This is a genomic window from Coraliomargarita sinensis, assembly GCF_003185655.1.
Taxonomy (GTDB): domain Bacteria; phylum Verrucomicrobiota; class Verrucomicrobiia; order Opitutales; family Coraliomargaritaceae; genus Coraliomargarita_B; species Coraliomargarita_B sinensis.
This window is the reverse complement of record NZ_QHJQ01000005.1, coordinates 115,343-173,013: the sequence shown is the minus strand read 5'-3', so window position 1 is coordinate 173,013 and position 57,671 is coordinate 115,343. Positions and strand designations below refer to the sequence as shown.

The following is a 57,671-nucleotide window of genomic DNA, read 5'->3' as shown; positions in this document are numbered from 1 at the left end:
CGATCTGGGGAGCTTTCTCCCGAACGCCTGCTACGATCTTATTTAACTCTTCTTGCATGATTCCGCTCGTTTAAATGAAACGAAAAGGCTCTCAGGCAGAACGATTTTGTCGAGTCGGTTTTCCCGAATATTCAATTCGACAAAGGAATCCCCGGTGGCAGGTGAATCTGATCCATGGTTACCTTGAAATAAAATTCGTCATCGATCCGGCCCTCTTCGAGAGCGTCCTCAAGTAAATCGTCTGACAAAACGAGCACCTGCATCTTCGATGAGATCGACTCAAACTGTGCTGCAAGGTCCTTCTGCACGTCGAGCGGGAGACTGAGAATTTGATCCAGGACCAAAGTGCCGCCCTCAGCCTGACGAAGCAGCGAACACCAAGCGCCCCCCTCTGCGATCAAATCGTACCGCAGGGCACTTTCTTCCATGGCTACGCACGACACCTCGACCATCCTCTTTCCCGCCTGAGGGCCGTTCCGGTGAATGAACCGGGCAATTTCGCCTTTAACGGTGCTCCCCGGCCCCGCGATGAGAAGTGGTTTTTGACTGCTTATCGATTGGGCGATTTGCTCGCGGATCTTTCTTATCTCGGTCCCCTCTCCCACAAGCAAAGCGCAATTGTCCATCCGGTTGCTCAAAGCGATCCCCGAGACTTTCTCAGTCGCCCCCTGTGATGCATTCAGCGCCAGACGTAAGGTTTCTTTGAGTTCCTGTGCCTGAATCGGTTTGGTAATCAAATCAAACACCCCACCCTCATGGGCGAAACGTCGTACGTCCTCGTTGGGAAAACCCGTGACGATTAAACAAACAGCATCCGGATTCGCCTCCTTAATCCGGGAGACGACGTAAATGCCATTCATCGGCTCCATGACATAGTCCGCCAAAACGAGATCGTAGGATTTTCCGTTGTAGAGTTTCAGCGCTTCCAGACCATCGGAAGCCAAATCAACATGACATCCGAGCGCGTCACAGACGATAGAGATGATCTCGCGATCCGTCTCACTATCATCCACAACCAGAACTGCCGGCTTTGAACCCGAAGAAACCATTGCTAGATACGAAATACACTAAGGTAATCTCTGAGGATCAACTTCGTTTTCATTGAATGATTACCATCTGAGCAAAACGAGCGAATGGAGAAACAAACGACACTCAAAATACTTTATCGGGATGAGCACTATGTTGCCGTGGATAAACCGGCCGGGTTACTTGTGCATCGCAGCCCGATCAGTGCGGAAGAATCCGAATTTGCCCTTCAGTTGCTCCGCGACCAGATCGGCCAGGTGGTTTACCCCTGTCACCGCCTCGACCGTCCGACAAGTGGCGTCCTACTGTTTGCACTGGACAAGGATTGCCTGCGGTTCACCCAGAAGGAACTGGCCAACCAAGGCTGTGACAAAATTTATCAGGCCGTTGTCCGGGGATGGGCGGGGGAATCGGGCGAGATTGATTACGATCTAAAATCAGAGGAAGCCCCGGACAAAATACAGTCCGCCCAAACCCACTATCGTACGCTCGCTCGAAGCGAATTGCCCGAACCCGTTGGACGCTACCCGACCGCACGTTTTTCTCTCCTTGAATTAAGCCCGAGAACCGGGCGCAAACATCAACTGCGTCGCCACATGGCACATCTGAGGCATCCCATTCTAGGCGATACCCGGCACGGTGATGGTGTTCAAAATAGATTTCTTCGAGCGCACTGTGGCATTCAGCGTCTGATGCTTCGCGCGGAGAGATTGTGCTTCACGCATGGCAAAACGAAGGAGCGAATTACGCTACAGGCCGCTATCGAAGCGGAATTTCAAGAGATCGTCGCGAAACTCGGCTTTTAGGGGTGGATCAAATCCGTAGCGGCTCCGCTCTTGTCCCGGCGTAGTTTTCCGGAGACGGATGCGGATGCGGATGCCAGTATCGTATCCAATAGCTTGCCGGACCCAAGGAGTGCACAGCTCAAGCAACGGCCATGATTTAGAAGCAGTATAAGGCGCTATCCTTTCGGCATCCGCAAGCGGAGCCGCTACTGTCATCCAATCTCTCTAACGACCCTATGAAGACAGCTGACCCCGCATCGTCTCAACAGCACGGGCGCGGTGGCTCAACTCTCCCTTGATGGTTTCACCCAGTTCCGCAAAAGATCGCTTGTAACCATCGGGCACAAAGACCGGATCATAACCGAAACCGCTGGAACCACTGGGTGCCTCACTTATCCGACCGGCGCAGGTGCCATCGAAAAGCTGCGCCCGGCCGTCGGGCCCCATGAGACAGAGCACACATCGGAAGCGCGCCGTTCGTTCCAATTCAGGCAGATCTCCCAGGGCATGAAGCAACTTTTCCAGATTGTCCTGGTCCGTTGCCGACGGGCCCGCGTAGCGGGCGGAATAGATTCCGGGCGCGCCGTCGAGTGCATCGACCTCAAGTCCGGAATCATCGGCCATGACCCAGGCATTTGCCGGGGCGATGGCCCGCAGCGCTTCCGCCTTGAGTTGAGCATTATCGGCAAAGGTCGCCCCGTTTTCAACCACTTCCGGCATGCCACCACAAGACGCGGCCGATTCCACGCTGAAGTTTGTACCGTTCAGAAGTTGGGCAAATTCTTCGGTTTTATGCGGGTTGCCTGTGGCTATGATTAATGAAGTCATCGCAGTAACCTTCCCCTTGTCAGGACGTCGTCGCCTAAAATTTCGTGATGTACATTCTCCAAATGCAGGGCGTCACTCATCGAGGCGGTGGCCCGCCGGGAGCCAATTCCCGGCGTCGCTGAATCCGCCATAAATTTGGGTGCTTTGTAAATGAAAAGATAGTCCGCCTTTTTGTTTTCGATCACCTCGGTGGCCAAGGCCGGACCGCATTCGATATAAACACCGCAAACGGTCTCGGCAGCGCAGCGTTCCCGGAAAGCGGTCCAGTCGATGTGCCCGCGATCTTCGGGAAGCTCCCAGACCCCGACTCCGGCATCGAGAGCCGCAGCTTTGCGCTCTGCATTCGCTGACTTCAGGCAAAGGACGCAGGTTTGCTCTTTGAATTGATCGCTATATAGCTTGGGCATGCGTTGGGCAGCCATCGTTTTCAAGTGCCGGTCGAAGACAAAGCGCCTGGGACAAAAAACGGCGTCATCCATCCGGCTGGTTAGACTCGGGTCATCCTGCAGCACCGTATTGGCGCCCACGGCAATCGCCGGAAAGTATCGACGCCAATGCATTACGTCGTCACGCGCCGCTTCTGCGGTCACCCATTGCGAATGCCCGGAAGCCGCCGCGAATTTGCCATCCAGCGTCATGGCGAGTTTGGCGGCCAACAGAGGCTCAGCCGTCGTGATCCAGTGGTTGAAGATGAGATTTAGGTCGCTGCACTCTTCTTCCAGAGTGCCGTAACTTACCTCAATCCCGGCATTTTTTAGAATCTCCAGTCCCCGACCGGCATGATCGGGATTCGGATCGATCGCGCCGACGACGACCTTGCGGATCCCGGATTCAATGATCGCCCTGGTACAGGCACCGGTACGGCCCTCCGTGCTGCAGGGCTCCAAAGTGACGTAAAGCGCTGCGTCCTGCGAGCGCTTGCGGTCAAGCGCCTTCAAGGCTTCAATTTCGGCGTGCGGTTGCCCGGGCCCTTTGTGCCAGCCTTCGGCGACCACTTTCCGGTTTTCCACGATCAATGCACCGACCATGGGGTTCGGGTGCGTCTGCCCCCAAGCCCGGCCCGCCAATTCAATCGCACGCGCCATATAAAAGGCATCTCTACTGGTTTCGTAGCTCATGCACGAACGAAGGGATTTCCCTGTTTTTCGGCGCCAACTGTCGTTGTTGGCCCATGGCCGGGATAAATTTTGGTAGCATCAGGCAAAGTGTAAATCTGCTCGCGAATCGATTTGTCCAAAATCGCGAAGTCCCCGCCGGGCAAATCATAGCGACCGATACTTCCCGCAAAAATCGCGTCGCCCACAATGGCAGCCGACTCATTTTCCAGATAGACAAGTATGTTGCCCGGGCAATGCCCCGGAACGTGCCGGATCTCCATTTGGGTGCCGAGCAAGCTGAGCATTTGCCCCTGCGAAATCCAGTGATCGATTCTGACCGGCTTTAGTTCCAGGCCGGGCATCGCGTAATTAGCCATCCGGGACGGTTCCCCAAACATTAGCGTATCGTCAGCATGCCCGTATGTTGCAATCCCCTGCTCGGCAAACTTCCACCCATCGAGAATGTGGTCCCAATGCCCGTGCGTTAAAATGAGTGCTGTCATTCGGCAGCCGTGACGATCCGCCACTCCCCGGGCCCAAGTATAAGCATCTGCCGGCGCATCAATAATCACGCACTCTTTACGTTCCGGTTCAATCAAAGCGACAGCATTGGTACCAATCGGGGGAAGCTCCTGTGTTTCTATAATCATCAGCCTGCAAAATGCAGGACCGTCCGATGCTTTCAACCAGTAATCTCAGGCGCATCTCCTGCCGCATTTCCCGTTAAAGATAGCCGGTCTGTCCTTGCTTCAATATTCGATTCACCTAGCTTTCGCTTTTTTACTATGAAAATAGCCCTCGTCACCGAGACTTTCCCGCCTGAGGTCAATGGGGTTGCCATGACCAACCAACGTCTTGTTCGCGGACTGCTGGACCGGGGCCATGAAGTGCTTCTGGTGAAGCCGCGCAGGTCCGATGCGCCCGACATCAGAAACGGGCAACTCGCGATGCTGGAGGTTTTCGGCATCCCCATTCCGAATTACGCGGGCCTAAAGATCGGCTTGCCCGCCCCCGGCCAATTGGAACAACAATTTGAGACTTATCAGCCCGACGTTGTGCATGTGGCCACGGAAGGACCGCTCGGCTACTCTGCGCTGCGGGCGGCGCGAAAACTGGAAGTTCCGGTGACTTCCACTTTCCACACCAACTTTCAGGATTATTGTGCCGATTACGGTGCCGCCTTTGCCGGTCGAGCCATGATGCGCTATTTACGCTGGTTTCATAATAACTGTGTTTTGACCACGGTGCCGGACCAGGAGCTCATCCAGCGGCTTGCCAAAGAAGGTGTGGAGCGGCTGGAAATGCTCGGTCGTGGCGCCGACACAAAGCTGTTCAGTCCGACAAAACGCTGCCAAAAGCTACGCGCTGAATGGGGCGCGGATGCGACGACGCCGGTGGTAATGTATGTCGGCCGGGCTGCTGCGGAGAAGAACATTCCGCTCGCGCTGGAAGCCTGGCAGCGTGCCCGGGCGCATCACCCGAATTTGAAAATGGTCGTAGTGGGCGATGGCCCCGTGCGCAGAAAACTGGAGAAAAAGTGGCCGGAGGTCCATTTCGCCGGGATGCGTTACGATGATGATCTGGCCGCACATTACGCCTCCGCTGATATTTTCCTCTTTGCCAGTGAAAGTGAGACATTCGGCAACGTCGTCATTGAAGCATTGGCCAGCGGGCTAGTTACATTGACCTACGATTATGCCGCCGGGCGGCAGTTCGTCATTTCCGGCGAAAACGGATTCCTCGCCCCCCTGGGCGACCGGGAAGCTCTGTTTTCCGGCCTTGAACACATCCTGGAGCATCCGGAAACCTGGGAGAAAATACGAAACGCCGCCCGCCAAACCGCGGAAAATTACCCCTGGAGCGAGACAATTGCCAGGTTTTTCGCTCTTTTGGAAGAGGCGGCCGGAACAGTCCCGGAAATTGGCTACTCTGGAACAAAGTATGCCTCAAATTGACATTGTCTCCGGTATGGCTGAATCTATTCTGTAAATTTCAACTTTTGCGAATTATGGCACGTTCTCCCCGCCCCTCCCTGCTTCTATGCGTCTTTACCGCGTGTCTTTTCGCTGTGACTCCGGGAATTGCGAACTTACCCGATCCGGCAGCTTCATCATCACAGCTGGTAAACGAGGCTTACGATCTCTTCGAGTCCGGTAAAACGGATCAGGCGCTGGAAAGCTTCAATAAAGCGCTTAAGGAAAACGACGCGGACCTTCCGGCCCGTTTGGGCCAGGCCATGATCTTTCTAGAGCAGCAGCGCCATGAAGATGCTTTCAACTCTTACGATCAGATTGTTCAGCGCTATCCCAGTCATGCCTTCGCCTGGAACGGACGCGGGCTGGCCGCATTTAATCTCGAGAATTTCGACGAAGCCCTGACTTCATTCAAACAGGCCACCGCGGACCAACCCATCAACGGCTTCTTTTACGAGTCACTGGCATGGACCCATCTCTGCCGGGGTGATTACTCCGAAGCAGCAACTTCCGCCAAGCAAGCGACCCTGATGTATAATCAAAACGGCGAAACCGCATCCTACCCGCTGTTGATCGCATATTTCTCGCAACTCGAAGGTGGTGACGAAAACGAGGCCATGCGGACCCTGAAATATGCGCAGAACAACAAGCCCGCCAACGGTGCCTGGCCAACTCCGGTTTTTGAATACCTCATGGGCCAACTGGATGCGTCCGATTTAATCAGTTTCGTCACGGACACCGCACAGGAGACGGAAGCCCATACTTACATCGGGTTGCATCTGCGCTCCAAAGGGCAGATCGATCTGGCTCAGCCTCATCTCAACTGGGTGGCCGCCAAGGGGGATGAACGGGTTTTCGAGCACACTCTGGCTCGCACCCTGCAAGCTCAGGAAAAGGTTGCGCTTCTCCTGCCTTAGTTTCTCTCGCGGTTTACGCATGCCATGATAAAGGTCGCCCGAGTCGGGTTTGTCATTCTTATCAGCTTGGCTGTCACCCTGTCAGCCGATGATTTGAAAAGCGAGCAGATCTGGAAAAGTGTAGATGGCCGGAAGATCACGGCTTCGCTTCTGGAAATTGATCCGGCAGCAAAAACCGCCAAGCTCAGACGAAATGACGGCATGGTCTTCACGATCGGGTTCGACCAGTTTGCCAGCGCAGACGCGGCAAAGCTTCGAGACGCAGCAGAGGAAATGCTCGATCAGAAGGCGGAAGCCACCCCGGTCGCCAATACAGAGAAGGAGCAGGGACGAAAAGAGTTACCGGGCGATTTCGAGTTGGAGGATGTGCCCATGGTTCGCCAGAAGGGCAGCTATTGTGTGCCTGCTTCTGCGGCCATGATCGCCGGCTTTCACAATATCGATACGGATCAGGATCAAATCGCTTTCCTCTCCTCCGAGGGTTCTTTCAACAACCGTGGCACCAACCCCAGAGACATGTTTCTCGCGATGAAGAAGCTGGGCTTTGACGGTAGAGCGCTCTACTGGAGCAAGCCTGAGGACTTCCGGAAGAGCGTTCTCCCCTCGATTCGCAAAGCCCTGGTTGAACATGGTCCCATCTACATTTCATTCAAACCAGGCGTATTCGGGGACTCTGGCCATGGTTGCATCATAATCGGCTACCATGACCGCAAAGAAGAACTGATTTTCCATAACCCGTGGGGCAATGTTTTCGAAAAAGGGTATGACGATGTCGCGAGTCAAGCGCGTGGTATTGTCCTGATTTTCGCACCTGAGCCTGCGCCGATTGCCAGTGAAGCTTTCGTCAAAAGAATTCAGGATATCGTCCCGAAATTCGATGGCAGCATCCTGCAGGTGGCCCGTATATTAAAAACAAAGGAGCAGCGGCACGAACTCGTCTGGTGCAGTCGGCGGGATGCGCGGGATGACGAACGTTTTGCCGCTGACACAGCGCGGGATGACGGGCGGAAGATTCTCGACCTCGCCTTTCATCGCAATCCGGCCGTGCTTCTGCCGGGCAACGATGAAGGAAAAACGGTCAAATACTATTTTGTGACAAGACCACCGGAAGGCGGGGCCAGATTTATGGCCCGCGAAATCACTCCGGAAGGATGGACCGAACCGGAACTGGTGACCCTGGGCAGCTTGACCCGTGCCTGGCCCACACTGATTGAATCCGATAACCCGGAAAAGTTTATTTGGGAACTCCCCATGATCGAGTTGCATCCGGACGATTGATCCCAAACAGTCATTGGAATGAAGTTTCTCGATTCGCTGGAAAAACGCTTTGGCCATCTCGCCGTGCCCAACGTGGTCATGGTTCTGATCGTGGCGCAGCTGTTTATCTATGCCGCCATCATCGTCGGACGACTTGAATTGGTTTCGATCGTCTTGATACCGAAGGCAGTAATTGCCGGCGAATGGTGGCGGCTTCTTTCCTTCTTAATGGCGCCTCCCTACCTGGCGGGATCTTTACTGCAGGCGCTGTTTCTCGCTTTTTTCTGGTACATCCTTTATTTTATGAGCCATGCGCTGGAGTCGGCCTGGGGCGTGTTTCGGTTCAATATTTATCTGCTCACCGCCATCGTTTTTGCGGTGGTCGGCGCTTTTGTCGGCCAGGTTATTTCACCGGGCAGTCTGGTCTTCGTTTCCACGTCCTTCCTATACTACTGCGTCTTTTTTGCCTTCGCGACACTGCATCCCAATATTCAATTTCTTATGTTTTTCATCATTCCGATGAAGGTCAAATGGCTGGCTTGGATTATTTTTGCCGGTGGTGCACTCTATTTTCTCGCTATGTCGAGTATCGGTCAGCGTATCGCCTTTGCCGCTCCTTTCCTCTGCTATGTACTCTTCTTTAAGGACGCACTCGCCCAGTCCATGGAAGCGAAGAAGCGGCGGGCTGCGTTTGAAGCCGAGCGGCGTGATGCAGTCGGTGCCGCGCTCCATACCTGTTCGGAATGTGGCGCCAGCGATAAAACCCATCCGGACCGTGACTTTCGCTACAAAACGGTGGACGGGGATGCCATCTGCATCTGCGAAGAATGCCGCAACTCCTGATCACCGACCTGCTTCGTTGAAAACTTCGCAGGATAAATACGGACCGGTGCTACATGTTGATTCGCTTGCTGCTGCTCACGGGGTTCGCGTGGCCAATGTAGCGGCTCCGCTTGCGGGTACCGCTGCCGACAGTCCCCGCCGTGGCTGGACGACATAATATAATCTTGAAGCACCCGTGTACTGACCCAGATTACTCCGCTTTTCCTATTATATATGAAGACGTTAAAATTCGCAGTTCTTCCCGGTGATGGCATCGGGCCTGAAGTCATGGAGGTCGCACTCAACGTCCTCAACGCCGCCGGCGATAAGTTCGGCTTTGCGCTGGAGTTTGTCAGCGCAGATATCGGCGGAATCGCCATCGACAACCATGGGAGCGCCTTCCCCGATAGCACGCGCGAAGTTTGCGACCAGAGTGAAGCCATTCTTTTTGGCTCCGTAGGCGGCCCGAAGTGGGAATCTTTGCCCCCCAAGGAGCAACCGGAACGCGCGGCTCTTCTGCCGATCCGGAAAGCTTATTCACTCTACGCCAATGTGCGTCCTGGGCTGCTCTACCCGGAACTGACCGACGCTTCTCCTCTCAAGAAGGAACGCATCCCGAATGGCATCGACATCGTCTGCATCCGTGAACTGACCGGAGGCATCTACTTCGGTCAACCGAAGGCGACCACTACCCTCGACAACGGTGAAGAGCAGGCCATCGACACCATGGTCTACAAGACCAGCGAAATCGAGCGCATCGCTCAGGTTGCGATCGATACGGCCATGGCCCGCGGTCGACGCGTCTGCTCCGTCGACAAGGCCAATGTTCTCGAAACCTCCGTCCTCTGGCGCAAGGTGGTCACGGAATATTTTGAAAAGAACGCTCCGGAGATCGAGCTCAGCCACATGTATGTCGATAACGCCGCCATGCAACTGGCCCGCGACCCCAACCAGTTTGATGTGCTCTTTACCGAAAATATGTTCGGCGACATCCTCTCCGACGAGATGGGCGTGATCTGCGGCTCACTCGGCATGCTGGCCTCCGCCTCGCTGGGCGCTGAAAAGAACAGCCTCGGCTTCCCCTTCGGCCTTTACGAGCCTTCCGGCGGAACCGCTCCGGATATCGCCGGCCAGGGTATCGCCAACCCCTGCGCGCAAATCCTCTCCGGTGCCCTCATGCTCCGCTACAGCTTCGGTCAGCTCGAAGCCGCCGACGCCATCGAAGCCGCCGTCGAAAAAGCCGTCACCTCCGGCACCCGCACCGGCGACATCGCCTTCGGCCTCGAACCGGTCAGCACCAAAGAAATGGGCGAAGCCGTGCTGTCGAACCTTTGAAAAACGCGTACATCTTCAAGATTCATAAACCGCGGATGAACACGGATAAGGGCAGTCAACTCCTTCACTCTGATGAGACCGCAGAGATCATAAATTGCTCATTTGAGGTTCTCAACGAGATCGGACACGGACTCCATTAAAAGATCTACGAATACGCATTAGTTGTAGAATTTTCCCTTCGAAACATTCCTTACTCCCAGCAAAGCGAATATAATGTGAATTACAAAGGCGTCCAAGTTGGCAAATATGTGCCTGATCTGATCGTTTACGACAAGATCGTTGTGGACACCAAAACTATCCAAAAAATCACAGAAAATGAGCGTGCCAAAAATGCTCAACTATCTGAACCTTACAGGCCTCAAGGTGGGCCTTATTATCAACTTCAAACATGCGAAACCAGAATGGAAACGCGTTGTTCGATGAGAACGCATAATCCGTGTCTATCTGTGTTCATCCGTGGTTTAAAATATACTTTCTATGACATCCGCTGAAATCCGCCAATCCTTCCTCGATTTTTTTAAAGATAAGCAGCACACCGTCGTGCCGTCGGCTTCTTTGATGCCGCAGTCGCCGGGCTTGCTTTTCACCAATGCGGGGATGAATCAATTCGTGCCCTACTTCCTCGGCACGGAAAAGGCGCCCTACTCGCCGGCCCGGGCGGCGGACACCCAGAAATGCATCCGTGCTGGGGGTAAGCACAACGATCTCGAGGACGTCGGCTACGATACCTATCATCACACCTTCTTCGAAATGCTGGGGAACTGGTCCTTCGGTGACTATTTCAAGAAAGAGGCGATCGAATGGAGCTGGGAACTCATTGTCGAGCGCTGGGGCGTGCCTGCCGACCGACTGTACGCCACCATTTACATGCCCGGCGAAGGCGACCCCTCCCAGTTCGACCAGGAAGCCTACGACTTTTGGGCCGCCCTGTTTGAGAAGAAAGGTCTCGACCCCAAAGTCCACGTGATCAACGGAGACGTAAAGGACAACTTCTGGATGATGGGCGAGACCGGCCCCTGTGGCCCCTGCTCCGAACTCCACGTCGACCTCACCCCGAACGGCGACAGCCAGGGCAAACTTGTCAATAAGGACTCGGATCTCTGCATCGAAATCTGGAATCTGGTCTTCATTCAATACAACGCGGAGTCCGACGGCAGCTACCGTGACCTGCCCGCCAAACACATCGATACCGGCATGGGCTTCGAGCGCGCCTGCTCGCTCATCCAAAATACCAAGGGGTTCACCGATTTTTCGCAGAAGCCCAGTAACTATGCGACCGATGTGTTCCAGCCGATTTTCCGCACCTTGGAGAAGCTCAGCGGCAAGACTTACAAAGACATCTATCCGGAGTCCGTCGACAGCGACAAATCCAAGCTATCCGACGAGATGAAAGAGGCGATCGCCTTTCGCGTGATCGCCGACCACATCCGCACCCTCACTTTCTCGCTAGCCGACGGTATCCTGTTGGGCAACACCGGGCGCAATTATGTGCTCCGTCGTATTCTCCGCCGGGCCGTCCGCTACGGGCGCACCCTAGGCTTTTCCAGCCAGCAAACCTTTCTTCCGGAACTGGTCGACACTTTGGTCGGGGAGTTCGGTGAGGTCTTTCCCGAACTCAAGGAACGCGCCGATGCCGTAAAGGAAAATCTCCAGCGGGAGGAAGCCAGCTTTAACGAGACACTCGACCGCGGACTCGTCATTTTTGAACAGGAACTGGACGGACTCAAGGGTCAGCTTGACGGGGAATTTGCTTTTAAACTTTACGACACCTACGGCTTCCCCATCGACCTCACTCAATTGCTCTGTGCGGAGCGTGGGCTCAAGGTCGATATGGATACCTTCGAAAAACACATGGAGGCCCAGCGCGAGCGAGCCCGTGCCGCCAGAACGCAGCAATTGGTCAAGGCAGCTGAAATCGCGACCGATGCCGTTACCGAGTTTACCGGATTCGAAGAAGACGAAAGTACCGCCACTGTCCTGGAGATTCATCCACAGGATGGTGAATTGCTCGTCATCACCGACCGCACGCCGTTCTACGTGGAAATGGGTGGTCAGCTTGGCGACCAGGGCAGCCTCACCGTGAAAGACGAGACCTACCCTGTCTCTGCCGTCCATCAGCTCAGTTCGGCAAGAGCGCACTGCTTGCCTGCCGATGCCGATATATCAGTTGGCGATAAAGTGATACTTCGCATCGATCCGGAGCGCCGTCGCCCAATCGAAGCGCATCACAGCGCGACCCACCTGCTCCATTGGGCACTCCATGAAATCGTATCGCCGGATGCCGCGCAGCAGGGCTCCCTTGTCAGCCGCAACCGCTTACGTTTCGACTTTAACTCCGGTGCTCTTAGTTCGGAACAGATCGACGCGCTTGAATTGAAGGTGAATGAATGCATCGAAGCCAACGAACCCGTCAGTGCCGTCGAAGTGCCCTATGCTTCCATCAAGGAGCGTAAGGACATACAGCAGTTCTTCGGTGACAAGTACGGTGATAAGGTGCGTGTCGTTCAGATCGGCGGTCACCCCGGGCAGTTGGATGGTTACTCCATGGAGCTTTGTGGCGGCACTCACGTGAATCACACTCAGGATATCGGACTTTTTAAAATCAAGTCCGAGGGGGCAATCGCATCCGGTATTCGCCGTATCGAGGCCGTCTGCGGAACGGCAGCTTACGACTGGATACACAGCAAAATTGAAAAGGCGACCGTAGAAGGTGATGAATTGCGCAAGCGACTGGACAAGCTCAACGGAAAACTGGAAGAACTGGACGCAGAACCTGTTTCATTCCCCGGTTTCCCGCACATTATGGCCGGCATGCTGGATTCGGGCACCTTTGAGCAAAAGAATCAGGTCTTTAAAGATGCCCTCAGGCATATCGAGGGCTTGAAAAATGCGACTGTCGAGGCCGACAAGGCGTTGAAAAAAGCTCAGGCCGCCGGTGCCGCCAAGATGGCCAGCGAATTCCTCAAAGACCTGGATTTGAACAATTCCCTGGTGCTTTCCACTGAAGGGCCGGCAGCGCTTCTTCAGGAGTTACTCAACGGGTTGAAATCGAAGCAATTCACAGAGGCCGCCTTCTTTATCGTAAACGATGGAGAGAAATTGCACCTGGGTGCTCTGGCTGGTAGCGACTCAGGACAGAATGCAGGCAATCTAATCAAAGAGATCGCCCCTATCGCCGGAGGCAAAGGCGGCGGCAAGCCGGATATGGCCCGTGGCGCCGCACCTGAGCTCAATAAGGCATCCGAGCTTGAGTCCAAGGCGAAGGAGCTTTTGGCATAGGTAGTCCTGCCGTAGCATCGATCTCACAGATGTGGCATCGGTCCGTCAGACCGACGACCAAGCATTCTTGGCAAGCTAGGTAGCATCGGACCGTCAGACCGATAACGAAGACATATTTATCATCGGCCTTACGGTCCGATGCTACCCCGCTCACTCTTTGAAAAGAGCGCACTCCCGGCAACTAGCACGACGAAACCGACAATGATCCCCGGCATCCCTTCGTAAACCGCGGAGTGCCAGCCCATCAGGCGCCAACCCAATGCGACGCCGAGGCCAACAAGCATGGAGAAGAGTGCCACGCCGGAGGGCGGGCGCATCCCGATGCAGCGCGCGATCAAAAGCGGTGCAAAGGCGCTGGCCAGTCCCGACCATGACATGATCACGAGGTTGAAAACGCTTTGCTTATTAAACAAGGCCCAGGCCAGTGCCGCTCCGGTGATCAGCGCTGTACCGAGTTTCAGCATCCAGGGTTTTTCGATATTGTGCGGCAGCAAATCGTGCGTGACTGCCGAGGAGCAGCTCAGAACAAGCGAGTCTGCCGTCGACATGGTCGCCGCGAAAATTCCGGCCAGGACGATGCCAGCACCAAAAGGTGGCAAGAGCTCAGCCGCCATCATGGGTAGCGCCAGTTCCTGATCGAAGTTACCGGGGTCGGTAATATAAATTCGGGAGAGCATGCCGACGGCCGTTGCCATGAAATAAAAGGCGGTGAACCAAACGTAATACCACTGGCGCGCCCGCAGCATTTTTCCGGAATCGTTCAGTGTCATAAAACGCACCATCACGTGCGGCTGGCCGATCACCGACATCCCGGCAAAGCCCCAGCTCAGGGCAAAAAGGAAACCACCTGCCAACCCGGGCAGTGCCAAATCCTGAGGAAACCAGTTCAGAAAGCCATCAATCTCGCGCATCTCCACAACCGCGCCACCGATGCCTCCAAAAGACATCCCGGCGACGACGAGCATGATGCTCATGGCAATGATCATGACCACTGACTGCGCGGCGTCCGTCCAAATGGACGCGCGAATCCCGCCCGCCAGACAATACAGGACGACTAAAATCGCGCCGACAATTGCCCCGGCTTCGATCGGCCAGTCCAGGAGGACGTGCAGTGCCTTACTCCCCGCCACAAGTTGGGCACTCGCGTAGGCCAGCAAGAAGATGAGAGTGATGAGACCCGCCGTGCGCTGGAGGCGGAGATCCACAACCCCGTCCCAATTACTAAGCACCCCGGAATAGCTGACTTCCTTGGTGCTTTCGGTCGCTTTCCGCAGCCGGGAATGGATGATGGTCGAAGCGAGGTAGTCCCCCGCAATCCATCCAATCATCAACCAGATAGCCGCCAAACCAGTCGCATAGGTATAACCAATAACACCGATAAACATGTAACCGCTGTTATTGGTCGCCACGGCGGATAAGCCCACCAGCGAAGCCGGCACACTTGAACTGGCAATGTAATAGTCCGACTTCGTTCCCCGACTCTGAAGGACGGAGCTCAATCCGATGATCAGGAAAATCGAAAGAACGATGAGAAAACTCAGAACCATGGTAGTATTCGCGGGAGATCAGCGGCCTTTTCGACCGCCCCTTGTGTTTTGTTGTAAAAAAATAGAAGCGGCATTTCTGCCGCTTCTAAGATTTGATTGAAACTAATGTTAGTCGATCGTATCGGCCTCCAACTCGTAGGCCCCTTCTGCGTTGTGAACCTCCTTGCCGTGTAGCGGTGGGTTGAACACGCAGGCCATTTTCATCTCCTCGAAGGCGCGCAGGACATGTCGATCGTGCTTATCGAGAATGTAGATGGTGCCCGCTTCGATCGGGTAGACTTTTCCGTCGTCAAGTGTTTCCACCTCACCACGCCCCGAGATGCAGTAGACCGACTCCAGATGATTCTGGTAGTGCATACGGAAGTCGGCCCCCTTGTAGATGGTGGTGATGTGAAAGGAAAACCCCATCTTATCATCCTTGAGCAGCAAGCGGGTGCTATCCCAATTCTTTTCAGGCGATACGATTTTGCGACCGGACTCGGCCGCTTCTTTCATAGTGCGAACGATCATTTTTAGTCTTCCTTTGTGTCGTTTACCGTAACGTCGTCGAAGTAATCGCTTTCTTCCGGCACTTCGATATTGGCACAGACTTCATCGATCGACTCCTCGATGATATCGATCCCCTTGGCCAGTACCTCCTCGGCTATGATCAGCGGGCAAAGCAGTTTGATGATCTGGTCATCCGTACCGCTGGTTTCGATGATGAGTCCCTTCTTGAAAGCGGCCCGGGTGATCTTGCTGGCGATTTCGCCATTCACGCAATTGATGCCCTGGAACATGCCCCGGCCCATTACGGTGAAATTACCGTCGCCGTATTTCTCAACGATCTTGTCGAGACGATCGGCGATGTATTTGCCCTTCTTACGAACTTCCTGCTGGAAAGTGTCGTCCGACCAGTAAGTATCGATCGCAGCCTTGGCCGTGACGAAAGCATGACAATTACCACGGAAAGTTCCGTTGTGTTCGCCCGGGCTCCAGCGGTCGAGTTCTGGCTTGAACATAACCATGGCAAACGGGAGGCCGTAGCCGCTCAGCGATTTGGACAGCGTCACGATGTCAGGTTCAATACCGGCTTCTTCAAAGCTGAAGAAACTCCCGGAGCGACCGCAACCGGCCTGGATATCGTCGATGATGAGCAGAACGTCATGCTTCTTACAGACTTCGGAGAGTCCGCGGAGCCATTCCGGGCTGCAGTAATTGACACCGCCCTCACCCTGGATGGTTTCCACGATGCAGGCCGCAGGGAGGTCGACTCCACTGCTGGTATCACTCAGCACCTTGTCGAGATACTCGATGGTGTTGAGCTGGTCGCCGAGGTAACCGTCGTAGGGCAAGCGGTGCGCACCGGTGAGTGCGATCCCCGCGCCGTCACGGTGATGCGAGTTGGCCGTCATCGATAGGGCACCCAGCGTCTGGCCGTGCCACCCGTTGGTGAAGGCGATCACGTGGGAACGCTGCTTGAGTTTGCGGGCCATCTTGAGCGAAGCCTCGACCGCGTTGGTGCCGGTCGGTCCCGTGAACATAAGGCGGTAATCCATGTCGCGTTTGTCCAGGATCTTTTCCCGGAATGTCTCCATGAATTCACGCTTGGCATCCGTAAAGAGGTCAAGGCTGTGCGTCATACCCCCGGACTCAATATACTCGATCAGCTTCGTGCGCATGATCGGATGGTTGTGCCCGTAGTTGAGCGCACCGGCGCCCGCGAGGAAATCGATGTATTCGTTTTCGTCTTCGTCGTAGATGAATTCCCCTTGTGCGCGCTTGAAGATGCGCGGGAAATTACGCGAGTAACTACGGACTTCGGATTCGAGTTCTTCGAATATTTTCATGTTATTGGTATGGGTTAGTGTGAAAAGGGACCAATACGGAAGAGCATCTCGCTGTCATGCTGACCACCGAAGTGTGCTTCCTTATCAAAGAGTACAGTTTCGCTGGTGGCTGCGTTGAGCTTCTTGGCCAGCTTCTTAAACAGCCCCCATGAAGCATCATTGTCGCTCGTGATGCTGGTTTCGATGTGGGTGACTTCTCGGCAGGCGTCGGATTCCAGTAATGCTTGTATCATTCGACCGGCAAGCCCCTGCCCGCGCGCTTTGGCAGAAACGACCACCTGCCAGACAAAGAGCACTTCCGGGCGGTCGGGAATGCGGTAGCCGGAAACAAAGCCCATCACCTGGTCGTCTTCTTTGGCAATAATGCAGGTCTGCGCAAAATGAGAGCATTGCAAGAGATTACAATATACCGAGTTCGTGTCCAGAGGCGGACTATCCGCAATCAACTGATTTACATTGAAGCCGTCCTCGGCCGTGGGATGTTGGAATTGTATATTAATAACTGACTATAATAGCGAACGATAACACCCTTGGATCAAGGGGTTTTCAGGAAAAAATTAATTTTGTGCAAAAGATTATGTAACTATCGTGTGCTTAGAGGCTTAAGGGATAATGATAATTATGCTCTAAACAATATAGCACAGAAGCATATACCCCCAGTCTGAATACATGGCAAGTGCTGAACCCAAAAAGTTCTTAAAACACTGCCTTCAAGCCAGATAACGTCGTTTGTGTAAAATCTACCCGGTAAGCAGTATTTCAATTCCAAGCAAGACGATCACTCGCCCTTGTATAGGCTATCAGCTTTAATGATCAGATTCTCAGGCGTGGAATTTTGGGCCACTTTACCGGCAACGACAACATGACTGAGCCCCTCAAGTCCGGCAAAGCCACTCATACTGACCGGCAGAATCTGGCCCTCCCCGTCGACAAACTGCACGCTGACACGGGCCCCTTTGAGCGCGTCCTGGTCTTCACAGCAGGCATCCCAGGGCGTTGGGCAATGGTCGTCTCCCATTTCATCGCAAAAGAGGATATCCGTATCTGCCAGAACAAAACCGGCATACCCCTCCAGAAATGGATTTCCCACTCCGCCGATTTGTCCGAAGACAACCGCTTCATCGCCGGGCTCAAGCTGCTGGCGTGCTGTCTTAACCGCGATCGCAGCAGAAGGCTTCGTATCCAGCAACCGGATACCATCCAGAGGACTACCTGCCTGCGTATCGGCCGCCGCGGGGCTCTCAGCATTTTTTTCGCCGCATGCGGAAAGTAATAATAACGAAACCACTGAGATCAGAGTTAGCATGATCCGGGAGCATCCAGTTGTTGTGTTTTTCATATGATTGGCGTGTTTGTGTTATGATCGTAAAGAAGCGGGCAAAGATACGCCCAGGCAACGTACCGCTGGCGGAATCGAACCTATAAGCCCAAGCAGCAGGCCGGTCAAGAGACCTGCCAGAACCACACCGGGAGTCAGTTGTAAAAAGAAGGTACCGATGGAAAAATAGACGGTCTGTCCTTCCAGAAGCCAGACCGCGGCGAATGCAGCCACCATGGTACCGCTTAAAGTAGCCAGCAGGCTTTCCTGGACAAGTGAAATAAAGACAGCCGTACGGGTGTAACCGATTGCCTGTAGGGTACCCAACTCCCGTATGCGGGAAGCAAAAGCGGCGTAGAGCATATTAAATCCGCCAAAAACGGCACCGGCCGCAATCAGTCCGGCAGTCAGCCAGGTCATGGCACGAATCGGCCCGAAAAAAGCGGATACCTTTTCGTAATAGGCGGACTCGCGTATGGCGGACAGTTCCAAGTCAAGGCGCTGCTTGGCGAACAGGTCGGCCGATTTAAAGGCGGATTCACCGTCGAGCCTTACAATGACACAAGAGATGCTTTCGCGCTGGGTCAGAGTCATTAAATCGACGCGGTCCATCCACACCTCCGACTCCATTACTGTGCCGGGCGCTTCAAAGATCCCGACGATCTCAAATGCCTGTCCTTCAAACCGAAGCTCCTGACCGATTGCCAGTTCTGTAGCCTCCACACCAATCACGTGATGAGCCAAGCGCCCCACGATGACTTCACCCGATCCGGGAAAGCGACCTTCAAGCAGGCGTACTTTCTCATGCACCGTGAAAGCCGAAGCGGTGATGCCCCGGAGTAATGCCTGCGCCGGGTCTTCGCCGGGCACGGAGAGCTGCCCCATGAAATGGACCTCCCCCGAAATTGCGGGGATATCGAGACGGCGGCTGATACCATTGATCCCTGCCGCTGCCAGAGTCTCCGTCTGCACTGCGATCTCACTGCGCTCGACGCTTTCTTCCGAGCCGGCACCGAGTAGGATGACGTTGTCGTCAGAACCGCTTGCGCTGAGCACCTCATCCATCCCCTGGTTGAAGCTGCCGGCAGCAAAGACCAGAAAGACCACCAAGCAGGAGCCCCCGACTTTTTGGGCAAATCGCGCCGGGTCCCGCAGTAAATTGCGAATGGCATAAGCAAACGGAAGTAGTTTTGGAATTCTCATTAGAGGAAATGAATCAATGGACTCATCGTAAGGAAGTGACCAAAGGTCGGGTTGCAGCCAGAATCGCGGGCCAGACCGAGGCAACCAGCCCGAGCAGGCAGGCAATCAGGAGACCGGATGCAGTCACGCTCCAGCTGCTGTTCAGGGCAAGCGTCAGCCCCTCGTTACCGACGGTATAACTCTTAAAATAAAAAAAGAGCGAAGCGCTGAAACTGCCGAGCGCTCCACCGACAAGGCCGAGCAGGGCCCCCTCTCCCACCATGATCAGACCGACTGAAAGACGGTGAAAACCGATCGTCTGAAAAATCGCACTTTCCTGAATGCGACCACGTGCCGCAAGGAGCAGCGCGTTGGCTACCAGGCCCAGTACGGCAAGCACCGCACCCAGCCCGATCCAGCGTGTGAAACTGATCATCTCGATCATGTCCTTTGCGGTCTGGGCGAAAAAAGCCTGCTCCGGACGAGTCGTGGTGGGCGCTGAGTCGGACTTGAAAAGCGCGTCGATTTCGTTGGCCACCGGTTCCAGCAAGTCGGCGCTGGCGACCCGTACGTTAAACTGCGTCACGACGCCTAGTCCGACCCGTGAGGCTTGCTGCAGGAAGTTGAGATGGACGTAGGCCACGTTATTGTCCTGTGCCAGAGGCGAACGGGCAATCCCTGCCACGTAGACACGCACACCGACCGCCTCAAAAGTGTCCCCCGGACTGAGACCACGTCGGCGGGCAAAGTTTTCACCCACCAGTGCGGCATCGCTCCGGCTGGTCCAGTCCTCATAGGACCCCTCAAGGATCTCTAGATCCGGATTGTAGCTCTGTAAGGTTTCCGGAGGCACCCCGCGGAAGGCGATCACATCCAAACTGGCACCACAGTTGTTGACGGAGATCTGAATGGGGATGGCTTCCTCAACCCCGTCGATGCGGTTGATTTCCGCCAAGTAGTATTCGGGCAGACGTGACGTCATGGGGCAAAAACGATTTTCCCGGTAGACAACCAATGTATTTTTATCCGCACCACCCTCGACGACGGTTTTAAGTGAATGCTGCATCGTTTGCACTGCGGTGTAGAGGAACATACCCGAAGCCACGCCAACAATGGTCAGAACACTGCGCACTCGGTGCCGGGCGATCTGCTTCCAGGATAATCCTGCCAGGTGACGAAGTCTCATATCTCTCCCCCTGCGCTAGACGCATCCATTCCGATCAAGCCTGAGTCCACAAGCTGCCCCTTCTCCAGATGCAAGGTGCGGTGGGCGGCATCGGCTGCCTTGGAGTCGTGCGTGACCATGACGATCGTTTTGCCCATTTCGCCGGAGAGGCGTTGAAGCAGGTCCAGAATCTGCTTGGCTGATTCACGATCAAGATCACCGGTCGGTTCGTCCGCCACCAGTAACTCGGGATCGGCGACGATGGCACGGGCAATGGCCACACGTTGCTCCTGTCCGCCAGACAACTCACTGGGTCGGTGATCGGCACGTCCCGACAGCCCGACCAGATCGAGGGCCGCTTCAATCTTTTCCTTGCGATCTTTACGACTCAGTTCCTTTTCCAGAAGCAGAGGCAACTCGATGTTTTCATATGCCGTCAGAATCGGCACAAGGTGATAAAGCTGAAAGATGTAGCCGCAATGACGGGACCGCCATTCCGTGAGTTTACCACGCGACATTTTGCCGAGTTCACGACCACCGATGGTGAGCGAACCGGTCGTGGGCGAATCGATCCCAGCGATCAAATTCAACAAAGTGGTCTTGCCGGAACCGGAAGGCCCCATCAGGGCGAGAAATTCACCGCGCGGCACATCCAGATCCAGAGCCTCCAGCGGAGTCACCGTGGTCTCACCTTTTTTGTAGGTTTTGGACAACCCACGGCATTGGATAAAAACTTCGTTCGTCATAATTAAAAATTTCGTTTGGTTCTGAACTGCTCATGAACGCTGATTCACGCCTATCTGGCTGTCATTATCACTCTGCGGCTTCCTCATTCGATGTTCGATGTTGGACGTTCAATGTTCGATGTTCTCCCGCGCTCAGCGGGACACGTTCTTCACTCGTTCGCCTGCTTGCAGATCGCCCGGAGGATTATCGACGATCCAGTCGCCCGGGCGCAGGCCTTCGAGAACGCGCAAATGCCCCTCGCGCCGCGTATCGCCTAAACGCAGATCGCGCCACTCGATTCGCTCGCCGGAAGTGTCGAGAGCCCAGACTCCCTTCTTTGACCCGGAATCAACCAGTGCCGACCCGAGGACATACAACGCAACCCGTCCGGAGTTAGCGGTGGCACCTTGGGCGGCCTTTGCGCCCGACGCTTCAGGCACGGGTAAAAACTCAGCCCGACAAAGCATCTCCGGGCGTAGCTTGTCGGCCGGATTGAGAATCTCGACCTTGGCCTGCAGGGTATTACGCTGAATATCAGCTTCTCCGTCGATACGGGTAACTCGCCCTTCAAAGACACGGTCCGGAAGGAGTGTCGATCGCAACCGCACCGGTTGACCGATAACGAGCTGGGCGGCTTCTTCCAGGGGCACGTCAATTCTCGCCTGCAAATGCTCCGGTTGATAAAGTGTGGCAATCGTCCCGGATTCCGGGTCGTCCATCGCCAGAATACGCTTCTTACCGGGAGCGGCGTAGAGCTTTTGAATGCGCCCATCCACCGGACTGGCAATACGTGTCCGCTCTAGAGCGAGCTTCCGGCGCCCGACTTCTGCTTCAGCACGCGCGAGATTAGCTCTGGCGAGATCGACCGCCGCCTGGCTCTGGCTGAGTTGCGCTTCCGCTTCGCTCACTTTGGCCCGACTGGCTTCGACCACTGCCACTTGAGACTCCACCCGAAGGGCTGCTTGCCGGATCTGGCTCTCCCGGAAGACCTCTTTTCCTGCCTTGGCCAGGCGGTCGGATTCGTCGGTCAGTTCGTTCAGCCGTGCTTCGGCAGCAGTGACTTCACGGCGCTTCGATACAATAAACGCACGACTGGCTTCCAAATCAGCACGACTGCTGGCCAAGGACGCCTCGGCCTCAGCCAATTGCGCCTCTGCAGTCTTGAGATCAAGACGGGCGTCATCATCCACCAGAGTCGCAAGGTGCTGCCCCTTGCTCACTTTTTGTCCTTCTAGCACGTGAACTGCTTCGACGACGCCACTGTAAAGAGCCGTTGCCCGTAGCATCAACGGATCCGGTTCAACCCACCCGGAAGCTTGAAACAGCGTGGGGCCATCGAAAGACAAAACCTCCGCTGGTGCGTCCGCCGCGTTCTCGGCCACATCAGCACTAGCGGTTAGCTGCGCACGCGCGGTCACCACTTTGACAAGGTTGACGTCACGGCCGCTTTCAAAACGATCACCGAACAACCACCATGCCAGCAAAACAAAGGCAGCGATCAGCAGCCAGGGCAATAACTTGGCCATCGACGGAACCGGGAATTTTTTCTTGGGCGGCTCACGGTCGGCATTCGGTGTTTTATCCGTTCCGGAGCGCCTGAGTGCATTTAAACTTTCAGACATATTGATTGATCTAAATTACCGGGGCGAGAGAAAGCCCCATCGAACCTCTGCGACACCCTCAGGGGGAATCGCACCTTCAGCGTTCGGTATTTCAGATCAACCAAGACTGCCGCATACTAAGCTTCCGGTTAAGCCCGCTTGGCGAAGGCTCACACTTGGCTGGATAAATCCGGGTGGGCGGGAATTGCTCCCGCGGTGCATATGCGATGAGTCCTTCCAGTAAAGCCGGTTGCAACACTCGAGGACTGGTCGGTGCTACAATTGACGGCTCCGCCACGTGAGGCGTATCATCCGTTTGATTATAGCAGCAGTGGTATTGAGTCGTCTCACAGCATGAAATGTTTTTCAGCGAAGGTGAGCTGTCACCACCATGAACACAGATACAGTGCGACATGACTGCCGATGCAAATGGTGCCAGCAACAGCAGACATGCATAAAATATAACTGTTAGTTTCTGTGGCACGGTCCTTAACAAAGAAGAGATTCACAAGAATATCAACCATCAACACAAATCTCCGAACTGAGAAATGTTCAAATAATAGCACTGTGACAACAACCATATATCTAAGTCGGGGCTGCCCCCCAAGCCCATCGACACCGATTTATGTTAATATTTAATCAAAACACCTGCCTGCAAGCCGTCTTCTTTGCTTTCTAACCTCCCCCGCACATCCTCGCTCAGAATCTAGTGCCATGCGAAAGGAGCAAAATACTCATTCAGAGCGCAGTCAGGCTTTGCTTGTCCTGTTCCTTGGCGTGCTCACCTGCATGCTGACGCTGGCCCTGTTTGCTTCTCTCGACCGAATCCTGAGCTCAAAGCTTCCCGCCAATTCAGTTTCCGGCCCGCTGCAAATTCTGGAATCGACCGATCGAAACCTGGCGGGGGCGACTCTGGAGGAATCGACACGTGGCTACCGTTTTCCTGCAGGACGGCATCGCTTTCGGATTGATCCCGACAAACCTGAAACGATGGCGGTGCTTTCATTCGAACGGACCGACCTGGCTGCAGTCCGCCTGATCCGGGTCGACCGGGATGGTTTGGAACATAGCCATACCATCAAGCGTTCGACCCCGCTGAAAGATCGTCCCTTTGGGGCTCGCAACCCCGTCTTCGATTTAAGCTTAAACCAGCCAGTCGGAAGCTCGATCATCTTCGAGGTCGTAACCGACTACGAGGTTCACCTGAACATTACGGGATGGGCCAGCATACAGGATTTCGCTAAAGTACAAATTGCCCACAACCGAATTACCGGATTTTATTTTGGCGCAACCATATCCCTGCTGCTCCTCAGCATTCTGGTTTTTCTCAGCACTCATCGCAAGGCCTACCTATACTACGCGATCTTCCTGGGCTTCCATGCGCTTACAATCCTTGGCCACGAAGGGATCTACGCAGGAACCGCCTTGGGTAAACTCACCTGGATCCATCCGCTCTTCTTGATCGCGATCCCACTCACGGTCATCTTCGCACTGAAATTCCTTGAGAGTTTTTTGCAGCTGCGTGAGCAGCATCCGCGTATTCAAAAATTACTCGGGCCCTTTCGTTACAGCTTTTATCCGCTCGTTTTTATTCAACTCTGTTTGCTGCCTTGGCCTGAGTATTCGCTCACACTCGTCACCGTTCAAAATCTAATGGTTCTGGCCGGTGCGGCGATCTACCCCGTCGTTTCCGGTATTGTCGCTGTCAATGGCAAGCGGGAACATCAATTAATTTACGTGGCTTTTATCCCACATTTTTTAGCTGTCGCCCTCTATGTGACTCAGGTTCTCGGATGGTCACAAGCCGACCCCCTCTTCTACTACAAGTTGCTGTCATCCACCTTTATTGAAATGCTACTCATCGCCGTCGCTCTCGGCTTTTTGATGCAGAGCCTTCGACGCGACAAAGAAGACGCGGAAGCGGCCTATCGGGAAAAACTGACAACCGATGTCGAAGAGCGCACGGCCGAGTTGGCACGATCAGATGAAGAGAAAAAACGAATACTTGAAATCATCTCTCACGACCTTCGAGCCCCTCTTTACAGCATCAATGCCTACTCCAACATGATTATTGACGATGGAGATGCCGGTGAAGAGGTCGACTATCGTCAGACACTAATCGATCTTTCGCAGGCCAGCCGCTCGCTGTACGATTTGCTGGAAAACTTACTGAACTGGGCCAAAGGCAGCTGGGAAAGCATGCAACCAAAATTGGAGAGCCTGGAGGTAAAGGAAACCGTCGAAGATTGCCTCCAGTTATACCAACCTCGAATACAAGAAAAGGGTATTAGCGTCTCCACGCAGTACGTATTCAAAAAGCCTATTTTTGCGGATCTGAGAATGCTGCAAACGCTCCTGAGAAACGTATTTTCGAATGCATTAAAACATTCCGAGGAAAACGGCTTTATGGATGTGAATGTGCACCCTCTTTCGGATGGAAAAGTTGAATTTCAAATCAAGAACGGGCCCCAGAAAATTCCCGATGAAATCGCGGACGAGGTGAACCAAGCCGCATCTGCCAAAGATTTGAGTTTTTCCAGAGGCCTCGGCCTGAGGCTCTGCAAGGCGATGTCAGAGCGCAATACGTGGCGCTTCAGCATCAGGCCGGTCAGTGACGGAACGCTTGTCCGTTTTGAGATACCCGCCTCTACGGACTAACAAGATTTTCGCTCTGACGAAGGCTGGTTCAGGACCGTAACGTGGTTCCGAAGAAGCCACTGAAACGTCCTTCAATAAGCCCGCCTTATTGTCTCCGTTACCCCGTCTCAAAACTGCGGCCCGTTGCGCCTTTAGTCGTGTCATTTTATGATAAGACCTACAACTTAACACTAGGTATAGTGACCGATCAAACCCCAAGACACAACATCTAGTAACACCAACATCCATTGTCTATGAAGAACCACGACCATAAAACTGCTGCTACTTCGAAAAACGGCTCCAATCAGGATCATGTTCATGCGCTCAGTATCGACCGCACCTTTTCCTCCGAAACGGTCCACCCCTACGACGAAATGACCTGGAGCTACCGAACCGCCGAAATCACCGACGACAAGGGAAAGGTGATCTTCAAACAGGAAAATATCGAAGTTCCGGAGGCATTTTCCGACCTCGCCACAAAGATTCTCGCTTCGAAATATTTTTACGGTGACATCGAGTGCGGCACCAACCCCAAGGAAGGTGGCCGCGAGTCTTCCTTCAAGCAAGTGGTCGACCGGGTCGCCACGACAATCTCCGACTGGGGCCTCGAGGACGGATACTTCGTCGACGAGTCTCAGGCGAGAGTTTTTAACGAGGAACTCACCTGGCTGCTAAGCAACCAATATGGTGCCTTTAATTCGCCGGTCTGGTTCAATCTCGGACTCTACCAGAAATACGGCGTGGGCAAGGATTCCTGCAAGGGCAACTACTACTGGGATCAGAAGCACGACGTGGTCATGCGGGCCAACAGTCAATACGAGTACCCACAATGCTCGGCCTGTTTCATCCAGCATGTAGATGACAATATGGATGCCATCATGGACCTGGCCAAGGCCGAGGCCATGCTCTTCAAATTCGGCTCGGGATCCGGCACCGACCTGTCCAGTATCCGCTCCACCCGCGAGAAACTTTCGGGCGGCGGCAAGCCTTCCGGCCCCCTGTCCTTCCTTGCAGTTTACGATGCCGTGGCTGGCGTGGTCAAAAGCGGGGGCAAGACCCGCCGTGCCGCCAAGATGAATGTGCTCAAGGACTGGCACCCGGACATCGAAGAGTTCATTCATGCCAAGCAGATCGAGGAGCGCAAGGCCTGGGCCCTGATTGAAGAGGGCTATGACCCCTCCTTTAACGGTGACGCTTACGGCTCGATCAAATACCAGAACGAGAATCTCTCCGTCCGCGCCTCCGACGAGTTCATGCAGGCCGCCATCGACGGCAGCAAGTTCTACACCCGCCGGGTCACCGACGGTCAGCCCTGCGAGGAGAAAGACGCTTCCCACCTACTTGATAAGATCGCCGAAGGCACCCACATCTGCGGTGATCCGGGCATGCAGTTCGATGACACCATTCACAAGTGGCACACTTGCAAAGGCTCCGGCCGTCAGAACTGCACCAACCCCTGCAGCGAATACCTCTTCCTCGACAACTCGGCCTGCAACCTGGCTTCGCTCAACCTGATGAAGTTCCGCACGCCGGACGGACTCGACGCGGAACGTTTCGCCGCAGCCGCGAAAATCTTCATCATCGCCCAGGAGATTATCGTCGACCGCTCCTCCTATCCGACCGAAGGCATTACCTACAACAGTCACTGGTTCCGCACCCTCGGACTCGGCTACGCCAACCTCGGCGCACTCCTCATGTCCTACGGCTACGCCTACGCCTCCGACGAAGGGCTCGGCCTGGCCAAAGCCATCACCGCTGCCATGACCGGGGTGGCCTATAAGACCTCCGCCGAGCTCGCCGCCCTCAAGGGCCCCTTCGCCGGCTACCACGAAGCCGCCCACTACGGTGTGCCCCATCCGCCGGAAAAGGACAATGTCAGTTCCATGCTCAAGGTCATCGAACTGCACAAAAGCCACGCCGAAGCCCTGGACCACAATTCACCCAAGCCCCTCGCTGAATTTGCGGTTAAAGCCTGGAAGGAAGCGGCCGACCTTGGCAAGCGCTACGGCTACCGCAACGCCCAGGTCACCGTGCTCGCGCCCACCGGGACCATCGGCTTCCTGATGGATTGCGACACGACCGGCGTGGAGCCAGCCATCGGCCTGGTCGCCTACAAGACCCTCGCCGGTGGCGGGGTCATGACCCTGCCCATCAAGTCCATCCCCCTCGCCTTGGAGACCATGGGCTATGACCGGGATACAATTGAACAAGTTTGCGCCCACGTAAAGGAATACGGCACCGTGGAAAATATCGAATTATCCGGAAAATCGATACAGTCAGGTTTAAAGGAGCAACATATCCCCGTCTTCGATTCCGCCTTCCGCTCCGGGATGGGGAAGCGCTACCTCCCCTACACCGCACACATCGATATGATGAGCGCCGTCCAGCCCTTCCTTTCCGGCGCGATCTCCAAAACCGTGAACATGCCCCAGGAAGCCACCGTCAAGGAGATCCGCGAGACTTACATCCACGCCTGGAAGAAAGGAATCAAGGGCATCGCCATCTACCGCGACGGCTCCAAGCGCTCCGCCCCGGTCAAAACGCAAAAAGAAAAGGAAGAAGCCCAAAAACCAGAGGTGCAGGTCGTGACCGAGCCCTACCGCCGCAAGTTGCCCGACACCCGCGAATCACTCACCCACAAGTTCTCCATCGGCGGCTCTGAGGGCTACATCACCATTGGCAAATATGACGACGGCCAGCCGGGCGAGGTCTTTATCCAGATGTCCAAGGCCGGCTCCACCATCAACGGCCTGATGGACTGCGTCGGCACCCTCGTCTCCCTCTGCCTCCAATATGGCGTGCCGCTCGAAACCCTGGTCAAGAAGTTCAGCCACGTCCGCTTCGAACCGGAAGGCATGACCAAGAACCCGCACATCCCCTTCGCCAAGTCAGTCATCGACTACGTGGCCCGCCAGCTCGGCATGGAGTTCATTCCCGGCTATAAGGAGAAAATGTCGCCCGCGATCCAAGAGGACGACTCCTTCGAAGACCGCAACCCCAACGCCACCACTATCGAACGCGAAGCGCCGAAGGTGGATAAAGCGCAGCTCGAGTTTCTGACGCAGTCCGAAGGGAACTTAACCTGCCCGGAGTGCGGCAGCGGCAAAGTAAAAGTCACCGGCACCTGCGCCTGCTGTTTGAATTGCGGAACAAGTCTAGGATGTAGCTAAATGAACATCCAACGCTGTTCCGAGCGCAGCGACAAGACTGGACGTTCTCCCCCCCCCTCTACTTTTCCCCGTAAGGCGCCACCTCTTCTTCCACCAGAAGAGCGGCTTCCTTAAGATGCCACAAATCATAGTCCTGCTGCAGCCCGAGCCAAAATTCGGGCGAGTTCCCAAAGTAGCGGGCTAGTCGCAAAGCCGTATCCGCAGTCACCGCACGCCGTCCCTTGATGATCGCCGTCACCCGGCTGTGCGGGATTTTCGTATCCACCGCCAGTCGATACTGCGTGATGCCCAACTCTTCAAGGAAATCGGTTTTCAAAATCTCCCCGGGGTGCGGGAAGTGTAAATCTGTAGATGCGTCGCTCATATGGTTTAATGGTAGTCGGTTATCTCTACGTCTTCAAAAATCCCCCATCGACGCGACTCTCGTCGCATCGCTATAGACTTAAAATCCCCACCTCAGCTCATAAGCGTAAAATTAGGGAGAATAAGCGGTCCCCGGCTCTGCCGGGCAGAAGATGCCGGCCTATCCTAAGCGCGAGGACCTGTTTGCGGAGTATCCCGAACTTGAACCCGAGGATTTGGATCAGGTGCAAGTAGCAGCGGCATCCTGCCACTGAGGACTCATGGTAAGCGACTAGAAGCGCGCGTCTACTCCTCACATCGTCCGTAGTGGGACGCGCCGACTCAGCTCGCTCCGCCGCAAGCCATGAGGCAACGGGTGCAGATATCTTCGCCTGCTTTGAGTTGGCGGATGGCCTGTCGAATCAGTTCGGGATCGCTGAGTCTTTCAGCATGCGGGCTATCCGAGACAGCCTCCGACTCACCCTTTTCCAATTGATCCAAGAGACCACGAAGCACCGCGATGCGGTCCGCATAGACCTGCGCTGGTCCGTTCGGCTCTTCTTTCATCGAGGCAACCTTAGCATCGGGAGGCGTCGAAGAACCGAGCGATGCTTGGATGGCTGCGATCATCTCCGAAGCATCCGGAGCCACCCGGGGCTCGAAGCGCTGTAGAATGGTGCCGTCGCCTCCGATGAGAAACTTGGTGAAATTCCATTTAATTTTCCCGGCAAAGGGGGAAGATGGCCCCGCCAGTCGTTCGTAAAGCGGCGAGCGATTGGTACCGTTCACCTCGATTTTATCGAACATCGGGAAAGTCACACTGAACTTCCTCGAGCAAAATTCCTGAATCTCCTCGTTCGTGCCCGGCTCCTGACCGCCGAACTGGTTGCAAGGGAAGCCGAGCACCACGAGCCCCCGGTCTTTGTATTTTTGGTAAAGCGCCTCCAATCCCCCATATTGCCTCGTCAAACCACACTTGGAAGCTACGTTGACGATGAGTAATGTTTTTCCCTTATATTGAGCAAGCGTCACTTCTTCGCCTTCAATAGTCTTGAGCGTCATCTCGTAGATGGAGTTAGCGGCCACAGCGGCTGCTTGAGCTAGAAGAAGAGCGGTTAGAAAAGTGAAAATCCTCATGGTTGAATAAGTCGTTCCACACCACCCTGTTGTCAAACTTGAAGCAGAAAACGCCAGTCTCTTTTAAGAACCAGGCGATATTCGGGCCTGGATGCAGTATGTTTGGTCATTGACTTCATCGGGCTCAACTTTGGACTGGTGGTACCCATGGCGTTGCCCGACAAAAAAATTAAAGAATTTTTGGAGGCATCGGAGGTGTTCTTGAAACCGGACCTCGGCCCGCAGAATTATGCCGAGCGGGCATACGATTTTATCAACCGGCTCATACCCAACGAGTTTATTGCCTTCGGAACCCTGCACCTGGATGAGGGGCACCTGGAAATCGGAGCGAACCACGTATTGCCCAACTTCGCACAGGCGATGGAGGCGCTGGGGCAACATATGCAGGACTACGCTCTTTATAACTGGGATCCCACAGTTAACCAGGGAAAACCATTTTCCCGTAGTGATTTTTACACTGCGCGCGAGTTTCGCCAAACCGCAGTCTACTCGTTGACCATGCAACCTTTGGGGGTCGACAACCACTGTGCGGTCCACGTCCCCGGAGTCGACGGAGAGGTCTCCTTTTTCGGCATCGAGCGCAAAGGGGCTTCGGACTTCAGTTCCGATGAAAAGATGCTGTTACAGATGTCTCAGTCGCTGCTCTCCAGCGGGCGCAATCTTGCATTGGCCCACAACCGTTCAACAGCCAGAAACGCCAATCCGGCGGCTTTAATGCGCGCAGGCTTAACGGTACGCGAGGCTGACGTACTCACATTGGTTTCCGCAGGACAATCAAACCTGGAAATTTCTGAAACGCTCACCCTTTCGGTCGATACCATCAAAGAATATGTCAGCCGGATCCTGTCAAAAATTGGCGTTTCCAACCGATTGAGTGCGGCCCTGTGGGCGCTACGCGTGACGCACATGGATGCGGCTCGCCCGACGGGCGATCAACTGCCTCGCGCGCTCGTCCCGGTGCGTTCCGCCTAATCCTGGTATAAGCTCCGAATACGCCACCCCACTTTGGTGGGGTATGCGATCTACCCCGTGCGTGTTAAAATGCACCACTTGATGATGAGACACACGCCGGACAAACTAGGACAGTATTCTTCGACAGCAGTTATTTCGTGGGCCTTTAATTGGACGGAGCAGCGTTTTATCACCATTTCAGAAAAGGTGGCCGACATTCTGGACTACCCCGCCGAACGCTGGCATGAAGCTGGTTTCTGGCGGTCGATCATTCATCCTGAAGACCGGGAAGCGGTCATGAAATTTTGCACGGAGCAGACCGAACAAAGGGTCGAGCACGAGTTGTACTACCGCATATATTGTGCCGACGGATCGATTGCCTGGATTCAGCATATTGTCGCATTGAGCGCGACGGATGAAGCCGGACAACTAATTTCACGGGGCGTTTTTATTGATGCGTCCCCGCAGATGGAACGTGAGGCAAACTTGCGTACAGCAAAAGAAGAAGCTGAAGCCGCGGATCGGGCGAAAACAGATTTCCTGGGAATGGTCAGCCATGATTTACGAACGCCACTGAATCCCATACTCGGATTCACCTCGCTGCTGGAGCAAGGTGATCTCAGCGAGGAGCAAAGGGAATATGTTCAGGCAATCCAATCCGGTGCGGAGCGGCAGTTGAACCTAATCGACAAACTGCTCGAGTTTACCAGACTGGAACGAGGGTCCATCTCGGCCGATCACAGAAGTTTTGCGCCAATCCTCATCTGCCAGCAACTGCTCCGAGAAATCGACCAGCTCAACACCGGGAATCAACTCAAATTGCTGCCCTACACGAAAGATGGTTATGGCCCAGTGGATGCGGGGCACATTATCAAGACGGATTTGGGAATGCTTCAGCAAATTTTGAGCAACCTGCTGACAAATGCTGCGAAATATACGGAGCGAGGCAAAATACAGCTTTACCTGGGCAGTAAATACGACCACGAAAAGTGCTGGTTTTATTTTGCGGTTGAAGACACCGGGCTCGGGATACCGGATGATAAGAAAGAAAGTCTCTTCGATGCCTTCAGTCGTGTCGATTCATCTTACTCGAGCGCGCATGAGGGCATGGGGCTGGGACTTTCCATTGTCAAAAGACTGGTCGATTTACTGGGCGGTGAAATCGGTTTTTCCAGCCATTTCGGTCGAGGCTCCCGATTCTACTTTTCGATTCCCAGTCAGGAAGTCGTCACATCCGGTAGTCTCGAAAAGTCGCTTATACAGACAGCTTTTCATCAATCGCAGCAAAAAGTTAACTGATACCCGACCGGCAGAAACATCGCCTTAGATTGAAGATTTTTTCCACACTTGAACCGGGCCGTAGGCTAGTCACCTGGTGCATGGACAACATCGCCCAGAAAAGCTTCCGGTCAAAAATTGAAGCGGGAATTCGGAAATTGGAGGATGCCATGGCATCGACGAAGCAGGACCGCGAAGTATCTTGTACGTCCCAAACTACCGAACGCCTGGCAGGCTGGCTCGTAAGGCTTGATTCAAACCTCCAATTGTCAGTGGCTTGGTCAGAAATGCATTCATCCCAGCCCCCAGACAGGCGTCTCTTTGAGAATCAATTGCGTCCGCCGTCAGGCCCATAATAATTGGCTGATCGAGTTCGGGATGACTTCGGATATGTTGGGTCACCTCAATACCACTCATTCCAGGCAAACGAACATCCATGAGTACGATATCAAAAGAACGTCGTTTCATTGCCACCAAAGCCTTCTCGCCACTTGTGGCCAGTTCATGCTTATGCCCCAGCTTGTCTAAATAGGCTTCAAGCACCTTGGCATTGTCTGGATCATCCTCCACAATCAGAATCGAGAAACCAGTTGCGCTATCATTACCGAAATCCTGCAGACTGGGTATCTCATATGTTTGCGCGGGCTCTTTTGAGCGTTCCACACGAGCGGGAATACTTAAGCAAAATATACTACCGGAGGGAGACGATTCAGATAATTCCAGGGTACCTCCCAATAATGCCGCGATATCACGACTTATGGTAAGCCCAAGTCCGGTACCTTCATGCTGGCGGCAAGTCGACATGTCCGCTTGCTGAAAACGCTCAAAAATCTTCTCCCGATAGGCAAGAGGAACTCCCGGCCCGGTATCCACTACCTCAATAGCGAGCGACTGCGGTTTATCGTCCTCAGCGTCCGACTTTAGCGAACATCGTATTGTCACTCCTCCGGAAGCACTAAACTTCAATGCATTCTGCAGTAAATTCAGTAAAACTTGAGTGATTAACTTTGGGTCCGACTCAACACAGATATCGGCAAAGGCCGCATCGTCACAGTCGAGGAAGAGCCCCTTTCGTTCCGCCTGCACTCGATGAGACCTAACAATCCGGTCGACGAGAGATTTCGGCGCGAACCACTCTTTGACGACCGGAACCCGGCCAGCCTCGATACTTGATAGTTCCAGAATATTCCGAATTAGCCCGTGCAGATGTTTTCCGGAATGATGGACCATATCGAGGAGTTCTCTTTTTTCCGGGTCGGATGTCGCTTCAAGAAGTAATTCGGTCGGCCCGATAATTGAATTCAGCGGCGTGCGTAATTCGTGATTCATGACCGCAAGGAATTCAGTTTTGGCACGGTTCGCAGCCTCTGCCTGTTTTCTGGCAATTTCCAGCTCTTCAACATGAGCACTCAATTCCGCAGTTCGTTGGCGCAACAATTGACGAAAAATCCATATCAGGGACAACGCGATGAGTACGCCTCCCAAAAGCCAGGGACCGACGCGTACCCAAAACAGTGTGAGGGTATTATTGGGAGGGCTTAACCAACGAACAATCGCTTGATGATGAGCCGATCCGGGATCGGCCTTCATGCGAGCCAAATTCATGTCGATTACCGGCAACAATTTTGACGCCGCATCCCGGCTAGCGGCAAAGTGTAAACCTACCGGCTGGAAAACAATTGAGTTTTCACGGACACCAGGAAATTTCCGCGCATACCAACGCCCTGCGGTGTAGTTGACGGTGCCCACGTCAATCAATCCCTCCTGCAAATAAAGAAACAATTCTCGGTAGTTACTAAATGGCACCAGCTCAAATTGAACACCATCATTGCGCGCCTGCCTCTCCAGCTCGGGCACTTGGACCGACCCACGTAACACTCCAAGACGAACGCCTTCGAGATCACCGAATGACACCACCGCCGGTTCACCCTTCCGCGAATAGAACGTCGTCCAGTTGGACAAGGCCACCTGGTCGCTAAATGCCATAAGTTTCGCACGTTCTGGATTGCGCGCCACATCGACTAGCAAGTCGATTTCTCCGCGTTCAATCATCGAGAGCAAATCCGGCCACTCGGCGCGCACCCAATCGACCTCCCAACCCTCTTCGGCTGCGATTGCCCTCACCAGATCCGGGAAGAAGCCTTCCACATTCCCTTCTGGACTGATGAAAATCTTCGGCGGGTTTTGATAGGCACCGACACGAATGATCTTCCCGTTTACCCCGGCGAAAAAAAAGAATGTTAGAAAACAAGCAAAGGCAGCTAACTTGATGCTAATAATGTTCGGTATCAAAAAATGATAACTAAAAACCGGCTTGTCAGGACGGTATTGCGGTAAGGCATCGGACATCAGAATTGGAGTCCCTAACTAATGCCCAATAACTGTTTAAATGCAAGCGTTAGCCGGATGAGCCCCGGACTTCAACAACGCCGAACTTGCGGATTGCAGTATCCATATCTTTTAGCGCAAGTTCTTTGGTTCGAGTACCACCCAGTGCCCTTCCATGTCCACCAGTAATTTTTCAATCGAAGGCGGTGGTCCATTCGTCACGCAGATCAGATACAACTGGAGACCGTACCTGCGAAGCACTTCTTTTAGACTCTCCACTCCAGCCACATTGGGAGGGTCTGCCATATCGGTAATCCAAAGTATGGCCTTAGCCGTGGTGACTGTAGCGAGGGTATCGATTGCGGTAATGGTTTCCGGGGCAACCCCATCAACAATTTGTGGTCGCGGATCAGGCTTTTCGACTCCACATCCATTGACATGGAGCGTCGGGTTTCTCGGAGTTTGCTCCCGAAGCTCGCTGCGTATTGTCGGAAGAAACGGACGCATGCTCGATGAGACATCGACGACCAAAGCCAATGAGTCCGTTGCCACTTCCAACTCAAGAATTTCTCCATAGAAAGAAGGAGCGTCAACCTTTTGCATTTCCTCCGCCAATAAGTCGGTGTTCATACTGAAGCCGAGTATGGCTAACCAGAGCACGCCCCGTATGAGCGCATGACATGTACCTGGCCCAGCCTTTGCAAACGATCGAAGACGCATCATCAGATCAGTATAGTTTTATGAAATGATCACGATCAAGTGCTCAAATTATAGATAACGCAGACTGGCTTGCGGGAAGTCCCCAACCACATTTAAATCCACCGGAATGCAGAATAGTAAGATCCCTCTATCCGCCAAAATCCAGCTCTTTGTAGATCAAGAATACATAAGCAGTTGTCTGCAGAAAAGATACGTTCCCTTGTTTCAATCCCACCGGCACGCTGGGTGACGCCTTTCAATCGTTTCGTTGAAAGCATAGCGGCAAGGAAGCGCCCACAGCGACTGATCGCAGGTGCCCGACTCTTCCAAAAATCGGGGAAGCGGTCCGGCTGTATAGCGATAACCGTTTCATCACGTCCTGTCTCGAAGTCATAGCGCATAAGTGCCGCGCTACTTCCCGCATACCAGAGAGACTGACCGTCCGACGACCAGACCGGGTGGCGTCCGTGACGGGTGAACCGGGAGCAACTGTTCGTCTCGAAATTCCACAGGTGAATGCCATTACCGCCCAGAGCAACTTGCGGCCGACCCGAAGGATCGAAGGATCCGCCATGGGCGGTATCCAATTGATCCGCGCCCAGGCTGGCGATCCGTTCCCCCCGCAAACCGACAAGATAAGCACCCTCGGCCCCGGAAAAGGCCATGGTTCGACGTCGGCGACAAAATGCCAGTGGTTTGTAGGCATCCCGACATAGGGGACGAAACTTAGGATTCGGGTCATCCGGATCGATCACGAAAAGCCGATGCTCAATACACACCTGTCCGTCGATCGGTCGATCGGTTGCCCATATCCCCAATAACTGGCCATTTTTCCCGTCGGCTGATTTTACCCACTCGAGAAACCAGAGAACCCATTGATTCAGCGGCAATTCCTGAACCACGGATACTTCTCCTGACTGCATTGAGAAAGCACGAATCTGACTGAAGTCTTTCATCGAGGAAAAACCGGAGGCGCAGACGTAACGATAGGCTTTTCTACTGACCGGATCATACGCAACCGGACATGCCACCGGACCCACTTGCCCGAAATCATGAATTTCGCGACCATCGCTACCGAGTCGCTTCATCCGCCCCTCATGCTCGACTAAAAGTTCCGGCCCGTCTGTTCTGGGAGCGATTTCAGGAATAGACGATTCGAGCTGAATTTGCGGTGGTGGCATATTTCTAAACCAATGCGCCCTACTTCTTCGAGAGCCAAAAATAAACCGTACGAATAGATCTAAATCCCGACGACTTCTCTCCAGACCTCACACATCAGGGCATGCCCCGGAATTGTCGGGTGAATCCCATCCCAGGCCCAAAACTTGGAATTCGGGTTTTCCGCCACCTTCTGAAATTCGGAGTGAAAAGGCACAAAAGTCAGGTGCTTTTCCTCTGCCACCCTTTTGGCCGCTTCCCGATAGGGGTCGAACTCTTTCCAATTGCGCAGTTCAAAAGGTTCACAGATGACAATCCTTACCCCGGGAATCTCTTTTTGGGAGCGTTCGATTAGTTCCCTGTAGCCGGTTTCATAATCCTCCACCGTTCCTTTGTATTTCGAACCGAAGGCAACCGTATGCCAGAGGTCATTGATGCCCACGAGAATGCTGAGGACCTTCGGCTTAAGATCGATGGCGTCATTATGCCAGCGCGCGGCCAGGTCGGGGATCTTGTTGCCGCTTATGCCGCGATTATAAATCTGCAGGTCCAATCCAGGATAAGCTGCATGAAGTTGTCCCGCGAGCATGGCCGCGTAACTCTTGCCGAGTGCACCAGTATGATTGGCATGCCCGACTTCTTTTTTTCTTCCCGCATCCGTGATGGAGTCGCCCTGAAAAAGAATAACGTCACCTTTTTGCAGCTTAATCGGCGACGGGCTTTCCTTGGCATAGGTTGGCAAGGGACTCATGGCACCGAAAGCCCCCAAGGCCAAACCTTGCTTGAGAAGGGAGCGGCGTGAGAATAAATCAGAGGACGTAGCGGTTCTTTTTTGGGGCATGGGAAAAATTAAAGCAGTGTTTTGTTGAAGAGATTGATAATAGATACGCCTTGAAGGAGTCTTCGGCAAGCACAGTTGAATTGATTCAAGCAGTGGTATGATCCAGTGTGGGATTTGCTGTCCGCCAAGATGAAAAGTCAAATGCTCATGCGCGCCGCGATGACACTGGGACTCACGCTCCTTCTGCCACTCGTAGGCGCATTACTGGCGGGTGACTCCGTCATGTCTTACCTCGAAATTCCCCCGGAGGGCCAAAAGCGTAACTACCCGGATTTCCAATGGGCCGCATTTATTGGTATCTGGCTGCTGTTTTTTGGTCTTCTGGGTGTATGGCTCGTTCGGGCCAAGCCGGCGCATGATGTCAATCAACCCAAAGCCGGACGGGCGTTCCCACGCTGGGGCTGGATCGGCGTCACACTGGTGGCGTTATTCTGGATATTAGCGTGGATGCCGACCTCCGTCGAATGGCTTCGGCGCTACAGCTTCCCGCCACTGTGGATGGGTTTTATCATTACGATCAACGCCCTGCTCCACCAACGGACCGGTCGCTGCCCCCTGGCCCGCGAAACCGGATTCTTTCTCGCCCTGTTTCCCGCGAGTGCTGCGTTCTGGTGGCTGTTTGAATATCTCAACCGTTTTGTCGACAACTGGATCTATCTAGATGCCGGCGATATCGGCAGCACTGAGTATCTGGTTCATGCCAGCCTTTGCTTTGCCACCGTACTACCAGCGGTTTACAGCGTGCGTCTGTGGCTTGGCAGCTTTCCACGCCTTCAAAGCCGTTTTCTCGCCGGGCCAGAACTGAAAATGCGGGCCCCATACTTATCCGGCTCCATAGGACTGGCTTTCTTTGCTTTTTCCCTTACTGCTATCGGCTTCGCTCCCGAACTCTTCTTTCCTTTTCTCTGGGTCGGCCCACTGGGTATCTGGATCTGTCTTGAACTGATGACCGACCACCGCTTGCCCTGGCCTGAAATCAGTCATGGTGACTGGCGCGAATTTTGTTTCTGGGCGCTCGCGGCCCTGCTCTGCGGCTTCTTCTGGGAGCTCTGGAATTTCTACGCTATGCCCAAGTGGGAATACCAAATTCCCTTTTTCGAAGCTTTTTATCTCTTTGAAATGCCCATCAGCGGCTACCTCGGCTACCTTCTTTTCGGTTTGGAGTGCGGGATCACCGTTTTCTGCCTGAAAATAATTACCAGGCGTCAGCGACTGTCGTCTATCGAATAAAAGCTTCCATTTATCTTAACCATTGTTGGGCTGAGGTAAATCATGGGCCTTACGAGCCGCTGCTACAGTAAAAAACCGCTTCCTTATCGAAGCAGGGCCCCTCGGAAAATGATAAAGGCTGAAGATCCTTTGGTTTAATGTGGATTGATTTTCCTCCGCTCCTATCCGACTTTTGAGGTCATATTTTTTTATGGATTCAATTCAAACCTCAGTCCTTGCCGGACATTCCTCCAGCAATGCCACCCTCTTCCACCGCATTCGTTTTCTCGCCCCGGATGCCTCGGTGATCATCGACTTTTCAGACGGAAACTCGGTTTATATCGTTCGTGACATCGAAATGGACCGTGCCCGTTCGACTGTCCGTACCGACCGGGTCTGCTGTGCGGCCGACTTTGCACCAACCGACGGCCTTTCAGGCGACCGTGATACCGCGCTGGCACAGGCAACCGCTGAATGTTTAAAACAAGCCGGCGAAACAGTCATTACAGTGGATCGCAGCCTGCCTTATCTCTACGCCCATTTTATAGGGGAAGCCGGCATCGCGATCGAGTATTCTCCCGAACTGGGAGTGGCCAACCGACGCAGCAAAGGCGAGGAAGAGATTGAGCACCTGCGCCACGCGCAAGCAGTGACCGGGGAAGCCGTGACCTTCGCCTGCCGGACGATTGCCCATGCCAAGCCAGACCGTAACGGGCTCCTGCAACACGAAGGCTCCCTACTCACTTCCGAGCGGTTGCGTTCGATGATCACGGCCTTTCTGGTCGAGCGCAACTTTTCCAATGCACATGACTCCATGGTCGTTACCATCCCCAGCGTGGCTGACTGCCACCACTTCGGGGCCGGACCGCTCAAAGCCGACCTGCCTGTGATCGTCGACATTTTCCCCATGGATAATGCCACCCGCTACAACGGAGACATGACCCGAACCGTAGTGAACGGGACACCCTCCGACGAACTCGTTCAAATGCATGCAACGGTCTGCGAAGCCAAAGTCGCCGGATGCGCTGCGCTCAAAGCAGGTACCACCGGTGAGGCCGTACACCTTGCGACCACGGAGGTCATCAAAGCCCGTGGTTACTCCATGGCACGTGGAGAAACCCGGCATGATGTAACTGTGCCGACCATGCGCCATGGCACCGGGCACGGCATCGGCCTCGAAGTGCACGAGCCGATTTTATTGGACGACGGCGCCGGTGAGATACTGGAAAATGAGATTTTCACGGTCGAGCCCGGGCTTTACTCCTCGACCCTTGGGGGCGTCCGAGTTGAGGACATGGTCCTCGCTACGGAAAACGGACATAAAATTCTCTCACTCTTGCATGAAGGATTGAACTGGAGAGATTAGAGAATGCTGGCCAGACTCAACCACCAAGTGTGGCCATTGTACAAAACGATATTTATTTTCAGATGCAGCAAAACGGAAGCCCGTCCACGACGATCTGATCATCAAGCTCACGGCAGACCTGGCCCGATTACTTCACGACTGTACAAGGTCAAAGCATCGATTGCGGTAAGTGATGGACACACCGTCACGTAAATGAGGGGTAATGAGCGAATCGTCGTTTTACCACGACGCACGCTGAAGGCTTAATCCGAAATCAAGTGCTTCTTCGGTAGTTTCGTATAATTCCTACTAATACCGACTTGAAGATGCCTGGATTTTATCCGCATCAGAGCGTTTTTGCTTTGAATCATTAGCCGAAAGTTGGTTATGATTTTGACGTCAGAGAGTCATTGCCGTCTAACCCCAAACCATGGAGCACTATGTCAGTCAAAGCGATCATACTCCGCCAAGTGCCGGTAGAAATTACTGAAAAAGCCACGCCCCTGCTGATTGAGCTAAGGAGCTGTGCCTTGAAACAGCCCGGATACATTTCGGGTGAAACCCTGATCCGCGTGGATGACCCCAAGGAGCATCTTGTTATCAGCACCTGGGATTCACTGGAACACTGGAACCAGTGGCTACAGAGCCCCCAGCGCGCTGCAATCCAGTCACGAGTGGATGCCTGCCTCGGGGAGGAAACACTCTACCAGGTCTATTACCAAAGTTAATCGATTCCCCCCATGAGCGACCCGGATTCCAATGCGATGCGTTTGGACCGAAACCGCGAGTTGGCGAAACTGCGCGAGCAGGCCCGACTGGGCGGTGGGCAGGCGCGTATCGACAAGCAGCATGCGGCCAATCGCATGACTGCTCGCGAACGCCTCGAGTATCTTCTGGATGCAGACAGTTTCGAGGAATTCGACATGTTCAAGACCCACCGCTGCACCGACTTCGGCATGCAGGAAAAGGTCTACCCCGGGGACGGTGTGGTAACCGGCTATGGCACGATCGACGGACGTCTGGTCTTTGTCTTCTCTCAAGACTTTACCGTACTCGGAGGGTCACTTTCGGAGACCTTTGCCGAAAAGATCTGCAAGGTAATGGACATGGCGCTCCGCAACGGCGCCCCGATCATCGGACTCAATGACTCGGGCGGCGCACGCATCCAGGAAGGGATTGAGAGCCTCGCCGGATATACCGAAATCTTCCAGCGTAATGTCGATGTTTCCGGGGTCATCCCGCAAATCTCCTGCATCATGGGGCCATGTGCGGGCGGTGCGGTCTATTCCCCAGCTTTGACGGACTTTGTTATCATGGTGGAAAATACCAGCTACATGTTCCTGACTGGGCCGAAAGTGGTCAAGGCCGTTACCCATGAGGAAGTCGATATCGACTCTCTGGGTGGCGCACAAATCCACGCCACGCGGAGCGGGGTTGCTCACCTGGCCTATGAATCCGAAGAAGCAGCGCTCAGCGGCATCCGCGAATTGATGAGCTTTTTACCCCAAAACAACATGCTGCCTCCGGAGATCAAAGCGACGGAAGACCCGTTTGAGCGCATGTCCGTGGCCCTGGACCATATCATTCCCGACAACGCAAACGAAGCTTACGACATCAAAGATGTGATTCGGGAAACGGTCGACGACGGGATATTTTTTGAAATCCAGTCCGGCTACGCACCCAATCTCGTCGTCGGCTTTAGTCGCTATGGCGGGCATTCGGCCGGCGTCGTCGCCAACAACCCGGCACATCTCGCAGGCACCCTGGATAATGACGCCTCAATCAAGGGTGCCCGTTTCGTTCGTTTCTGCGATGCCTTTAATATCCCGCTGGTCGTTTTCGAGGATGTGCCCGGCTTCCTGCCCGGCACCGCTCAGGAATACGGAGGTATCATTCGCAACGGGGCCAAACTACTCTTCGCCTTTGCCGAAGCCACCGTGCCCAAAATCACTATCATCACGCGCAAAGCTTACGGAGGCGCCTACTGCGTCATGAATTCCAAGCACCTCGGCGGCGATATCAACTACGCCTGGCCCAGCGCCGAGATTGCCGTGATGGGAGCCGGTGGCGCAGCGGAAATCCTCTACGCCAGAGAACTTCGCGAAGCCCAATCGCCCGAGGAGGCCAACGAAAAGCTTGAACGGCACAAGCGCGAGTATGCCGGGAACTTCACCAACCCCTATGTCGCTGCCCGTCGTGGTTACGTCGACGATATCATACGCCCGAGAAATACACGGTTCCGTATTATCAAAGCACTCATCATGCTGGAGAACAAACAAGTCAGCGAACCGGTGCGCAAGCACGCCAACATGCCACTGTAAGCCCATAGAGTATAATGAAATTCAACTTCGATCCGGGAAATATTCCGGATAATGACGGACTAACCATCTCGCTCATCGGCATGGCGATTGTCTTTTTGGGGCTGCTCGCGGTTAGTTGCATGATCATTGTTCTACCGAAGGCCTTACACCTTTTGGATGCCTCACGGAGGCGCAAGCCTGACGCCAGCAAAAGCAAGGACGCGCACGATGATATGGAACGGAGGGAGAAAGCCATCGTTGCGGCCATTGCTATGGTCCTGGAAGATGCCATGCGCCCCGAGGACGGAAGCACGATCCAACGCATTACCATACGTCGTTCAGGGACGGAATCCATCTGGCGACAAGCCGGACAGATGCGCTCGCTTTCCAGCCACACGCCGATACGGGGAGGTCCACGATGAAAGAATATCACCTTAACGTCGACGGTCAGGATTTTGTCCTCAGCCTTAAATCACTTTCCGGCGATAGGGCCGAAGTTGAAATCGACGGCAAACAATACTCGGTCGAGATACACAGTATCCGCCAGATGAAGAGCCACGAACGACACCCCTCGACCTCGTCGCAAAGCGGTGCCTCAAAACCGGTCGCCCACCCCCCGAGCACTCCGGCCATGAGTGGGAGCGTTTCCGCCGATTCTGTCTCCGCCCCCATTCCGGGGGGCATCCTGGAAATCTATGTCAAGGTCGGTGAAACCGTGACCGCAGGACAGGATCTTTTAAAAATGGAAGCCATGAAAATGGAGAACCGCATTACCGCGCCGCGTGCCGGTAATATCGCAAAACTCCATGTAAAAGCCGGAGATCCTGTCAGCCAGGGACAAGTGTTGGTGGAATTGGAATGAGCCAGCTTTTCCAGTTCTTCGAATCGACCGGACTCTCAGGTCTGACTTGGGGCTACGCGGTCATGATCGTGATTGGCCTGATCTTCATCACCCTGGCGATCACAAAAGAGTATGAGCCTTTGCTTCTGCTACCGATCGGCTTCGGCATACTCGTCGGTAATATTCCCCACATGAGCGGGATGCCGCTCGGCGTTTATGATAGCGGCAGCGTTTTAAGCTACATCTATTTTGGGGTGAAGGAAGGCCTGTTCCCTCCTCTCATTTTTCTCGGAATCGGTGCGATGACCGATTTTTCCACCATGCTTTCCAACCCGAAGCTGGTCCTACTCGGAGCTGCTGCCCAAGTGGGCATCTTTCTCACTTTTCTCGGTGCCTTAACGCTCGGCTTTAACGCACAAGAAGCCGGTGCGATCGGAATTATCGGAGGTGCGGACGGCCCCACCGCGATTTTTCTCTCCGCCAAACTTGCCCCTCATTTGCTCGGTGCCATTGCGATTGCGGCCTATTCCTACATGGCACTGGTGCCGGTCATCCAGCCTCCGATCATGAAAATGCTGACGAGCGAAATGGAGCGTAAAATCCATATGAAGCCTCCAAAGGAGGTGTCACAACGGGTGCGCATTATTTTCCCGGTGGCCGCCTTTCTCATCTGTGTATTGATCGCTCCGGGATCCATGGCCCTGCTCGGCATGCTCTTCTTCGGTAATCTGCTCAAGGAATCCGGCGTGACCGATCGTCTCGCGAACTCGGCCCGTAACGCCATGATCGACATTGTAACGATCCTACTCGGCTTCTCAGTCGGGGCCAGTACCCAGGCCGTCCGCATGATCGAGGTGGATGGCGAACTGGTAAACAAGGGCTTTCTCTCTGGAGATTCTCTACTCATTTTCATACTCGGCGCCCTCTCCTTTTGCATGGCAACCATAGGCGGGGTGCTTTTCGCAAAATTCATGAATTTATTTCTCAAGGAAAAAATCAATCCATTGGTCGGGGCCGCCGGTGTCTCCGCCGTGCCGGATTCTGCACGGGTCGTGCAAATGATCGGCCGCGAGTCCGACCCGAACAACTTCCTCCTCATGCATGCCATGGCTCCTAATGTCTCCGGCGTGATCGGCTCGGCCATTGCGGCAGGTATCCTCTGGTCCGTGCTCACATAGCCACACCGGGCAACATAAACCGATCAACAAAGCAAACGAAGATTACCTAAAGGTTATCATTGGCGTGCTGACGTTCTTACTTATTTGTGGGGGGTAAACGATCGACAAAGCTCTGAGCCAAGCCTGGCAAGACCCGGCGATTGGATACAAGGGCATAAAAAATTTCAAATTGCTCGACCAGGGAATGTTCAGTAAATCACATTCATAACCTTGAAGACGAGAAAGGCGAAATCCGGAAATCTGAAAACAACCGCTCGATTGATTCTGCAGTTGAGTCTTGTCGGGATACTTCTCGCATCGGTCTATTTTTTACTCGGGCCGGACGACTTTTCATGGAAAGAGAATATTCCGCCACCGGGACGTCCCGTTGAAAATACGGTAGAGCTGCAAATTGCTCTGACCCGTTTAGGGTTTTCTCCCGGCTCAATCGACGGAACGCCGGGAACCCAAACGAAGCAGGCCTTGGCCGCATTTCAAAAAAGCCGGGAACTGGATGCTACCGGAGAGATCAACGACGACCTCGCCACATGGCTGCGGATTGAAGAGCCGACGCATGCTTACATCGAACTCTCCGAAGAAGCATTATCGAGACTGACGCCAGAACCCTCCAGTTGGCGCGAGCGGGGCCAATTGAGTCACTACGGTTATCACTCGATCCTCGAAATGGTCGCGGAGAAAACCAGTGCAGCCCCCGACTACATCCGTGCAATCAACCCGGAGCTCGACTGGTCTGCCCTGCGGGCAGGCGACAGGGTGCTGGCCCCTCTCGTGCCGCCTTACCGAATTGACGATACAATCAGCCGTATCCGCATCGGGCTCGGGAAACGACAGCTCCAGGCCTTTGATGCCTCCGGGAATATAATCTTCCACTGCCCCGTCAGCATCGCCCGCGATGTGGCCAAACGTCCTGTTGGTGAACTTATAGTAAAAGTTCGTGTTGCGAATCCCAATTACACATTCAATCCGGAAATCCTCGGTACGACAGCTGCGCGCGAGGGAATCAGCAAAAAGTTCATCATACAACCCGGACCGAACAATCCGGTCGGCACGGTCTGGCTCGGGCTGAACCGTCCCAGCTATGGCATACACGGAACTCCTTCGCCGGAGAAAGTCGGGCGTACGGAATCGAGCGGATGTTTCCGACTCGCAAACTGGAATGCGGAAACCCTGCTCCATGCCACTGAAGTCGGCACGCCTGTTCACGTGCTACCTTAATGCCAGAATGTCAGTCCGCTAGAAGCTGACTTGTTTCAACTCTCCCTGGGAGTAGTCCCGAAGAGAATCCACTTGTTCGAACCTCTCTTTAAAATAATTCACTTTCAGCGCTTTTTTCGTGCTGCTCCGGTCGGAGATCAACTCACGCTCAAGTCCGTCTACAAAATCATCCAACTTGCGAATATTGTTCGCCGACGCCAAGCCACGCCGCCAGCTGAAATTTTCCCCGAACGGTTCGAACAAGTATCCCAGGGAATCGTGGCTGGCATAACCTGTCATAATGGTGCGCTTATTCTTGAGCATGTAAATTGTGCGTGCCAGCAGGTAAGTTCGCTCTTCAAAGTTCGCAAAGAGTTCACCCTGCTCATAAAGATCCTCGAGTGAGATACGGTGCCACTCAATTTCACCATCCAGACGAAAACCAAAACGCCGTATATCCGACAACTCGGAATCCTCCGTCCATTTATCCTTCTGGCTCAAATCCTTCATATAAGAGACGATGCCAATGACTTTACCGAGCTTGTCGTGAACAATGGGACTCCCGCTGTTTCCGGGAACAAATTTAGCGGATATCTCGATTTCTTCCGGCCCGATCCCGTCAACGTCACCTCTTAATTTTGTGGCCACACCAGCGCCATCTGAATTACCCATGACCGTAATCCTGTCACCGATCGAAACATCATCAAAGGCAAGGGAATTTGAGATCATCAGTGCGTTCCCCGTCCAGTTTAAGGGAACGATCGCCAAATCACGTTTCTTGCTTAAAAAAGCGATGTCCGGCAATTGAAGCTCCTGGCCATCAACTGTCCAGAGCATCGCACCCCGGGCTGCGGCCAAGACATGTATATTCGTAACAAAGAACTTCCGCCCTTTCATTTCCGCGATAAAACCACTACCGCCTCCCCCCTCCTTAGCTTCAACAATAACCAGCGCACCGACAGGAATTTCTCCGCCGGAGGGACTTTTTCCAGAGGGACTGCTCTTGGCCTCCGCAGCTGCCTCTGCCTCCATGAGCTCGCGTTTCAACCGGGCGACGCGTTCCTCCGCTGTTTCTGTCCCGTTTGCTCCAGAGGAAACCGACGAAAAAGGCACAAATATAAGTGCACAAAAACACTTTAAAAACAGACTGGGAGCGAGAGTCATTCACACATGAAAAATGCCAGCTGTGCTTAGACAAGTTTTTTGTCCTGACAACTTTTCCGGTTGTCGCTTTAAGTTTTCACCGGTTTAAATCGACGCGGCTATTGATGGATTGGTTAAAAGCAAACGAAGAGATCTTCACAGCACTGGGCCTACTCAGCGTTTTTCTCTTTTTGCTTTCACTGATTATTTTTCCGCTGATCATCATTTATTTACCGCACGATTACTTTGTTCGTACGGAACCGGGAATTACCACACTCAATCCTCTGCGCATGGTCCTGCGTATTCTAAAAAACGCTTTGGGCTGCTTTCTCATCATTGCCGGATTTCTTATGCTATTTTTACCCGGGCAGGGCCTGCTTTGCCTGTTTCTAGGGATCAGCCTGGTCAACTTCCCGGGCAAGCGAAACCTGGAAATGCGCCTCCTGGGCTACAGGCGCATTCAGGATAGTGTTGCCTGGGTTAGACAGAAAGCGAACCGGAAACCGATCATACTGCCTGAAAAAGTATCCTGAGACTAGGCTCCTGCACCCTATTCCGCTCCAATTTCAATGCCCATCTCGCGGGCACGTTTGCGCCAGATATCCCGCGCATGAGCCTGCAAATCGGTCACCCGGTCATGCTCATCCATGATTTCGACACCCATGAGCGTCTCCAGCGCATCTTCCAAAGTGACCAAACCGACCGTAGAACCGAACTCGTCCTGCACCATGGCGATATGCAATTTCTGGTTCAGCAACTGCTGAATCAAATCATCAACTTTCATGAGATTGGGCACGAAGGCGATGTCGCGCCTGAGCGTTGACAGAGTCTGCCCCGGATCCTGCAGGCATGCCTGCAGGGCATCGGAACGAAGGACGAAGCCGGTAACCACTTCACTATTCTCCGCGAAGACAGGTATACGTGAAAACTTTGTTTTGCCGGTGCTTTCGACAAACTCGGCTAAAGTCGTTGCTTCGGGCAACATGTGGACAACCGTGCGTGGCGTCATAATACTTGCCGCATTGATGCGATGCAGTTCCAGCATATTGCGAACGATGCGGCTCTCGTCCGCCTTGATCGTGCCCTCAACCTCCCCCAGGCGGGCAACGGCGAGCAACTCTTCGCGGTGCTTGGGCGCTTCTGCGGAACGGCCAAATGTGATGAGACGGGTAATGAGCTGACAAACCGCGACAATTGGACGAAGTATTGTCTGCAGGAAAGGCAGGACCGATGCTGTAAAAGGCGCAAAGAAGACGGCATAACGAGCACCAAGCGTCTTGGGAATGATTTCCGTCAGAACCAAAACGGCAAGAGTCAGCGCTCCGGCAAAGATGCCACCGGTGGCGTCGCCATAGACCTTGGCATACTGGGCACCCGCGCCGGTAGCACCCATCGTATGCGCTATGGTGTTGAGCGTTAGAATCGCAGCCAGAGGCTTATCAATATCTTCTTTCAGCTTCTGCAATCGGCCGGACCATCGCTTCCCCCGGGATTTGGCCGCCTGCAGTTGGGTATTGGTTATTGTGAGCAGGGATGCTTCCAGCAATGAACATAAGAAGGAAAAACCCAGCGCGATGCCGACGTAGAAAATTAAAAGTGCCATTAGAAAATGCTAACTAAGCGGCCAACTCGGCACAGGTCAAACCAAGGGGTAACGCATCTTCCGTATGCGCGTGAGTGTGTGTCATCAATTACGATTACGAAAATCGGGTTGAAAAGACGGGGACGTCGAATAGATACATTGTAACCCTCCACGAGATTACTCACCGTAGAAAGTATCATTGCCGAGCCTATACCAGCGTTCAGCCAGATTTCGCACCGCGCAGCATTCGCGGATGATATTGCGCGTGCGGGCCGGACCCGCCTCCGCACCCTGCTGGTAAAGCATTCACGGCTTTCCCAGTTGCTTGCACGTAGGCAGACTCACGATTCGAAACGCCAGCGACATCGCTACTTATAATTTACACTGCCCCCGAACGAAACTCGCACATGAAAAAAAACGAAAAAAAGGAATTACCCGCCGTCAAGGCGTTCGCACTCTTCTGGCTGGGAATATTTCTAGCCGGCAATCTGCACGCACAAACTTCTACTGAGCCGACTCGCGAAGAACTCATGCAACGATTGGAGGCCATGGGTAAAGAGCTTAAGGCGACCAAAGCGGCACTGAAGGCGAGCGAGCAAAAGCTAAAAGCCGTAGAAAGTGCCGCCATGGCAACACCCGCCTCCGAAAAAGTCAGTTCTTTGGAAGCTCAGATTGCCAATGCCGCCGACCTCGGGCCTGCAAAAATCACGCCGGGCGACCTGATTCCGTTACTGGAGGGTCTTAAAATAGGCGGTGCCGTGCGCGCCAATTATTACGGAGGTGATTACACTGACAGCGGCGCCAAGAATGCCAACCGCGGCGACGATGGCACCATCAGTCTCGATACCTTCCGCATTAATATGGACTATAAACGCGGCCCCTGGCTCGGGAAACTTGAATACCGGTTTTACCCCGGCTATTCCGGCAGCAATTCAGACAGTTATCATTTCCTGCACACCGGCTGGTTGGGTTACGATTTTGACAATGCCGGCCAGCTCCAGGTCGGCGTCAACCGGGTGCCCTTTGGTCCGGGCCCTTATGGCATTTCCCAAAGCTGGTTCTTTGATCAGCATTACTACGTAGGCCTCTCAGACGATATGGATCTCGGCATCAAATACACCGAGACCAGGGGCGATTGGACCTTTGACCTGGCCTACTACTACTCGGATGAAGGATCCTGGTACGGAGAGAATTTTTCCACCGACAGTGTCCGTTATTCCTACGATGTGGTGGACGAAACCGGCGATGGCTACGAAGAACGCAATCAGTTCAACGCCCGAGCCATCTACGCAGCCGAATTCGGTGAAGTAAAAGCTGATTTAGGCGTTTCAGCCCAGTTCGGTTTTTTAAAAAGTAATGGCGAGCAAGACGATGGCGAGCATTACGCTTTCTCTGTTCACCCCATATTCAAGTGGAACAACTGGACCCTGGCTCCACAGCTAACCTACTACAAATACAATATCGACGGGTATGTGGATCGAACGGATGACGGCATCGACAACCCCACCGATGACCTGATCCAGTTTGGCGCGTACGACTTCCCCACCTTCGTGGCGACGGAAGCTTGGATGCCGGCCATATCGCTGAGCTATTATTACGAAGTCGATCAAGTTGACTGGTTGGACTATATTATTCCCTACGCGGAATATAGCGCCATTATGAAGACTGAGAGTGAGTTCAATGACAGTGAGTTCATCACCGCCGGCGCAGCCTGGGGACGCGGGGGCTGGTATATCTACACCGAATTGGCCTTTTCCAACGGGAATGATTTCATCGGAAACGAGGTCGGCTACGGCGACCCGACCAGTGGCGCCAGCAACAATGACGGTGTCTTTCAGAGTGACCGTTTTGGCGGCAACTCCACCGACGAGTGGGAAACGCGCTTTAACGTCAATTTCGGCTACTACTTTTAAACCGATTCCCTCTGCCAAGAGAGACGAAGCGCCACACGCCCGCGTGACCTATTTTACGAATACCAAGCTTAGATAACGATTATGGAAGACGAACAGAAGCACTCGAAGCAAAAGAAGTTCAGTGACCTTAAGCCCATCGAGCCGGTCGGGCTGATTCCGACCGACTACAAAATAGGCCAAGACAATATCAAAACCAAATTCGGGAAATTTCGGGTCGATATTCACAATCCTGTTTTTGTGGTTTCCGGCGGGCTGATTGTGTTGTTTGTCCTCTACGCCTTGATCTTCAACAGTCATGCCGCTGAATTCTTTCCCCAACTGCGTAAAGCAGTCACGACAAACTTCGATTGGTTCTTTATCGGCGGGGCCAACATATTTGTCATTTTTTGCCTGTTTTTGATTGTTTCGCCCTGGGCCAAGATTCGTCTGGGCGGGCAACACGCCAGGCCTGAGTTTAGTTATCCCGGCTGGTTTGCCATGTTATTCGCGGCAGGCATGGGTATCGGCTTGATGTTTTACGGCGTATCCGAGCCGATCAGCCACTACAGCAGCTCCTACGCGGGGGTGACTGTCGGTGAGGATGGCGTGCGCACCGACTGGGCGCCACTCGGTGCTGCTGAAGGCGACGAGAGAGGAGCGCGCCAACTCGGCATGGCCTCGACCATTTTTCACTGGGGCCTGCACCCCTGGGCAATTTATGCCGTGCTTGCACTCGCACTGGCCCTTTTCTCGTACAATAAAGGTCTTCCGCTCACCATACGCTCGGCTTTTTATCCGCTCTTTGGAGAAAAGGTCTGGGGTTGGGTTGGTGATATTATCGATACGATCGCCGTTTTCGCTACACTCTTTGGCCTGGCCACTTCCCTTGGACTGGGAGCCAAGCAGGCCAATTCGGGTTTGGGTGAAGTTTTTTCCATGCCCTACGGTCCCACCTGGCAGGCTATCCTGATTGTCGGAATTACCCTGGTCGCCCTGATTTCCGTTTTACGCGGCCTGGAAGGCGGCGTAAAGCGACTCTCGGAAATCAACATGCTTTTGGCCTTCGGTCTTCTCGCGTTCATCCTCGTGCTCGGACCGACAGGCTTCATCTTCTCCAATTTCTTTGAATCGCTCGGGGCTTACGTACAACACCTTCCGGCTCTCTCCAACCCCATCGGGAGGGAAGATGTCAATTTCTCCCAGGGCTGGACCTCGTTTTACTGGGCCTGGTGGATCTCATGGTCACCTTTTGTCGGCATGTTCATCGCCCGCGTGTCCAAGGGTCGAACCGTGCGCGAATTCATCATCTGCGTTCTGCTCATTCCTTCCCTGGTCTGCGTCTTCTGGATGTCCACATTTGGCGGTGCCGCCATCTCTCAGTTCATGGCCGGCAATGAAGCCGTCGCCAATGCCGAGCTTCCCATCAAGCTGTTCACCATGCTGGAAAGTTTCCCCCTGACCGCCATCACATCCTTTCTCGGAATTGTGCTGGTGATCGTATTCTTTGTCACCTCTTCAGACAGCGGATCCCTCGTCATCGATACCATCACTGCCGGCGGGAAGGTCGACGCACCTGCCGGCCAGCGCATCTTCTGGTGTACCTTTGAAGGTCTTGTTGCCATCGTTCTTCTCATGGGTGGCGGCCTGGTCGCATTGCAAGCCATGGTGGTATCCACCGGCCTACCCTTTGCCGTGATTTTATTGCTTCTATGCGTCACCATAACCATGGGCCTGCGGTCCGAAAAAGCCGCGTTACGGGAGGCTAAGGACTGAACGTGTGATCTGTGCTGTCCGGTCCGCGGATCGTATCCGACCGGGCAGCACCATCCTGGAACTAGCCAATATCACGGCTTATTTGTCGCAACTTTTTGACACTTAACCGGTGGTAGCGCTGTTTACCCGGGACGATTATTCCGTTAGGCCCCTGCTTACACTTACCCAAGCATTTGCAGGTCTTCACTTCAAAGCTGAGTTCTTCTGACTGCAGCGCTTTAAAGAGCTTTTTACCCTTCAGTGCCTTACCTCTCACGTCTTTGGACTTCGGCTTTTTACATTCCTTACAAATGTAGAGTACAGACATGGTTTAACCTACATGCCTAACACGTTCACATCAAGGCAAGTGCGTGTACACTTGCACCATTAATCTGATAAGCTAAGGTTAGACACTGAATTCGGCGACGTACTCATTCGCCACAAAATTCAGGGCAGGGATTCCATCATCTCGCCGTCAATAATGTCGTCCACTCGTACGAGGGTAAATTTCGTTCGGTTTACTTCGACCTCCAATGATTGATCGGTGTTGTCGAGGAGTAACATGGTTTGAGAAACAACAGGCTCTGTCGTGGTCTCGATGAAAACCTCATCGCCTTGGGCGCGCCATTCAAATTCTGCATCCGTCGGGAAACCGATGATCGAGCCACTGAACACTTGTCCCGTGCCGTTGGGCACGAACTCAATGACCAGGTTCTTCGCATCCAATGCGTCCTCAGAACGCCAGATCCCGGAAATTTGCGTTTCTTTCTGCTGAGAACATGCGGTGCACAGCAAGAATACAAGAGCGGTCAAAAAGCCGCCAAGGGAATACTTGTTCAAATCGAATCTCATTTCGTCAGCCTACAAACCATGCATGAATCTTCAAGACCGCTTTGAAGTTCCTTTGCTGTCATTCCTTGATATCGTCGGGAACCTCAAAATAACTCTCGAAGATTCCTGCGTTACACTGAATCGAATCGAATGTGAGCGTCTGGATCAATTTGTCGCCCTGATAACTTTGCAGCTTTTGAGGGATGAGCACGCCATTTACGGATGTAAAATCAGATACTTTCGTTGTTTCCGTAACAACACCGGATCCGGCTTTAACCTGATTCATGAACATCACTTCCTGATAATGCTCCGCATCGAGCCACATACGCTTGAATTGGTAATCGGAATCATAAATCAGAAGTTCGTAGGCTTCTCTTCCATCAATCTCCTGAATGCCCTTCACTGCAAAATTTTCAGGGTTTCTACCGATGTAATAGAACGGGGCATCCAGGCGACTGTCGGTAATCAGTGTTTGTCGTTCGTCTCCTTTTATCGGCACCCAACGTGGCTCGCGACCGGGAATAGTGATGCAGTGGGCTCCCTGCTCACCATCAAAAATCGTCTCGATCTTGTAGTTTCCTCTTTCTAGCAGCAGACGCATGCGGTTCGGCCGGCGCTTGAACATCTTAATCGAACTCTTGGTACCATCACTCGTTTCGATCTCACCGGACAATAAAAGAGACTGTATTTTTGCGATATTCGCACGCCCGCCACATGCCTCCAGATAGGCCTCATAGAGTTCACGGTTCCCCGGCAGGCTGGAATCCTCCTCCACCTCGGCCGACACGCACAAAGAGAACAGCAGAACAAAAAGCAGAAAGGATATGCGCAAATACTGGGTCATAATCTGAAACTAGACATGACGCACAAATCACATCCTGTCCACCCCCGGCTGCCTGAGGCCTTCAGCGGGATAAGGTGCCATTCTGTCCTGCCCACGAATGCAGGCAGGGCAGAATGGACGACGGAAATTACTTACGGCGACGGCGAACCATGACCCACGCCATGGTAAACATACCGATAAGAGCAGCATACATAGAAGGCTCTGGGACTACGTAGTTCAGGTAAATATCGCTGTTCGACTCAGTGACGGTGAAGAAACCACCCGTGGTCGCGAACGACTGACCCTGACTATCCAGGGAAACGGTAACGTCACCAAAGATATCGCCGGAGACGATAGTACCGAATGCGCTGTCGAAGAGCAGCCACTGCTGTGAGCTGTCCCAGAAGACTGAGCTGAAATCAACGGTCGAACCCGCGAGATCAAAGACAAGTGCAAGTGTCGCACTCGGATCAATTGTCAGGTTATCTCCGGAAACATTGACTCCGTCGAACTCGACGCCCCGGTCAGCCAGATCGGTCGTCTCGGAGATGAACTCGAAAGTGGACGTCGATGTGTCCGCCAGGCTGAGGCCGGCGCTGTAGGTTGCGATCCCGGGTGAACTACCGGGAGTCAACTCACCGGAGATGCTGGTGAATACTCCGATTGTTCCACTGCCACCGATGGCGGCTCCGGATTCGACCGTCAGTGAGCTGGTACCGGTGAGGCTCCCCTCTACCCGCAGAAGACCATTGCTGACCAGTGTCGCACCGGTGTACGAATTGTTTCCGTTAAGGATAAGGCTGCCCAAGCCGGTCTTGATCAAGCCACCGCTACCGGAAATATCGGAGCCGATTGTAGCGCCCAATCCGTTGGTATCGATGGTCGAGTTGGATGCGGCCTTCAGTTCGATATCCACAGCATTGGCTACGGTTAAAGCCGTACCGATGACCCGCAAAGTACCGCCACCCATGCTGAGCGTGCCGACAGAGCCGGCGCCGCGCTGAATTCTATTGGTACCGCCGGTTTGAAGTGTACCACCATCGAGGTTGTAAATACCATCACCCTGCTGACCGAGAATGAGGTTACCACCATCATTAAGAGTAACGACACCGCCGGTTTGATTAACAGTGCCCGACCCGGTTAGTGGTTCCGTCCCCTGGGCACCACCAAGCAATAAGTCTGTGCCCGTAAAGAAATTAATCTCACCATCGGAAATATTCAGGACACCGGCACCAGCGCTCGAGCCTGAACGACCAAGCACCATACCATTGTCACCATAGATGTTGATCGCGCCACCGCTTAGGTTATAAGTGCCACCCGATTGGTTACCGATATGAAAGACACCATCGGTGGTCAGTTTGTTGATAGTACCACCAGTCTGATTGACGGTCGCCGAACCGGTAGATCCAAAGGCACCGTTGTAGAAATCTACCCGGGTTTCCGGAGCACCGGCACTACCCAAGTTCAGCGTACCCGCATCGATATTCAAGACGCCTGTGTTGTTGCCGGAACTACCACTGCCAATGTAAACAAAGGGGCCGGCAACATTAACAGTGCCATCCGTAAGCGTGAATGTACCATTTGAGTCTGTTCCCAGAGAAGGATAAGCACCGATCAACATAGCGCCGGTAGTTGTAGTTCCAGACAGATGGTTCACGCTGCCACCCTCAACTGATAGATACCCGGCAGTGCGGTCCGAGGTTTGAAGGTTGAGCGATCCGGTTCCGGCTTTTACCAGTCCACCGTCTCCGTTGATCGCGCCTGAGAATGTCGCATCAAACCCATTAGTATCTACAACCGATGTGGTTACGGCTGACGTAGGATCAATGTCCACCAGGTCGATCGCCACGTCTGTACTCAGGTTGCTGTCAATGACCTTAATGGTACCGCCCTGAAGATTGAAGTCATAGGAACCACCGTTTGTGCCGGCAGAACCATAGAAGCCTTTGAGGCTGTTTCCACCGATCTCAAGTGTACCTCCTTCAAGGTTGTAAGTGCTGGAGCCGTAACCGCCCAGATAGAGATTGGAGCTGCCCTCCACGCGAATGGTGCCTCCTGTTTGATGAACCAAGCCGGACCCATCCGTATCGCTGTTGTCACGGTCACCGAAAATGTATGATCCATTCCCGTTATTGGTGCTGGCTCTGAGGGTCATTGTCCCGCCGGAAATATTCAATGTACCGCTACCGGCAGCGCGCGAGCCCGTGTTACGACCAAGACTGTGTAAACCACCCTCCAATGTAAGGGTGCCGTCTGACAAATTATAGGTACCGGTGCCAGCCTGGTTACCGAGATTGAAGGACCCGTCTGTCAGAGTGACCGAACCACCCGTTTGGTTGACGATGCCGGTGGATCCCCAGGCACCGACAGTAAAGAAGCCGTTACTGGTTAGGCCGCTGACACCGTAGTCGGTGTCATTGCCAATCTGCAGACTGGCCCCCGTTTCCACGTTCATGGTTGCCGTCCCGTCAGCATCGTCGCCAACACGTACACCGGCATTCAAATTGTTTTGCGAAACCGTCACATCGGCACCGTTCTGGAGGGTGAGTTCACCTCCGCCGTAGACCGCGATGCCATAGCGACTTGTCGCCGTCGGGCTAAGGCCGTCACGCTGAGGATGCGGGTCAGCTCCACCATCAAGTGCGGTACTGACCGCGATGTTCATGGCACCATCGACCTCGACCACTCCAGCTGACAAAGCACCGTCGCCGGAAACATTGAGGGTTGCGCCTTCAGCGACGGAAAGCGTGCCGTTCTCAGCAGAGTTCAGGGTCAACGTTGACCCGCTGTTGATGCCGAGGTTGGTTGTGCCGTTAAGAATGCCAAGGCTGCGTGTTTCCTGATTGACGGCACTGACGGTCAGTCCGGTGGTTCCGGTCGTATCAACGATCAAATTCTGGGTTGATCCCGGCGTTGCCCCCGACCAGTTGCTGGAATCGGAATAATCCGCTGAATCGGTACCGAGCCCATCGTAGCGGGCCGCATCCACAAAATCAATGCGCTCGCCGTTGTTCAGGAAACTGATTTCCGCGTAATCAAGTGTTGTGGTGGCGTTATCATTGCCGGACCCCATACCAAACTGCACATTTGAGACCTTGGCATCGCCGCTACCGTCAAAGATAAGGTCACCCCATGTCGTGGTTCCAGCAGCCGCTCCGTCAATGTCGAGTGCCTGCCATTCGGCGAGTGTTTTACTACCGGCACTGATACCGATAGAGTCGGCGTCCGCCCCGTAAGTGTTGGTGAAGTAGCTGCTACCCGCCTGCGGGAAAAGGAAAAACTTACTGTCGGCCGTGACTTCAGAGGTGTAGAGGCGACCGTCCGTAGTCGAATTAATCCCGTTATTGGTCGGATCATAGACTAGAACCAAATCCCAAGTCCCCTCACCTGAGCGCGCGGCATCGAAACCTTCCTGCGATTCGCCACTTCCAGTCCCGTAATCGACTGATTGGATACCAAATTTCAGAGCAACACCGGCTGCCACCGTATCGTTATTTTGCCAGCGGTAACTGGCACTAAAGCTGGGATCCAGTAGGTCCTGTGCCGCAATAAAACCCGTCGAGGTGTCAATCACACTGAGTGTGCTCTTCTGAGAACCTGAAGCAGATGTGTCAAATCGCACACCACCGAGGTTACCCCAGGAACCTACGTAATCGTCCCAGTCGATCTGGTTGGCCACCTGGGTCGCATCCAATGTCGCGCCCGTAGCAGGGTCGTGCGTGGTTCCGTTAGTAATGTTCGTCCCACTGGAGTCCCGGACGTCATCTGCATTCCACCCCGCCTCGTCGAAACCACTCACAGTGTCGATCTGTGCATGCGTCGCAGTACAGCTTAAGGTTAGGATTGAGAGGTACTTAACTGTGGTGATTTTGAACAATTTCATGACGATGATGAGCTATTACGTTAGGAATGAGTGTGTGTTATAAATTAGCAGCCTTGATGCCAGGCAAGAAAAAAACTCAAAAATAGGACAAAATTTATGCATGGTTACGTGGTTATTACGAAATAATGCGGAGAACTCGCCGCACAAGCGTTTTAGGTGAAAGTCCTCAGGGGCGGAATTTCGAAAATGAGCACATTCTGGACTTGCCATAAAGCAGGCTCAGTCTGCTTGCTCTTATTGCCTCGCTAAGCGCGATAGCACAGAGGTGCCATGACAGGACACGAAAACCGATTTTACCGATATGAGTGAGACTCAAACGAATAAAGGAACCGCAGCCAAACTGTCGGTGATGATGTTTTTTCAGTTCTTCACCTGGGGTGCCTGGTTCGCCACTCTGGGCCAGTGCCTCGGTGATAACAATTTGGCGGATTTTGGTGGCGGCGCTTACGGCAGCGCACCAATCGCGGCCA

The 57,671-nt window shown here is 53.8% G+C and carries 52 protein-coding genes and 1 pseudogene (2 of these 53 running past the window's edge); 25 read left to right on the top strand and 28 right to left on the bottom strand.

Annotation, left to right across the window (positions count from 1 at the left end; genetic code table 11):
* A protein-coding gene (gene pheS / locus DDZ13_RS08710; protein WP_110131057.1) for a phenylalanine--tRNA ligase subunit alpha crosses the window boundary here: on the bottom strand, positions 1-58 show its beginning. Its footprint begins 983 nt before the window's first position; only the first 58 of its 1,041 coding nucleotides appear in the window; it begins with the start codon at positions 56-58; the stop codon falls past the left edge of the window.
* A gap of 73 nt (positions 59-131) precedes the next feature.
* Positions 132-1,049 (bottom strand): sigma-54-dependent transcriptional regulator, encoded by a 918-nt coding sequence (locus DDZ13_RS08705; RefSeq protein ID WP_110131056.1) that lies wholly within the window; start codon positions 1,047-1,049, stop codon positions 132-134.
* An 84-nt stretch (positions 1,050-1,133) separates the two neighbouring features.
* Here DDZ13_RS08705 and DDZ13_RS08700 point away from each other — a divergent pair, with 84 nt between their 5' ends.
* The gene (locus tag DDZ13_RS08700) at positions 1,134-1,832 is read left to right on the top strand and encodes a pseudouridine synthase (protein ID WP_110131055.1); all 699 of its coding nucleotides are present in this window, start codon (positions 1,134-1,136) and stop codon (positions 1,830-1,832) included.
* Here the strand turns inward: DDZ13_RS08700 and DDZ13_RS15840 are convergent.
* The 4 genes from DDZ13_RS15840 to DDZ13_RS08685 all read right to left on the bottom strand — a co-directional run bounded on the left by DDZ13_RS15840 (position 1,829) and on the right by DDZ13_RS08685 (position 4,386).
* Positions 1,829-1,954 carry a hypothetical protein gene (locus DDZ13_RS15840; protein ID WP_269845175.1) on the bottom strand — a complete coding sequence of 42 codons (126 nt, stop codon included), beginning with the start codon at positions 1,952-1,954 and terminating at the stop codon, positions 1,829-1,831. The genes DDZ13_RS08700 and DDZ13_RS15840 overlap by 4 nt on opposite strands.
* Positions 1,955-2,045: 91 nt before the next feature.
* Complete coding sequence (rdgB, locus tag DDZ13_RS08695) at positions 2,046-2,639, bottom strand: RdgB/HAM1 family non-canonical purine NTP pyrophosphatase (RefSeq protein ID WP_110131054.1); 594 nt, start codon at positions 2,637-2,639, stop codon at positions 2,046-2,048.
* The gene (gene ribD / locus DDZ13_RS08690; RefSeq protein ID WP_110131053.1) at positions 2,636-3,757 is read right to left on the bottom strand and encodes a bifunctional diaminohydroxyphosphoribosylaminopyrimidine deaminase/5-amino-6-(5-phosphoribosylamino)uracil reductase RibD; all 1,122 of its coding nucleotides are present in this window, start codon (positions 3,755-3,757) and stop codon (positions 2,636-2,638) included. Before ribD ends, rdgB begins: the two co-directional genes overlap by 4 nt.
* Positions 3,754-4,386: an MBL fold metallo-hydrolase gene (locus DDZ13_RS08685; protein WP_110131052.1), complete on the bottom strand. Its 633-nt coding sequence runs from the start codon at positions 4,384-4,386 to the stop codon at positions 3,754-3,756. Before DDZ13_RS08685 ends, ribD begins: the two co-directional genes overlap by 4 nt.
* A gap of 135 nt (positions 4,387-4,521) precedes the next feature.
* On the opposite strand from DDZ13_RS08685, the gene DDZ13_RS08680 reads away from it, so the two are divergent.
* The 8 genes and pseudogenes from DDZ13_RS08680 to alaS all read left to right on the top strand — a co-directional run bounded on the left by DDZ13_RS08680 (position 4,522) and on the right by alaS (position 13,319).
* Positions 4,522-5,691 (top strand): glycosyltransferase family 4 protein, encoded by a 1,170-nt coding sequence (locus tag DDZ13_RS08680; RefSeq protein WP_110131051.1) that lies wholly within the window; start codon positions 4,522-4,524, stop codon positions 5,689-5,691.
* A gap of 53 nt (positions 5,692-5,744) precedes the next feature.
* Entirely contained in the window at positions 5,745-6,626 is an 882-nt protein-coding gene (locus DDZ13_RS08675; RefSeq protein WP_110131050.1) for a tetratricopeptide repeat protein, read from the top strand.
* 24 nt (positions 6,627-6,650) lie between these two features.
* On the top strand, positions 6,651-7,904 hold the full coding sequence (locus tag DDZ13_RS08670; protein WP_110131049.1) for a C39 family peptidase: 1,254 nt from the start codon (positions 6,651-6,653) through the stop codon (positions 7,902-7,904).
* An 18-nt stretch (positions 7,905-7,922) separates the two neighbouring features.
* Positions 7,923-8,726 (top strand): rhomboid family intramembrane serine protease, encoded by an 804-nt coding sequence (locus DDZ13_RS08665; protein WP_110131048.1) that lies wholly within the window; start codon positions 7,923-7,925, stop codon positions 8,724-8,726.
* Between the two features lie 213 nt (positions 8,727-8,939).
* Entirely contained in the window at positions 8,940-10,040 is a 1,101-nt protein-coding gene (gene leuB / locus DDZ13_RS08660; protein ID WP_110131047.1) for a 3-isopropylmalate dehydrogenase, read from the top strand.
* 143 nt (positions 10,041-10,183) lie between these two features.
* Positions 10,184-10,309: pseudogene (locus DDZ13_RS15940) on the top strand (GxxExxY protein); the annotation flags it as partial.
* A gap of 46 nt (positions 10,310-10,355) precedes the next feature.
* Positions 10,356-10,463: a GxxExxY protein gene (locus DDZ13_RS15935; RefSeq protein ID WP_343192833.1), complete on the top strand. Its 108-nt coding sequence runs from the start codon at positions 10,356-10,358 to the stop codon at positions 10,461-10,463.
* Between the two features lie 54 nt (positions 10,464-10,517).
* On the top strand, positions 10,518-13,319 hold the full coding sequence (gene alaS / locus DDZ13_RS08650; RefSeq protein ID WP_110131046.1) for an alanine--tRNA ligase: 2,802 nt from the start codon (positions 10,518-10,520) through the stop codon (positions 13,317-13,319).
* A gap of 128 nt (positions 13,320-13,447) precedes the next feature.
* Here the strand turns inward: alaS and DDZ13_RS08645 are convergent, their stop codons facing one another.
* From DDZ13_RS08645 to DDZ13_RS08605, 9 genes are all read right to left on the bottom strand, one after another.
* Positions 13,448-14,866: a sodium/proline symporter gene (locus tag DDZ13_RS08645; RefSeq protein WP_110131045.1), complete on the bottom strand. Its 1,419-nt coding sequence runs from the start codon at positions 14,864-14,866 to the stop codon at positions 13,448-13,450.
* A 108-nt stretch (positions 14,867-14,974) separates the two neighbouring features.
* On the bottom strand, positions 14,975-15,376 hold the full coding sequence (locus tag DDZ13_RS08640; protein ID WP_110131044.1) for an ectoine synthase: 402 nt from the start codon (positions 15,374-15,376) through the stop codon (positions 14,975-14,977).
* Between the two features lie 2 nt (positions 15,377-15,378).
* Positions 15,379-16,695, bottom strand: coding sequence for a diaminobutyrate--2-oxoglutarate transaminase (ectB, locus tag DDZ13_RS08635; protein ID WP_110131043.1), 1,317 nt, complete (start codon positions 16,693-16,695; stop codon positions 15,379-15,381).
* A gap of 14 nt (positions 16,696-16,709) precedes the next feature.
* Positions 16,710-17,189 carry a diaminobutyrate acetyltransferase gene (ectA, locus tag DDZ13_RS08630; protein WP_269845177.1) on the bottom strand — a complete coding sequence of 160 codons (480 nt, stop codon included), beginning with the start codon at positions 17,187-17,189 and terminating at the stop codon, positions 16,710-16,712.
* A 284-nt stretch (positions 17,190-17,473) separates the two neighbouring features.
* A complete protein-coding gene (locus DDZ13_RS08625; RefSeq protein WP_110131041.1) occupies positions 17,474-18,034 on the bottom strand; it encodes a hypothetical protein in 561 nt (186 codons plus the stop codon).
* Between the two features lie 18 nt (positions 18,035-18,052).
* Positions 18,053-19,216, bottom strand: a complete 1,164-nt coding sequence (locus DDZ13_RS08620; protein ID WP_110131040.1) for an ABC transporter permease — start codon at positions 19,214-19,216, stop codon at positions 18,053-18,055.
* 22 nt (positions 19,217-19,238) lie between these two features.
* Positions 19,239-20,381, bottom strand: coding sequence for an ABC transporter permease (locus DDZ13_RS08615; protein WP_110131039.1), 1,143 nt, complete (start codon positions 20,379-20,381; stop codon positions 19,239-19,241).
* Positions 20,378-21,106: an ABC transporter ATP-binding protein gene (locus tag DDZ13_RS08610; RefSeq protein ID WP_110131038.1), complete on the bottom strand. Its 729-nt coding sequence runs from the start codon at positions 21,104-21,106 to the stop codon at positions 20,378-20,380. Before DDZ13_RS08610 ends, DDZ13_RS08615 begins: the two co-directional genes overlap by 4 nt.
* A gap of 132 nt (positions 21,107-21,238) precedes the next feature.
* Positions 21,239-22,708 carry an efflux RND transporter periplasmic adaptor subunit gene (locus DDZ13_RS08605; protein ID WP_110131037.1) on the bottom strand — a complete coding sequence of 490 codons (1,470 nt, stop codon included), beginning with the start codon at positions 22,706-22,708 and terminating at the stop codon, positions 21,239-21,241.
* Between the two features lie 693 nt (positions 22,709-23,401).
* On the opposite strand from DDZ13_RS08605, the gene DDZ13_RS08600 reads away from it, so the two are divergent.
* Both DDZ13_RS08600 and DDZ13_RS08595 read left to right on the top strand, forming a co-directional pair.
* Positions 23,402-25,345 (top strand): sensor histidine kinase, encoded by a 1,944-nt coding sequence (locus DDZ13_RS08600; protein ID WP_110131036.1) that lies wholly within the window; start codon positions 23,402-23,404, stop codon positions 25,343-25,345.
* Between the two features lie 233 nt (positions 25,346-25,578).
* Complete coding sequence (locus DDZ13_RS08595; RefSeq protein ID WP_110131035.1) at positions 25,579-28,494, top strand: vitamin B12-dependent ribonucleotide reductase; 2,916 nt, start codon at positions 25,579-25,581, stop codon at positions 28,492-28,494.
* A gap of 58 nt (positions 28,495-28,552) precedes the next feature.
* On the opposite strand, the gene DDZ13_RS08590 is transcribed toward DDZ13_RS08595, so the two are convergent.
* Positions 28,553-28,858, bottom strand: coding sequence for a HigA family addiction module antitoxin (locus DDZ13_RS08590; protein ID WP_110131034.1), 306 nt, complete (start codon positions 28,856-28,858; stop codon positions 28,553-28,555).
* Positions 28,859-29,178: 320 nt separating this feature from the next.
* Positions 29,179-29,973 (bottom strand): glutathione peroxidase, encoded by a 795-nt coding sequence (locus DDZ13_RS15930; RefSeq protein WP_110131033.1) that lies wholly within the window; start codon positions 29,971-29,973, stop codon positions 29,179-29,181.
* A gap of 102 nt (positions 29,974-30,075) precedes the next feature.
* Between DDZ13_RS15930 and DDZ13_RS08580 the strand changes: the two genes are divergently transcribed.
* Together DDZ13_RS08580 and DDZ13_RS08575 are read left to right on the top strand one after the other, a co-directional pair.
* The gene (locus DDZ13_RS08580) at positions 30,076-30,945 is read left to right on the top strand and encodes a helix-turn-helix transcriptional regulator (RefSeq protein ID WP_110131032.1); all 870 of its coding nucleotides are present in this window, start codon (positions 30,076-30,078) and stop codon (positions 30,943-30,945) included.
* 81 nt (positions 30,946-31,026) lie between these two features.
* On the top strand, positions 31,027-32,223 hold the full coding sequence (locus tag DDZ13_RS08575; RefSeq protein WP_158279854.1) for a PAS domain-containing sensor histidine kinase: 1,197 nt from the start codon (positions 31,027-31,029) through the stop codon (positions 32,221-32,223).
* A gap of 195 nt (positions 32,224-32,418) precedes the next feature.
* Here the strand turns inward: DDZ13_RS08575 and DDZ13_RS08570 are convergent, their stop codons facing one another.
* From DDZ13_RS08570 to DDZ13_RS08555, 4 genes are all read right to left on the bottom strand, one after another.
* A complete protein-coding gene (locus DDZ13_RS08570) occupies positions 32,419-34,551 on the bottom strand; it encodes a response regulator (protein ID WP_110131030.1) in 2,133 nt (710 codons plus the stop codon).
* Between the two features lie 111 nt (positions 34,552-34,662).
* On the bottom strand, positions 34,663-35,160 hold the full coding sequence (locus DDZ13_RS08565) for a hypothetical protein (RefSeq protein WP_158279853.1): 498 nt from the start codon (positions 35,158-35,160) through the stop codon (positions 34,663-34,665).
* A gap of 182 nt (positions 35,161-35,342) precedes the next feature.
* On the bottom strand, positions 35,343-36,410 hold the full coding sequence (locus tag DDZ13_RS08560; protein ID WP_146209309.1) for a WD40 repeat domain-containing protein: 1,068 nt from the start codon (positions 36,408-36,410) through the stop codon (positions 35,343-35,345).
* A gap of 59 nt (positions 36,411-36,469) precedes the next feature.
* Positions 36,470-37,228 carry an SGNH/GDSL hydrolase family protein gene (locus DDZ13_RS08555; protein WP_110131027.1) on the bottom strand — a complete coding sequence of 253 codons (759 nt, stop codon included), beginning with the start codon at positions 37,226-37,228 and terminating at the stop codon, positions 36,470-36,472.
* Positions 37,229-37,357: 129 nt separating this feature from the next.
* Between DDZ13_RS08555 and DDZ13_RS08550 the strand changes: the two genes are divergently transcribed.
* The 8 genes from DDZ13_RS08550 to DDZ13_RS08515 all read left to right on the top strand — a co-directional run bounded on the left by DDZ13_RS08550 (position 37,358) and on the right by DDZ13_RS08515 (position 45,316).
* The gene (locus DDZ13_RS08550; protein WP_110131026.1) at positions 37,358-38,458 is read left to right on the top strand and encodes a hypothetical protein; all 1,101 of its coding nucleotides are present in this window, start codon (positions 37,358-37,360) and stop codon (positions 38,456-38,458) included.
* Positions 38,459-38,648: 190 nt separating this feature from the next.
* Positions 38,649-39,803 carry a M24 family metallopeptidase gene (locus DDZ13_RS08545; protein ID WP_110131025.1) on the top strand — a complete coding sequence of 385 codons (1,155 nt, stop codon included), beginning with the start codon at positions 38,649-38,651 and terminating at the stop codon, positions 39,801-39,803.
* Between the two features lie 419 nt (positions 39,804-40,222).
* Positions 40,223-40,510, top strand: a complete 288-nt coding sequence (locus DDZ13_RS08540) for an antibiotic biosynthesis monooxygenase family protein (protein ID WP_110131024.1) — start codon at positions 40,223-40,225, stop codon at positions 40,508-40,510.
* Between the two features lie 12 nt (positions 40,511-40,522).
* Positions 40,523-42,103 (top strand): acyl-CoA carboxylase subunit beta, encoded by a 1,581-nt coding sequence (locus DDZ13_RS08535; RefSeq protein WP_233246124.1) that lies wholly within the window; start codon positions 40,523-40,525, stop codon positions 42,101-42,103.
* 14 nt (positions 42,104-42,117) lie between these two features.
* Complete coding sequence (locus tag DDZ13_RS08530; RefSeq protein WP_110131023.1) at positions 42,118-42,504, top strand: OadG family protein; 387 nt, start codon at positions 42,118-42,120, stop codon at positions 42,502-42,504.
* Complete coding sequence (locus tag DDZ13_RS08525; RefSeq protein WP_110131022.1) at positions 42,501-42,944, top strand: biotin/lipoyl-containing protein; 444 nt, start codon at positions 42,501-42,503, stop codon at positions 42,942-42,944. Before DDZ13_RS08530 ends, DDZ13_RS08525 begins: the two co-directional genes overlap by 4 nt.
* Entirely contained in the window at positions 42,941-44,101 is a 1,161-nt protein-coding gene (locus DDZ13_RS08520) for a sodium ion-translocating decarboxylase subunit beta (protein WP_110131021.1), read from the top strand. Before DDZ13_RS08525 ends, DDZ13_RS08520 begins: the two co-directional genes overlap by 4 nt.
* Before the next feature lie 210 nt (positions 44,102-44,311).
* A complete protein-coding gene (locus DDZ13_RS08515) occupies positions 44,312-45,316 on the top strand; it encodes a L,D-transpeptidase family protein (protein WP_110131020.1) in 1,005 nt (334 codons plus the stop codon).
* Between the two features lie 18 nt (positions 45,317-45,334).
* On the opposite strand, the gene DDZ13_RS08510 is transcribed toward DDZ13_RS08515, so the two are convergent.
* The gene (locus DDZ13_RS08510) at positions 45,335-46,342 is read right to left on the bottom strand and encodes a S1 family peptidase (RefSeq protein WP_158279852.1); all 1,008 of its coding nucleotides are present in this window, start codon (positions 46,340-46,342) and stop codon (positions 45,335-45,337) included.
* 221 nt (positions 46,343-46,563) lie between these two features.
* Between DDZ13_RS08510 and DDZ13_RS08505 the strand changes: the two genes are divergently transcribed.
* Positions 46,564-46,971, top strand: a complete 408-nt coding sequence (locus tag DDZ13_RS08505) for a PGPGW domain-containing protein (RefSeq protein ID WP_110131018.1) — start codon at positions 46,564-46,566, stop codon at positions 46,969-46,971.
* 17 nt (positions 46,972-46,988) lie between these two features.
* Here DDZ13_RS08505 and DDZ13_RS08500 read toward each other — a convergent pair whose 3' ends face one another.
* Both DDZ13_RS08500 and DDZ13_RS15830 read right to left on the bottom strand, forming a co-directional pair.
* Entirely contained in the window at positions 46,989-48,041 is a 1,053-nt protein-coding gene (locus tag DDZ13_RS08500; RefSeq protein ID WP_110131017.1) for a CNNM domain-containing protein, read from the bottom strand.
* 156 nt (positions 48,042-48,197) lie between these two features.
* Positions 48,198-48,326 (bottom strand): hypothetical protein, encoded by a 129-nt coding sequence (locus DDZ13_RS15830; protein ID WP_269845174.1) that lies wholly within the window; start codon positions 48,324-48,326, stop codon positions 48,198-48,200.
* 320 nt (positions 48,327-48,646) lie between these two features.
* On the opposite strand from DDZ13_RS15830, the gene DDZ13_RS08495 reads away from it, so the two are divergent.
* Together DDZ13_RS08495 and DDZ13_RS08490 are read left to right on the top strand one after the other, a co-directional pair.
* On the top strand, positions 48,647-49,933 hold the full coding sequence (locus DDZ13_RS08495) for a porin family protein (protein ID WP_425486556.1): 1,287 nt from the start codon (positions 48,647-48,649) through the stop codon (positions 49,931-49,933).
* Positions 49,934-50,014: 81 nt separating this feature from the next.
* Complete coding sequence (locus tag DDZ13_RS08490) at positions 50,015-51,685, top strand: BCCT family transporter (RefSeq protein ID WP_110131016.1); 1,671 nt, start codon at positions 50,015-50,017, stop codon at positions 51,683-51,685.
* A gap of 61 nt (positions 51,686-51,746) precedes the next feature.
* Here the strand turns inward: DDZ13_RS08490 and DDZ13_RS08485 are convergent, their stop codons facing one another.
* From DDZ13_RS08485 to DDZ13_RS08470, 4 genes are all read right to left on the bottom strand, one after another.
* Positions 51,747-51,992, bottom strand: a complete 246-nt coding sequence (locus DDZ13_RS08485; RefSeq protein ID WP_110131015.1) for a (2Fe-2S) ferredoxin domain-containing protein — start codon at positions 51,990-51,992, stop codon at positions 51,747-51,749.
* A gap of 119 nt (positions 51,993-52,111) precedes the next feature.
* Positions 52,112-52,516: a hypothetical protein gene (locus tag DDZ13_RS08480; RefSeq protein WP_110131014.1), complete on the bottom strand. Its 405-nt coding sequence runs from the start codon at positions 52,514-52,516 to the stop codon at positions 52,112-52,114.
* Positions 52,517-52,574: 58 nt separating this feature from the next.
* Positions 52,575-53,339 carry a hypothetical protein gene (locus tag DDZ13_RS08475; RefSeq protein ID WP_110131013.1) on the bottom strand — a complete coding sequence of 255 codons (765 nt, stop codon included), beginning with the start codon at positions 53,337-53,339 and terminating at the stop codon, positions 52,575-52,577.
* 127 nt (positions 53,340-53,466) lie between these two features.
* Positions 53,467-57,201, bottom strand: a complete 3,735-nt coding sequence (locus DDZ13_RS08470) for a beta strand repeat-containing protein (RefSeq protein ID WP_110131012.1) — start codon at positions 57,199-57,201, stop codon at positions 53,467-53,469.
* A 301-nt stretch (positions 57,202-57,502) separates the two neighbouring features.
* Between DDZ13_RS08470 and DDZ13_RS08465 the strand changes: the two genes are divergently transcribed.
* Positions 57,503-57,671: the beginning of an MFS transporter gene (locus DDZ13_RS08465; RefSeq protein WP_110131011.1), read on the top strand. Its footprint extends 1,223 nt past the window's final position; 169 of the gene's 1,392 nt are visible here — the first part of the coding sequence; its start codon is at positions 57,503-57,505; the stop codon falls past the right edge of the window.

Coding starts and splice junctions, on each gene's coding strand:
- DDZ13_RS08705 (WP_110131056.1), bottom strand. CDS start 1,049: ATGGTTTCTTCGGGTTCAAAGCCGGCAGTTCTGGTTGTGGATGATAGT.
- DDZ13_RS08700 (WP_110131055.1), top strand. CDS start 1,134: ATGGAGAAACAAACGACACTCAAAATACTTTATCGGGATGAGCACTAT.
- rdgB (WP_110131054.1), bottom strand. CDS start 2,639: ATGACTTCATTAATCATAGCCACAGGCAACCCGCATAAAACCGAAGAA.
- ribD (WP_110131053.1), bottom strand. CDS start 3,757: ATGAGCTACGAAACCAGTAGAGATGCCTTTTATATGGCGCGTGCGATT.
- DDZ13_RS08685 (WP_110131052.1), bottom strand. CDS start 4,386: ATGATTATAGAAACACAGGAGCTTCCCCCGATTGGTACCAATGCTGTC.
- DDZ13_RS08680 (WP_110131051.1), top strand. CDS start 4,522: ATGAAAATAGCCCTCGTCACCGAGACTTTCCCGCCTGAGGTCAATGGG.
- DDZ13_RS08675 (WP_110131050.1), top strand. CDS start 5,745: ATGGCACGTTCTCCCCGCCCCTCCCTGCTTCTATGCGTCTTTACCGCG.
- DDZ13_RS08670 (WP_110131049.1), top strand. CDS start 6,651: ATGATAAAGGTCGCCCGAGTCGGGTTTGTCATTCTTATCAGCTTGGCT.
- DDZ13_RS08665 (WP_110131048.1), top strand. CDS start 7,923: ATGAAGTTTCTCGATTCGCTGGAAAAACGCTTTGGCCATCTCGCCGTG.
- leuB (WP_110131047.1), top strand. CDS start 8,940: ATGAAGACGTTAAAATTCGCAGTTCTTCCCGGTGATGGCATCGGGCCT.
- DDZ13_RS15935 (WP_343192833.1), top strand. CDS start 10,356: ATGAGCGTGCCAAAAATGCTCAACTATCTGAACCTTACAGGCCTCAAG.
- alaS (WP_110131046.1), top strand. CDS start 10,518: ATGACATCCGCTGAAATCCGCCAATCCTTCCTCGATTTTTTTAAAGAT.
- DDZ13_RS08645 (WP_110131045.1), bottom strand. CDS start 14,866: ATGGTTCTGAGTTTTCTCATCGTTCTTTCGATTTTCCTGATCATCGGA.
- DDZ13_RS08640 (WP_110131044.1), bottom strand. CDS start 15,376: ATGATCGTTCGCACTATGAAAGAAGCGGCCGAGTCCGGTCGCAAAATC.
- ectB (WP_110131043.1), bottom strand. CDS start 16,695: ATGAAAATATTCGAAGAACTCGAATCCGAAGTCCGTAGTTACTCGCGT.
- DDZ13_RS08625 (WP_110131041.1), bottom strand. CDS start 18,034: ATGAAAAACACAACAACTGGATGCTCCCGGATCATGCTAACTCTGATC.
- DDZ13_RS08620 (WP_110131040.1), bottom strand. CDS start 19,216: ATGAGAATTCCAAAACTACTTCCGTTTGCTTATGCCATTCGCAATTTA.
- DDZ13_RS08615 (WP_110131039.1), bottom strand. CDS start 20,381: ATGAGACTTCGTCACCTGGCAGGATTATCCTGGAAGCAGATCGCCCGG.
- DDZ13_RS08610 (WP_110131038.1), bottom strand. CDS start 21,106: ATGACGAACGAAGTTTTTATCCAATGCCGTGGGTTGTCCAAAACCTAC.
- DDZ13_RS08605 (WP_110131037.1), bottom strand. CDS start 22,708: ATGTCTGAAAGTTTAAATGCACTCAGGCGCTCCGGAACGGATAAAACA.
- DDZ13_RS08600 (WP_110131036.1), top strand. CDS start 23,402: ATGCGAAAGGAGCAAAATACTCATTCAGAGCGCAGTCAGGCTTTGCTT.
- DDZ13_RS08595 (WP_110131035.1), top strand. CDS start 25,579: ATGAAGAACCACGACCATAAAACTGCTGCTACTTCGAAAAACGGCTCC.
- DDZ13_RS08590 (WP_110131034.1), bottom strand. CDS start 28,858: ATGAGCGACGCATCTACAGATTTACACTTCCCGCACCCCGGGGAGATT.
- DDZ13_RS15930 (WP_110131033.1), bottom strand. CDS start 29,973: ATGAGGATTTTCACTTTTCTAACCGCTCTTCTTCTAGCTCAAGCAGCC.
- DDZ13_RS08575 (WP_158279854.1), top strand. CDS start 31,027: ATGATGAGACACACGCCGGACAAACTAGGACAGTATTCTTCGACAGCA.
- DDZ13_RS08570 (WP_110131030.1), bottom strand. CDS start 34,551: ATGTCCGATGCCTTACCGCAATACCGTCCTGACAAGCCGGTTTTTAGT.
- DDZ13_RS08565 (WP_158279853.1), bottom strand. CDS start 35,160: ATGAACACCGACTTATTGGCGGAGGAAATGCAAAAGGTTGACGCTCCT.
- DDZ13_RS08560 (WP_146209309.1), bottom strand. CDS start 36,410: ATGCCACCACCGCAAATTCAGCTCGAATCGTCTATTCCTGAAATCGCT.
- DDZ13_RS08555 (WP_110131027.1), bottom strand. CDS start 37,228: ATGCCCCAAAAAAGAACCGCTACGTCCTCTGATTTATTCTCACGCCGC.
- DDZ13_RS08550 (WP_110131026.1), top strand. CDS start 37,358: ATGAAAAGTCAAATGCTCATGCGCGCCGCGATGACACTGGGACTCACG.
- DDZ13_RS08545 (WP_110131025.1), top strand. CDS start 38,649: ATGGATTCAATTCAAACCTCAGTCCTTGCCGGACATTCCTCCAGCAAT.
- DDZ13_RS08540 (WP_110131024.1), top strand. CDS start 40,223: ATGTCAGTCAAAGCGATCATACTCCGCCAAGTGCCGGTAGAAATTACT.
- DDZ13_RS08535 (WP_233246124.1), top strand. CDS start 40,523: ATGAGCGACCCGGATTCCAATGCGATGCGTTTGGACCGAAACCGCGAG.
- DDZ13_RS08530 (WP_110131023.1), top strand. CDS start 42,118: ATGAAATTCAACTTCGATCCGGGAAATATTCCGGATAATGACGGACTA.
- DDZ13_RS08525 (WP_110131022.1), top strand. CDS start 42,501: ATGAAAGAATATCACCTTAACGTCGACGGTCAGGATTTTGTCCTCAGC.
- DDZ13_RS08520 (WP_110131021.1), top strand. CDS start 42,941: ATGAGCCAGCTTTTCCAGTTCTTCGAATCGACCGGACTCTCAGGTCTG.
- DDZ13_RS08505 (WP_110131018.1), top strand. CDS start 46,564: ATGGATTGGTTAAAAGCAAACGAAGAGATCTTCACAGCACTGGGCCTA.
- DDZ13_RS08500 (WP_110131017.1), bottom strand. CDS start 48,041: ATGGCACTTTTAATTTTCTACGTCGGCATCGCGCTGGGTTTTTCCTTC.
- DDZ13_RS15830 (WP_269845174.1), bottom strand. CDS start 48,326: ATGCTTTACCAGCAGGGTGCGGAGGCGGGTCCGGCCCGCACGCGCAAT.
- DDZ13_RS08495 (WP_425486556.1), top strand. CDS start 48,647: ATGGCAACACCCGCCTCCGAAAAAGTCAGTTCTTTGGAAGCTCAGATT.
- DDZ13_RS08490 (WP_110131016.1), top strand. CDS start 50,015: ATGGAAGACGAACAGAAGCACTCGAAGCAAAAGAAGTTCAGTGACCTT.
- DDZ13_RS08485 (WP_110131015.1), bottom strand. CDS start 51,992: ATGTCTGTACTCTACATTTGTAAGGAATGTAAAAAGCCGAAGTCCAAA.
- DDZ13_RS08480 (WP_110131014.1), bottom strand. CDS start 52,516: ATGAGATTCGATTTGAACAAGTATTCCCTTGGCGGCTTTTTGACCGCT.
- DDZ13_RS08475 (WP_110131013.1), bottom strand. CDS start 53,339: ATGACCCAGTATTTGCGCATATCCTTTCTGCTTTTTGTTCTGCTGTTC.
- DDZ13_RS08470 (WP_110131012.1), bottom strand. CDS start 57,201: ATGAAATTGTTCAAAATCACCACAGTTAAGTACCTCTCAATCCTAACC.